We start from the raw sequence: 57,671 nt of genomic DNA, 5'->3' as shown, positions 1-57,671 counted from the left end.
CCGCATCATCATCATGACCGATGCTGACGTAGACGGCTCGCACATCCGCACGCTGCTGCTCACGTTCTTCTACCGCCAGATGCCCGAGATCATCGAGCGCGGCCACGTGTACATCGCCCAGCCGCCGCTCTACAAGATCAAGCACGGCAAGGAAGAGCGCTACATCAAAGACGACGTCGAGATGGCCGCCTACCTCGTGCGCCAGGCGCTGGACACCGCCGTGCTCGTGCGCCCCGACGGCACCGAGATTGCCGGCGACGCCCTGGCCGAACTCGCACGCCAGTACCAGCTCAGCCGCGGCGTGATCGAGCGCCTGTCTCGCGTGATTGACGCCGACGCCCTGCGCGCCATTGCCGAAGGCGTCGCCCTGGACCTGTCCAGCGAACCCGCAGCCGAAGCCAGCGCCCGCACGCTCAAGGCCCGCCTGCTGGAAATGCAAGGCAACGCCAGCAACGCCAACGGCGGCGCCACCGCAGACGCCTTCATGCAGTACGACGAGAAGACCGAGAAGTACCGCATCATGGTCGTCCGCCGCCAGCACGGCAACCAGCGCCTGAGCCACATCGACGCCGACTTCGTGGCCGGCGCCGACTACACCGCGCTCTCAAGCACCGCCGCCACCTTCCAGGGCCTGATTGGCGACGGCGCGAAGGTGCGGCGCGGCACCGGCGACAAGGTGCGCGAGCAGAACGTTGCCGACTTCCACGCCGCCATGAACTGGCTGCTGAGCGAAGCCGAGCGCGGCGTGAGCCGCCAGCGCTACAAGGGCCTGGGCGAAATGAACCCCGAGCAGCTGTGGGAAACCACCATGGACGTCACCCAGCGCCGCCTGCTGCGCGTGCAGATTGAAGACGCCATTGCCGCGGACCAGATTTTCACCACGCTGATGGGCGACGACGTGGAGCCGCGCCGGAACTTCATTGAGAGCAATGCGTTGGTAGCGCGGAATATTGATGTTTGAAGCGGTATTGTAGGAACTCAAAATAGTTGAGACATTTCACAAATAGATGACTCAATCCGACCACCTATCGGCGGGGACGTAGATCAAGCAGGGCGGGTTCGAGCCTAGCTGCATCAAGCGATGTAAGCCCATGAGTTTCCTGAGGAAGTTCATGGGCTTTTTTCTTGGGCGTGGTGGAGCGCCGCTTTCTCGACCCTGAACGCACCCATCGTCTCGAATCAAGGTGCCGCTGTCGCGCGGAACAACGGTCCTCGATGTTGCCGAGCTGACTCAGGTCAGGAGAAGTCTTTCTGGGTATCCATCAAGATGGGCAGATCTGCTGGGTGTGCCTGCAGGGGGCGCGAGCAAGAACCATGAGCGCTTCATGATGCGCTTTATACGCATGCCCCCCGTCAGCACCTTACTCTCGGTGTCCGCAAACCAATCCTGAGCATTGGCTTATCCGGGAAGCTGATGCAGGTAGCCTTCAAACTCAGAGAGGTCATCGGCCTCTGCGAGAGGGCGCAAGCACCCAAGATTGCTGCCCGTGAGCAGCCTACGTCCGGCTTCGACTGAAGCAACAGCTTTCTCGAGTTTTGGTTCTACTTCATTGGCATATTTCACCCAAGTTGCCAATTGATGGTGCGTCAATGTATCGATATCCAGCTTTTCGAACTCCGAGAGATTTTGCGTCAGGTCTAGGGCCAAAATGGTTCGCAAATTGTTCTCTGGGCTTAGCGCTTCCAACCCAGCAAGGTGTCCAAGCTCATCCCGCACATACTGAGGTGCTCTTAGTCTCTTTCCAGCGCTAGCTTCCATGATGGCGACTTCCTTGACCGTCGCCTCTCGCATCAGATACGCAGTGTTGCTCCCTGTTTTCAACATCTCACTGATACAGCGCACCACCGACTGCGGACAGCCTCTATTCAACTCAATCAATGATTGGGACATTTTGTACACCCAATCCGCACCGTATCCTCCCTTTCTGATGGAGGTGATTCGTTCGATCAAGTCAGGCAGTCGATAGAAAAAACTCCAAAGCGCTTCACGATTCTCTTTTTCTGTGATGTCTCGATCAAATTTTCGAGACATATCTTCAAAGTCGACGCCAAAGTGTTTTCGTCCGCAGTCTTTACCGATATTTGTTTCAAGACCATCAGTCGTCACGACAATGTAGCCGCGGCCGTGAGGAGTATGGCAATTTGACAGACCGCAACGGACCATGTCGCGAAACACATAGCGTCCAAGTATGGCCTTAAGTTCATGCCGGGTCGGGTCAAGGCTGCCGGTAAACCCTGGGCGTTGGTGAATTTCTTCCAACGAGGTTACTCGGATAAGCTGCTTGTCGGCATTCAGTGTTATCAATGTCGTGCTCCCCACGAATACAAGAATGATCACAATACCAGCCGGTAGCTGGGGAAGCGATCCATACGGTTTGCGTTAAGATTCTGCGGCCAGATATAAAAAATATGCTCGCATCCCTACCAAAGAGGGGGGGGCAGAGCGCTCATGGGCCGTGACTGAACACGTGGCAAGATGCTTTTGACAAGCAATTCTTGGATTTTTGGATGGCAGTCCCGGGGGCGGGTCACGCGGGTGGCCGTAGTGGTTGTAAAATCGAGCTGACGTCTAAAAATGGGCCGGCATGGTCAGCACTAAACTAGATCGCGAGAGAGCGACGTGCAGACAGGGGAGAGGGTATTTTCTCGGGGGGCTATTCCGAGGGGGCAGGCGCGTCCTGAAAATGCTGGGGGGATGGTGACAGAACCCACACCAACTACCGCGCGGCCTATCGGCAGGTTATTCCGGATTGCAGTTTCGGCAGGTATCGACGCGGCCGTGAAGCTGCACATTCTTCGAGGCGATGACCTTGAGTGCCGTGACGAGAATGGATTTACCCCGCTCTTGATAGCTGCTTCGCGCAATAGGGCGAGCGTTTGCAGGTTGCTCATAAGTGCTGGCGCAAATGTATATGCGATCGATTCTGCCGGTCGGGACGTTCTCACAATCGCTCGAGAATGTGGGGCCTTTGCTGCTGTCGAGGCTATAGCAGCATATTTAGCCAACCATGGAACTGGCCGAACCCAAGCAGCGAAGGGTTCACAGTCTGCGAGCGGCGCTGGACTGACTACATCTGAGTGCGAAAGCTTGCACGCCAGTCCCGATGGGAAGACGTGCTCCGCAACGGGGGCTCTGCCAAGTCACTCACCAAATCAAGCGCTCCGACAAGACTCGTCTACCGAGACTGTACCTGCCCCTGTCGCTGTCGGAAGCAAGTCTTCAGCGAAAGTCGCCGGAGATTCGCTACCTAAGAACATCACGTCCATAGAGCGCACACTAAACCGAAGCGGTTCAGATGATGAAGTTTCATCAACGATTGAGATTGCTACTGTGGTGGGCGGGGCGGTCTATGAAGTCGACGCACGTCAGTGCGTCGAAGAGCCGGCTGTTTTTCTCCCAGAGAATAGCGGTGCTCTGGCAAACCACCTCTCTCCCTCAGGCAAGCCCAATGGTCCCATTTCACAGTTGGGTGATGACTCCAGTGTCGACCAACTGACATTCGGAGATTGGGAGGCTGTCGAAACATTGGAGCCGCCTCGCGACAATCGTTCCGTTGCCTTGTCTGCGGCGGAACGACAACGACAGATTGACGTTCACACGCCGATTGACCACAGCGCGGCTTGGGACGACTTTGAGGCCTTCTTGCCGGAGTCGGCGGAACCGCTGCGGAATGCGAGCGACCGAGGTTTCGGGGAGTCGTTACGGGCACTGATACTGCGTGGGCTTCGAGAGGGTAGCGTTCCAACGGTAGCCGTCGAGGATGCCTTTTCCGCGCGGGGTGACGGTGACGAACGTGACCTGCGCGCAGAGGCAGCGCTGGGGTTCATTCTCGGAGACATGGGTGCTGAACAGGACGAGCGTCTCGAATTCCAGTCAGTGATCCCAAGTGAAAACTTCAAGGTGGTCGTTGATCCAGTAGAAACTGACCACGAAGAAGCGGAAGTCGACGGAGCCGTCCTGCATTTCGAAGAATTGCTCTCCGATAGGAATGACCCGTTTCGGATCTACCACCGCGTCGCTGTTAAGTACTCGCTTCTGTCGTCGGAGCATGAAACTGAGTTAGCACAACAGATGGAAGGCGCAGTCGAACGCGCGCTCGACGCGTTGGCGAATTGGCCTCTTGGTATGAGCCATCTTCTTGGTGCAATGCGCAAAGCTATCGACACCTCAAACCTGTCGAGTCTCATCGTTTTGCGTGGTGGCGATTCGGACGAAATCAATCAAGATGCAGACACCGATGACAATGACGATGCGTCAACCGAAGCCGATCTCGATGCGTCGCTGAGGAGCAGTGACGAGCAGGCCAAAGAATCAGACGAAGATGCGTCGACTGCAGTTGCGGATGCCCCCAACGAGCTTCTGGCTGGTATCCAGGCACTGGTCCTTCAATCGGCAGATGGTGCGATGTCGCCGCAGCTGCGATATGAGTTGGGGCGATTGCGCTTCAGACGACCGTTTCTGATGGGCTTGGCGGACGTGGTGAAAGGTGATCACCATCCTTCCGCATCAGCATACAAAGACGCCATCGCTGAGCTGATCCACTACCGGGACCGCATGGCTCAAGCCAACCTGCGCTTGGTCATGGATATCGCTAGGCGTCGCATGCATTCGGGGCTGTCACTGGAAGATTTGATCCAGGAAGGGAACATTGGTCTTCTCAAGGCGGTGGACCGGTTCGACTGGCGTCGAGGTTTCCGGTTCTCAACAATGGCGATCTGGTGGATCAAGCAACAGATTGGACGCGCCATTTTTGACATGGCACTCGAAATTCGTTTGCCGGTTCATATCCACGAAAAGGTCTCTCGAGCTCGCAGGGAAATCGAGTCACTCGAGCGCACGCGAGGCAACACAATCTCCTTGCAGGAGCGGGCAGCGGTCAGCAACATGACAGCAGATAGGTTCGAAGTGGCCGCCCGCGCGCTTTCGGAACCTTTGTCGATCGATGAGGCGCAGGAGGCCGGTTGCTTCGAATCCGAAGAGGTCGATCAATCGTTCGTCCGCATGGCCATACGCGATGACGAGCGGTTGGTTGACGCAATGCTTGCGAAGCTGAAGAAAAAGGATGCACAGGTCCTTCGGCTTCGGTTTGGCATAGGCGTCCCTGAGGCGCTCACTCTGGAGCAGATCGGCGAAATTCTTGGGGTAACCCGAGAGCGTGTTCGGCAGATCGAGGCCGCTGCAGTGCGCAAGCTCTCGTCTCCGCATCACCGCGACGCCCTGTCGAGGGCCTTGGGGAAAGTCCCTCCGCAACGTGGGGCTCAGTCCAAGGAAGGCGGTGTTCAGGTAGCAGGCGATGCTCCTCCCGAGTCCGGTCCGGCCGCTCATTCGCAAGAACCTTCATCGACACCTCATCTGTGGGCGGAGGGCAATGTGATTCGACAAGCTGACGCGATACGTCCTTCGTCTCTTGATGGTGCAGCCTCCCCGATATCCGCGTTCATGCAGCGACTGCTCGATGCGGCTCGTGATCTCGGCGTTCCCGTCGCAGAAGATTTGTCTGGGTCCAAAGCAAGTTTCATATTCGGCGAGATTGATTGGCGTGACCGCAAAGGGCGCAAACTGATCCGCGATCTGCTTGGTGCAGGCTTCACATGGCAACCAGGGAAGGGTTACAGACAATGAGTGCGATGCGAAATGCGCCGCCACGGGCCGGTGCAATGCTCGAGGCCTTGCGAGGTATGGGCTACTCGACCGGCGCCGCGGTCGCAGACATCATCGACAACAGTATTGCTGCGGGTGCCACTTGCGTCGATGTCCAGTTCTCTTGGGATGAGGAGGGCAGCCGCGTAACGATTCTCGACGACGGTCGTGGAATGGATGACTCGGAGCTTGAGAGCGCCATGACGCTTGGCGACAAGAGCCCGCTTGACGCTCGAGATCCTGATGATCTCGGCCGATTTGGCATGGGGCTCAAGACTGCCTCCTTCTCGCAGTGCCGCCGATTGACTGTTGCGAGTGCAAAGGGTGGCTCGCATGCCTGCTTGCGATGGGATTTGGATGAGCTTGCGCGAAATCCGGACATCGGATGGGCTTTACTCGAGGGGCCCGCCCCGGGGTCCGAGTCGTTCGTTGCACCAATACTTGAACGCCCTCATGGATGCTTGGTGTTGTGGGAGTCGATGGACCGCATCGTAACCAAAGCATTTTCACCCGAACATTTTCTTGATTTGGTTGATGAGGTACAGCAGCACTTGGCCATGGTATTTCATCGGCTCATCGGAGGGCCGCGGCCAAGGTTGCGGTTGACGATCAACACGCGTCCCGTCATCGCATGGGACCCTTTTATGGCGGGGCATCCGGCAAAGCCATGGGAGTCACCCGTCGCCAAGAAGCCTACAGAAGCCGGCCCTATCTCACTGCAGTGCCACGTGTTGCCTCACAAGGATCGGCTCACAAATGACGAGTTCGAGTGCAATGGTGGCCCCGCAGGTTGGAGTGCCCAGCAGGGGTTCTACGTCTACCGGAACGAACGTCTGCTTGTCGCCGGCGGCTGGCTTGGGCTCGGGCAAGGCCGCGCATGGAATCGCGAGGAAGCCTACCGGCTGGCGCGTATTCAATTGGATATTCCGAATACCGCTGATGCAGCTTGGAAGATCGATATCCGCAAATCGATCGCTCGACCGCCCGTGTCGTTGAGGCCGTGGCTGCTCAAGCTCGCCGAGGATACGCGAGAGAGGGCACGGCGCGTCTTTGCTTATCGAGCCGCTCCGCAAGCTCGGGTTGGTGCGGCCTCGATTGAACTGGCGTGGAGAGCGGAGCACACCAAAGCCGGTGTGAAATACCGCATCGACGAGAAGCATCCCGCAGTTGCGGCAGTACTTGAAGCTTGCGAAGGGGATGCTGAACTTGTGCGGGCAATGCTGCGTGTGGTTGAGGAGACAGTGCCCGTTCAGCGTATTTGGCTCGATACCGCCGAGTCAAAGGACACCCCGCGCAGTGGCTTTTCAGGTGAGCCGAGCATAGAGGTGCAACACGTCTTGTCAGTTTTGTTTAGGGATATGGTCGTCCGACGGAATATGAGCGAGGAGCTTGCTCGAGCGACCCTGGCGACAACGGAGCCTTTCCAAGACTATCCGAACCTGGTCGCCGCGTTGAGCGTCTAGTTTTGAAATCACTTAGAAAAAGGGGGGAGGATGAGCGTATTTGAATCGATACAGACGAAAATTATCTCGATCGCGCAGATCTTGCTGCGTGATGCGCCAGAAGAAACGACTCGCTCGCCAAGTGCGATAGCCGATCACGTGCGTATGGCCGCCATGACAATGAAAGCGGCGCCGAATGAATATGACGAAGATGCGGCTGTTGCCGAGCTCATCCGCCGATTTAGCCACTGGGTTCCCAACGATTCGACTTTGACCGATTCGGCCGGCCACGAAGACTGGTTTCAGCCCTCGCTAAAGAAGGACTGGCGCTATTGGCAGCGGCTCCAACGCTACTTGGAGCGCTCTCTCGCGGTGAATGTCGTGGAGGCTCTTGATCGTTCAACGGACGGGATCATTGCGCAACTCGAAGATCCGAAGAGAGAGGCTCCTTGGGATCGTCGTGGGCTGGTCGTGGGCCATGTTCAATCCGGCAAGACCAGCAGCTACTCGGCCCTCATTTGCAAGGCGGCCGATGCAGGCTACAAGATCATCGTCGTCCTCGCTGGCATGCACAACAATCTGCGCGCACAAACGCAGATACGGCTCGAAGAAGCGTTCCTGGGTTACGAGACCTCCCCGAACCGTGATCCCGGCAATCCGATCGGCGTCTTCTTTGAAGATCGAGACCCGAACATTCACCCAAACTGCGCTACCTCGCGAGACGAGAAAGGTGATTTCAACGGAGCGGCAGCGAAGAAGTTCTCGGTCTCCCCGGAGCAGCGGCCTTGGCTATTCGTCGTCAAAAAGAACAAGTCGGTACTCGAAAAGTTGCTCAAGTGGATGCGTAGCAACCACGTGGCGAACGCAACAGACCCTGAGACGGGCCGGAAGTTTTCGACGAACTTGCCTCTGCTGGTAATCGATGATGAAGCAGACAACGCATCCATCGACACAGGTGAGCAGGAGTTCGACGAGAACGGGGTTCCAGATCCTGAGCATGAACCGAAGGCGATCAACAGCCTCATCCGGCAGATTCTGGATACCTTTGCAAAGTCGGCTTACGTTGGATATACAGCCACGCCTTTCGCCAACGTCTTTATTCACCGCCGAGGCAAGACGAAAAGCGAGGGTGAAGACCTTTTCCCCCGCTCTTTTATCTGCAACTTGGCCGCTCCATCGAACTACGTTGGGCCCACTCGCGTCTTCGGGATAGCGGGCACTACAGATGAGCGTGTCGGCGGGCTCCCGTTAACGCGTGAGTTCGATGATCACGCCGACACCGAAGGTGGTGGCTGGATGCCCGCGAAGCATCAAAAAGACCATATTCCCACGCATGGCGGCGAAGACTGCTTGCCCCCGTCTTTGCGCGAGGCTATCCACTCCTTCCTGCTCGCTTGCGCAGCGCGCGCTTGTCGCGGACAAAAAACGAAGCACTGTTCGATGCTGGTCCATGTTACGCGACTCACGTTCGTGCAAAATCAAGTCCGACGGCAGGTCGACGAGTTCGTAAAGCGGATGTCGCAGCGCTTGGCACGTGGGGTTGATGCTGAGAGGCTTCTGGCCGAACTCCGGGAGCTCTGGGAATCCGACTTCGTTCCGACTCATGACGCAATTCAGGAGGCACTGGTAGATGGTGATCGGCCAACCGACTTGCCTTCGTGGAGCGAGATTGTCACCGCTCTACCGGACGCTGCAGCTGATATCGTCGTTAAAACGATCAATGGATCTGCAAAAGACGCACTCGACTATGTCGAGAAAGAGGCCACCGGTCTTAAGGTGATCGCCATCGGCGGCGATAAGCTCGCTCGAGGCCTGACGCTTGAGGGACTGATAACCAGCTACTTTGTTCGCACAACGAAGATGTATGACACGCTCATGCAGATGGGCCGCTGGTTCGGTTACCGACCGGGCTATCTCGATCTTTGCCGGCTATATACGACAAGTGATCTGATTCGAAATTTTGGCCTGATCGCGGACGCCGCCGAGGAGTTGCGTCAGGAGTTCGATGCAATGGTTGCCGTTGGGGCAACGCCCGACAAGTATGGTCTCAAGGTGGCATCGCATCCCAGCCTGCTCGTCACGTCGCCAATGAAGATGAGGACTGCGCAGACGGTGCGGCTTTCTTACAGCGGTTCACTAACGCAAACCATCGCATTTCCTTCCGTCATATCCTCGCTTCAAGGCAATCTTGATGCTGCCGAGCAACTCGTGGCAAACATGGGAACACCAGCGGTCATCGGCCCGAAACAGGACCGTCCAGGCACGCCGGACAACTGGAAACGCTCTTGGTTGTGGAGGGATATCTCGTCCGAGAAGATCAAGGCATTCCTGGGTGCGTACACGGCTGCTCCTGGCATTGAGCGTGCCAACGGAGGGGTGATGTCGGAGTTCGTCGAAGAGATGAACAAGGTGGGCGAGCTGAACCTATGGACGGTAGCGCTTGTTGCCCAAGGTCGATCTGATCATGATGTCGGGTCCTACACGTTTGCCAATGACTTCGAGGTAACGGCCATGCCCATGCGCTCGTCCAAGGGGGACGGTAAGCGCTACTCGATTGGGGTGCTTACTGATCCTGCTGATGAGGGTATCGACGTCGGCATCAACGAGTGGACAGTCGCCCTGGACTCGACCGTTGATACTTGGCTGCGTGAGGGTAACAAGAAGCGTCCTAAACCGCAGCGCCCAAGCGGGCGGGCACTACGCGACCTTAGACGCGCTGACAAGCCGAGCGTGGACCATCGGGGGCTGCTATTGCTCTACCCGTTATCACCCAAATCGGATAGCAACAAGCACTTCATCCCCGATTGGGATAAACCAATTATCGGATTTGCTGCAAGTTTTCCTTCGAGCAACCAAGAGGTGTCTGTCGAATACAAGGTCGACCATCTGCTGTGGGAGGAGCAATATGGCTCTGCCGAGTGAGCAACTGACGCTCGCCTGGAGCTCTCTGGCCGCATCCGCTGATACCGGCGAGGGATGGCGCAGCATCGCTGTATCGCCAGCTGGCGCAGCCTTGGTCCATGCGGGCCTTCGTTTTCCCTCCGGAGCAGAGGCAATCCTTGTCCGTTTCTTTGCCTCCTCAGTACCGACAACCGTCAAACTGCCGGATGGTGGTGGGTTTCTTGTTGAACTTGTGTCGCTTGAGGATGGGTTCACCTGGGTTGCGCTGACGCGGCGCGAAGCGGCCAGTTTGGACTTCTTTGCCTCCATGGCTGGTGACGTCGCAACAGCGCTTTCCTCTTGTCCGGCCTCCGACGAGGCCAAGTCGTTGTCGACACTTTTGGGGCGAGTGCGGGCTTGGCAGGAATTCATGCGGAAGGGGGGCGCCCCCTTGAGTGCGGAAGCGGAAATTGGCCTTTTTGGAGAGCTTTCGCTTTTGCGGGCAATCCTCGATGAAGGGCTCGATGTGCCTACAGTGTGTGACGCTTGGCGAGGGCCGTTTGGTGGCCTACGCGACTTCGAGATTGGCACGGGAGGCATCGAGGTCAAGAGCACAGTGTCACCGTCGGGATTTCGCGCAAAAGTGGGGAGCTTGGAGCAGCTGGACGACACTGAGCGCCAACCCCTTTTTTTGGTGGCAGTAAGGCTGCGCCAGACGCAGGGTGGTCAATCACTTTCCGATGCCGTAGAGACGGCGCGCGACATCATCGCGGGTGATTTGTTGGCCGAGCGGCTGCTTGCTGAGAGGCTTATTGCATCCGGCTACAGGGATCGGCACGCCGACATGTATACCCGTCGATTCGAAATTGCCCAAGTGCGAGTTTTTCGGGTTGACCAACGATTTCCTCGACTGACACCGCATTCGGTGCCGCAGGGTGTTGAGCGTGCTTCATACGAGATCGACATTGAAAAAGCTGACGCCGCTGCGACGGTTGATCTCCGCTACGCACTCACAGAACTACAAGGAATTTAGATGGAACTTGTCGACTTCCTGCGTGAGACGCAGGCCGAGGTACAGACTCAGGCCGAGAGCGGTCAACCTCACGCCGAGATCGCATTCACAGAAATCGTGATGCAGCATATGGCCGACATTGGGATGACATATGAGCCGGAGCCGACACATTTCTCCCGTAAGGTTGGTAGCGCGAACGTCCGCCTGAGCGGCTATTCGGTCTCGGACGAGCAGGAGCAACTCGACCTTTTCGTGAGCCTATACGAGGGTGTCGACGAGCTCAACCCAGTCCCGGACTCCGAGACCAAGACGGCCGCGGAGCAATGCTTGAGATTCCTGCAGCTTTGCGCCGAGGGCAAGCTTGCGAGCAAGCTTGACCCGTCCGACGAGGTGCGCATCTTGGCCGACATCATCCGCGGCCTTTACGATGAGCTCGAGCAGATTCGCATCTATGTTCTGACTGATCGGGTCGCGAGAACGCTTCAGTTTAAGCCGCGCGAGATTGGCGGAAAGGTCGTGCACCTAGAAGTCATGGACATTGCGCGTTTGCACCGTCACTGGTCAGAGGGCAAACCGCGTGATGAGCTGGTCGTTGACTTCAACGAGGTTTGTGGTGTGCCGCTGCCATGCGTTTTCGTACCAGGGAATGGAGAGGACTACGACTATGCTTTGACGGCCATACCTGGCGAAGCGCTGCGTCTGCTTTATGAGAAATTCGGTGCTCGGTTGCTTGAGGCCAACGTGCGCTCATTTCTCAGTGTCAAGGCAAAGGGCGTTAACGCAGGGATCCAGAACACACTGAGGATGGCACCTAGCAGGTTCATGGCGTACAACAATGGCATCGTGGTTGTCGCCGATGAGATGAGGGTGGATGACGCGGGTGGCGGTGCAACCGGAATCGCATGGCTCAGAGGACTCCAGGTGGTCAACGGCGGCCAGACCACCGCCTCGATCTATTTCGCCAAACGCAAATATCCAGACACCGATCTTTCGCGCGTGCGAGTGCCCGCGAAGATCATAGTGATGAAGACACAGGATCCTGTGAAGGAAGAAGCGCTGGTCGCAGACATCTCGCGATTCGCGAACAGCCAGAACGCGGTGAAACAGTCGGATCTGTCCGCCAACAAGCCTTTCCATATTCAAATCGAACGCCTGTCTCTCACGGTCTACTGCCCCGATGGCCGCAGCCGTTGGTTCTACGAACGTGCGGCCGGAAGCTACAACACGCTGCTGGCTCGCGACGGAACGACGCCAGCGAAGTTGCGGGACCTCAAGGAAACCATACCTGTCGCACGGCGGATCACGAAGACTGACTTGGCCAAGTATCTGACGGCCTGGGACAGGCGCCCCGATCTTGTCAGCCGCGGGTCCCAGAAGAACTTCGAGCAGTTCATGGCAGCTTTGTCGATGCCCGAAGGCATCGAGATATCGCTACCTGACGTAGTCGAGTACAAGAGAATGATCGCGAAGGCGAAGCTGTTCAGAGACACGCAGAAGATGATGCGTGCAATGTTCCCCGCCTTTCAGGCAAACATCGCTGCTTATACATTTTCCTTGCTCGCGGATCGCCTCGGTGATCGTATTGATCTGGACCGCATATGGACGGCACAGAGTGGATCGAGCCAGTTAATGGATCAGATTGCCCGCTGGGCCCGAGAGGTGGATGAGGTGCTGAGCCGAACTGCGAGTGGCCGGATGGTCTCGGAGTGGGCCAAAAAGCCGGAGTGCAAAGATGCAGTGTTCTCAGCGACCTATTCTGCACCGGATGAGACCATTCCGGAACTAAAGACGATTTGACGAGCTGACGCTAGGGCTTGAACGTGGTCGACATTGTTTCCCCGGCTGAGCGTAGCCGCATGATGGCCCATATCCGCGCAAAGAACACCAAGCCTGAAGTGCTTGTTCGCAAGGCACTTTTTGCTGCCGGCTACCGCTTCAGGCTTCATCGCAAGGATCTTCCGGGCTCTCCGGATGTCGTTTTGCCGGGTCGCAATGTCGCGATTCTTGTGCATGGATGTTTCTGGCACATGCACGCCGGCTGCAAAAACGCGAAGCTACCTTCTTCAAGGAGTGATTTTTGGAGGGAGAAACTCCAAGGCAATGTGGCTAGAGACAAAGCCGCCACGGACGCGTTGCGCGAGTTGGGATGGCGGGTTCTTGTGGTCTGGGAATGTGGCACTCGTGATCCAACAATTGCTTCAGAACTCTCCCAGCGACTTGCCCGCTGGATTGAAAGCGATGAGCCAGCGGGAGAAATCAGCGCCGCGTAGAGTCGATAAAGTCCAGTACTACTTCGGCAATCTGGCGCGCGAGGTAAGGTGGGACAGCATTACCTACCTGCCAATATTGCTGAGTACGATTTCCCTCGAAAAAGTAGTTGTCGGGAAACGTTTGAAGTCGAGCTGCCTCACGCACCGTGAGACTCCGGCATTGCGAAGGGTCAGGGTGGATGTAGTAGTGCCCATCTTTTGCAATGTGTGAAACTACCGTGGTCGAAGGCTGTTTGCCGATCTGGACACGAAAACGATCGATGAACGGTACAGCCTCAGCCGACATGTTGCCGTGGTTGGGCAACAGTCGCTCTGGGAAATCCGGAAGCTTGGGAGACCATCCGCAGATGTCTGCGAAACATGAAGCAAACATATATCGGGCAAGGTCGGAGCGCATGTGCTTGCGGGTTTCGTGCTGAATTACACCATCAAGCTTCGGGTCAATGATCCACTCACGTAGTTCCTCGGGCATCTTGTCCGGATTGGGCGCACCGGCAATGAATCGTCCTCCGGACGACTTATGCCGTCTTGCCGAGGCCGATGCGCGCGCAATTCGTGCTTCGATTTCCAATCGAACTGGTACACGCCATCCCTTGAGTCCCGAGGATGTCTTCGCGAGTGCAGAAACCCAAGCGTCTTGGCTATCTTCCTCGCGAGAGAGCTGACTACGAAGTGCCGGTAATCCTGCGAGGGCCTCTTGCACAGTGACTGGGGCCGAAGCCGGTTTGAGAGAGAAGCGCCCTTTTTGTGCAAGTAATTCTGCGCCGGCAGATGCCAAGTCAGATCTGATCCCGAAAAGTATGACGCGGTGTCGTGCCTGAGGCAGGCCATACTTCTCGGATTCGATCAGATAGTCTTTGGGCTCCAGATCCTCGCCTTCCGCAACGAAGGACCGAATCACGTATTCGTGTCCGTTGCCTGGCATGCGCAGGTCTGCGAGGATGCGATCAAAGATGGGGGACCCTCCATGCTGCGAGGTCAGAATGCCCTTGACGTTCTCCATCACAAATACTGCGGGCCCGAACTCTCTGATGATCCGGAGGTATTCCGTATAGAGGAAGTGCCGCTTATCGGCCTCAAACTTCTGAGGATCCTTCGGACGCAGCCGGGAGCGCCCAGCCAGTGAGTAGGCTTGGCAAGGAGGCCCACCAATCAAGACCCATTCTGTCGTTGAGCCGAGAGCTTCGGCGATCCATTGGTCAACCTCCGAGTGCGGAGTGACTCCAAGCTCTGCGCAACGAGCCTCCTCTGATGCCACCCTCGCCTCGTCTGAAATCGACTGGTGCGAGAACAGTTCGTCGCGCGAGATGTCGCCGCGTAGATAGTCGTAGTAGCAGGCAGGTATCGCATCGGGAGGAAGCGCGCGAAACAGCGCACGGAGCGAAAGCGTCCGATGTGCAATCTCCTCCTTCTCAATCGAGACCTTGACCTCGAACCGTCGTTTGCCGTTACGCCCGACTATCGATGAGAACCCTTCACCGAGTCCTCCCGGGCCCGCGAATAGGTCAATTACAGGTATCGCGCGTCCACGCGTCATTTAGATTGTCTAGTTATGCAAGTACTCAGCCCGGCGGACGCCAGGGCGCGCTAGTTTATCAGGCGGGCGGCCGTGCCGTGCGCTGTCTAACCTTCCTTATGTCCCTCCAGTCACCAGCGGTCATGTGCTGGCGTTGCCGGGTGGGGACACTGAGGCGGTGCCAAATCCATCAACGCTACTGGCGTGCAGCCTGTCAACTTGATCTCTGGTGAGAAGTGGGCGCGCCAGTGTTGGCTGCCGGCGAACTTGCGGAAGCAGGTACTTTCTTAAGCTGCACCTTGCTCTAGCGTATTCCTGCAGCGCGGCCTATCCGGCAGTTCAATTTCATAAAAAAATATCATCTCGCAGGGCTCTTGGGTTCCAAAAATGAACTTAATGCGCAAAAACGCGCCCGCACATCTGCGTTGAAAATTCAATAATCAAAAAAATACCGACAAGAAAACTTCAAAAAATGTACGGTGATATTTCTTTGATGAAATTTTAAATATTTTTTTGTGCATTTTTGAGGTGTCTTTTCAATAGTGCTCCGTTGTTGCCGCCGGGGCGAGCTGTTGCGCAAGCGAGCGGGGGGGCTTAGGCTTTCATGGTCTAGGTTTTCCAAAAGATGACACCCAGAGATGAGTGCGCTCGGAGATTTCGTTCGTCAACGTCGGTCGAATTGCGATCTGACACAAGCTGACCTCGCGCGCCTGGTGGGGGTGGACGCCACCTACATCAATGGCATCGAATCCGGACGGAAACGACCGGGTGGTTCCCAGTTGCTGCAAGCGCTAGGTGATGCGTTGCAACTCGATGTCGCTGGCCGACAGGAACTGCATAGGAGGGCGGATTTATCGCAGCGCTCGTTGAGGCTGCCAGAAGAGCTGTCGCTCGAGAAAAGCGAACTTGTCAGGTCGTTGATCGCGGACTTGCCTCATCTCGAGGCTGATGGCGTCGACATCATTGCCAACGTGCTGGCAGCGCTCCGCCGGCAGCGCGATAGAACGTCGATGCCAACCGAACCAGTTCAACAAGGAGGAACCATGTAACCAAAAAAGCGCCACAGACCAGAGGTCTGCAGCGCTCTTGTGGGGAATCTCCAGGGAGATGCCAGTTGGACAGAACTAGTCTCCTTTTTCCCGCCTGTAGCGTCAAGCCCCCCTTTGGTCTTTTTCCGTAGTCAGAAGCCCTCGGCTTGACCGTTCTTGGTCAAGCTTGAGGCCCCGCTCGTGCCTGCGGATTGAATTCCAGACACCCTTCGGTCGTCCGGAGGACGTCGCACGCTCGAAAACTGGTATGCCACGGTGCCCGTGCAAGGCGCGGAACCGGCGGGCAGGGAGACCTATATGTCAGTACGTAAAGTCATTACTCGTCGCTCCAATCATTTCAGGGCCTACATTCCATCCCTGAAAAATGGGGGGCCGACGGAGTGCGAGTCGATGCTCGAAGCAAAGCTCATCCGCTTATGTGAGCTTTCCCCCTTGGTGCGCGACTATGAGGTTCAGCCTTCACTTGAGTTGATCTCGGTGGACGGTCGGGAGGAACAATACTTCCCGGATCTGCGCTTGCGGTTGGTGGACGGAACAGAGCGCTGGATCGAGGTGAAGCCGGCCGGCCGCCTGAAAGTCAAACGGGTCGCCCGCCGAATGGCGGCGGCCGCGACGCTGTTCGCTCAATCAGGCCGGCAGTTCCGCATCGTGACCGACCAACAACTTAACGTCGAGCCACGCGCGGCAAATGTTCTGAAGCTGATGTACCACCGGCGAGGACGGCTTACTCCGGTGGAGTTCGAGCACTTCCACCGTCGCTTGCATTGCAGTCGACCAGGGACGCTATCAGATCTCTTCTCTCTGGTCGGTGCGGACGATGGCTGGCGCTTGCTCGGGTTGGGTTTTGTCGGTATCGACTTGGACAAGCCGATTGAGTTGGAAGCTGCGGTTTACGTGGGGGGAGGGCATCGCCATGCAAACCTTTTCGCTTAAAGCTCGGCTGTGTATTCTCCTCAATGGCCGGAGATTGGTACTCGTAAACCGTTTAATGGATCGACGGCTCGCATTTAAAGACGACTTCGGTGAACAAGTCCTCTTTGCCGAGCCGGAGTTCTACCGATTATATGAGCAAAAGCAGATCGCTCTGGACTCCGAGCAACCGTACATCGAGAGCGTTCCTTTGGTCACAAGTGCGCCGCCGGACCTCACGTGCTTTCCAAAAAAGCACTCTGACGAGGCATTGCGTCGCCGCTCCTACTTAAATGCGCTCTTCGAGCCGGACGGTTCAATGTTGCCCAACGACAAGGAACTCCGCACACGCATCGCAGCAATCGCCTGTGTCATAGAAGACCAGAAACGTCCTCCGTCACCGCCAACAGTGCGGCGATGGGCTCGCCGTTATGGCAAAACGAAATGCGTGGTTCGTCTCGTGCCACAGCACTGCGCGAAGGGTCGTGCTGTGGTCATTCGAGATGAGCTGGAGACCCTGTTGCAGGCGGTGTTGGAAGAACACTATCTGAAACCCGAGCGGCCCACGATCTCGCAGGTGTATGGAGCGTTCAAGTTGCGGGTAGACGCCGCAAACAACGAGCGTTTGCCGTCGCAGCAGATAGTACTGCCGTCTGAAATGACCTTGCGGCGATACATCGATCGCTTGGATCAATATCAGCTCGAGTGCAAGCGGTTGGGCAAGCACGCTGCCGACCGCAAACACCGTAACGCCATCGGCCGCCTAGATGTTGAAGCGATTCTGGATCGCTGGGAAATCGACCATACGCTGCTGGACATCCTGATAGTTGATCCCAAAACTGGTGAGGTCATTGGTCGTCCATACATAACAGTTGTTCTGGATCGGCATAGTCGGATGATCATGGGTTTCTTGATCCATCTGTCCGCACCGAACACCGAGAGCGTTCTCAGAACCATAGAGCGGGCCATCCGCCCGAAACAAGCGTGGTTGGCTAGCTATCCCGATGTCGTCAACGAATGGCGCGCATGCGGCTTACCGCGCTACTGCGTTCCAGATAACGCCGCAGAGTTTCACGCCTTTGGATTGGTTGCAGCATTCAACGAGCTGGGGATTGAACTCCTTTTTCCGCGCTCACGTGGCCCCGAAATGAAAGGGGCGGTTGAACGATTCTTCCGAACTATGGCGGAGGACTTGATACACCGCCTCGCCGGGACTACGTTCTCAAATCCCCGCGAGCGGGGTGACTATCCTTCTGAGAAGCTTGCCTGCATCACACTTGCAGATCTGAATGCACTGGTCACCAAGTGGATCGTCGACTGCTATCACCAGCGTCCACATCGAGGTTTGAATGGCCGAGCTCCTGCTCCGGTTTGGCTGGAGGGTGAGGTTGATCGGACCCCCCGACTGCCAGTGGATCTGGATGAGCTTGAGTGCATCCTGTCAAACCGAGTAAGCCCGCGGCTGCATCACTACGGCGTTGAGGTGGACTGCCAGCAGTATCACTCTGACGAGTTGGCGGAGTTGCGACTCCGGCTCGGGCACGAGGCCAGCGTCGATATTCGGTTCCGCGACGAGCTCGGTCACATCTGGGTACGAGACCCATACCGCAATCTGTTCTTTCAGGTTCCGAATAGAGACAAGCGCATGGTCGGCAAGAGCAGGGATCTCTATAAGCAGGCTCGCGAGCGCGTCAAACAGGAAAAAGGCGACCCGAACGACAACGACGCTGTGCTTGCGGCATATCACCAAATCATGGTCGATGCGGAGGAGGCCAAACGGTCAAACAAGCTGCGCAAGCGACGCGCCGCCGCCCAGGTACGGCTGGACAAGGAGGGGCGCGAGCGTCAGTCCTCGCTACCAGCCACAGAGCCGAAACCGACGCAAGCGAGCCTCGCTTTTGAGTTCGATGGCAGTGCTCCTACGTTTGATATTCATCCTCGCAGCTTCTAAGCCGTCATTGGAGATCGACATGACCACGCACACCGACTTTTCTCTTCGCCACCAGTTCATCAACACACCGCAGGCGCGCCGCGCTTTCGATCGATTGGGCGAGATTCATCAAGATGCCCTTCGCGCAAGGACCAGTAGGGGGCTTATGGTACTTGGGCCAAGCGGCTCAGGAAAAACCACGGCGCTAAAGCAGTACGTGAACACGGCATTCCCCACGCTATGGGTTCCAGGGAAGCTCCGCCGTGCTCTGCGTGTGGAAATTCCATCCTCTCCGTCCAAGAAAAGCATGGCAATGGCGATCCTGCAAGCATTCGACGATCCGCTTGCCACCACCTCGTCACACTCAGCCGAGAGAAAAATCGCGCGAGTGGTCACGCTCTTGAGAAACCTGCAGACGGAGGTCCTCATTCTGGACGAGGCGCAGCACCTTGTTGACTACAAGCGCAACACTGCCTACGAGGCTGCAGACTGGATCAAAAGCCTCATGAACGAATCTGACGTCACGGTTGTACTCGTCGGCCTTAAGCGCACGCAGCAACTGCTGTGGGCAAATGAACAACTGCGACGCCGGTTTTGCGCAGTCGTGGATTTCGAACGCTTCTGTTTGGAAACGCATGGAGGCCAGAACGAATTCGCGACCCTCATTCATAGCATTCGCAACATCCTTCCCGTGCCTGCCGTTACCTTCACTACAGACAACATGTTGAATCGTTTCCATCATGCCAGCTTTGGCTTGATTGACTACATGATCAAGGTCCTGGACCGTGCAGTATGGATGGTTCAGAGTGGCCGAGCGTCTGGCGTTGATCGAAGCGTCCTGGCGGCTGCGTTTCGCGATGAGGTTTGGAACGAAGTTCCGGCAGAGCGAAACCCATTTACGGAGGAGTTCAACTTCAGTCCGTTGATTGGCACGCGCGAGCCCTTCGAGAACTTTAATGGCACTGCAGCGTAAAACTCGCGGCGTGGCCCGCCCTAAACGACGGGCCACGGACAGCCGCATCTATCAGCACGATCCCAGGTTGTATTGCCTCCTCGATCAGAAGACGAGCATCGGTAGGTATCGGAACAAAGCTGCTCAGTCGCAGGTACAGCGCGATAGACCAGCCGCTGTTGGGGTCACCTCGCTGCCTGTGCACGTTGTGCCGTACCAGTGGGAAGACTTCGAGAGCTTCATGTTTCGAGTGCTGGAGCGCAATGCGCTGCAGTCAATTCCGCAAACCTTGCAACTACTTGAGCCTCACATTGATGAGGCTCTCGGTGTCGATCCGACTATTTTCTGGCCGATGCTTCCACGCCGCATAGACCGGGTGCGGCATGTAACGTTCGGGCATCAAGTCCTTGCTGTGCGACACATTGCTTGGCTGCGCAGCCGGCTATGTCCGTTGTGTGTCGCCGAGCGAGGTTACGGCTCTTTGGACTGGGTGCTTGCGCCGCTCGCTGTCTGTCCCGCGCACGGAATCTATTTGGTTGATCATTGCGCTTGTGCTCCGTCGAAACCTCTTCTACGCACCCGCCCCGCTTACTCGCTCTGTTCGTGCGGATCTGACTTGCTCGATATCCCGACCTCTTCAGCGAGCCATGGAGCACAAGTGTTAGCGCGTGAAGTGTCTCGGCAATTTCACCAGCGGGCGGGAGGCGAGATCGCAAGCACGTTTCCCATTTTGGCGACATGGCCGGCTGAGGCCCGATTCTCGGACCTCTTGGATTTGGTGATTCTTCTTGGTTGCTTCGGTCTCGGTCGGTTCGTGCTCGTCTCACGATTTCACCGTTCGGTCTACAGCATGGCTCTGATTCGAGAGCAGTTCGAAAAAGCGGCATACGTACTGACGCACTGGCGTGGTGGATTCGCATCGGCGCTTCGCATTGCCGTTGGGCCAGAGGCTGCACGTGCCTCGACTTTCTCGAAGACGGTATCTATTGCGAAGTCGATTGCCGCCAGGTACGTCTCGCCGCTTCTATACGACTGGTTGATCCGAGGGCACCGCGCAGCGACGCACGCTCGAACATCGACAGCGTCGAGCGGTTCGATGTAAGCGGGTGGAGAACGTGATGCTCGGATTATCTGTGCTACCCGACCCGCGCGACGATGAGGACTTGCTCGGGTTCCTTTGCCGGACAGCGCAACTCAATGCGCTGACCAGCGCGGAATTGTTGAAGGCGTTCCGTTGTGCCCCAATGGAGGATGTAGATTCATGGACAAAAGGGGGCGGGCGACCGGCAGCTTGGGGGGATCAATCCGCAGAGCTTCGCAACCCAGGCACTCGGCCAGCGAGAGCCTGGAACTATCGCAGTCGAAAATTCTGTCCTTCTTGTCTTGGTGACGCCCCCTACTGGCGCGCGAGTTGGAGCCTGATGCTGGTGACGTGCTGTACCCGACACAGCTCCTGGCTTCAGGATTGCTGCGGTACATGTGGAGCCTCACTCTATATTGATGCGATGGGGCATTTTCACTGCACCAACTGCGGAGCACCACTTGCCGGTGTCAATCCAGAATCCGAAGATGTGTCGAAGGGCGCGCTTTGGGTGTCGCGGCAACTGGCTCTCCGCATCTCTCGGCAAAGGGCGAATACCAACCATGTTACGGCACATCTAACTCTGCCTGACTTTCACGAAGTGGCGTTACGAATCGGCATTCGCAGCGATACCGCCGATCGCAAGAAGCCATTAAGGCTTCGGGATGCAGGAACGCTCGCCGTGGCAAAGCCAATTGCAGATGGTGCGGGCAACGCACTGATGGCATGGCCGAATGGCTTCTATTGTTTGCTGGACACGATCCGTGAACAACGCGCTTACGCGATCGACTGGAGAATCCGCAACGCCATGGGGCCGATCTACCAGGATATCTATCGCCATCTCGACGATTCGAGGTTCGACTTCATTCGACACGCGTTTGAGGGCTATGTCCATGACCGTTGGGAGGCCCCGCTGGCTCGTCGAAATCGCAACCTGGGGCCACAGATTGTGCGGGAGCATCGATGGGTGCCTGTACTAGATGCAGCCCGAAAAATCGGTGTAGATCCTTCGTTGCTTCGGCGGATGGGCGTGCACCATGAAATCCCGACCCGAGAGTTGGTCACCGATAGCGGCAGGCTCGCACGGGTTATCAATCTCAGCGCGGCCATGGACTCCGCTGATCGATTGAGGTGCGCCATGACTCTTGAGCAAGCTGCTAACCAATTGGGAATCAGTGACAAACGTGTTCGCCAACTCCTGACGGCAGGGCTGCTTGTCGCTCTAGGCGGGTCGCCAAGGGCCGGGGAGCGCTGGTGGATTGATCCCGCGTCTATCGAACAATGTTCAAGATGTGGGCGACCTGTCGTCACGAAAAGCGGGCACTCGGTTTCGGTTGCACACGTTGCGAAGTATCAGCTTTCCGATGCCAAACAGTTTATTGCGATGATTCTGGCCATCCAATCGGGACAATTGTCCGTGTGGGTGCCGCCCCAGGCCAGTCAGCAGATCGGGAATTGGCTGCTGAACGAGGAGGAGATTGCGAGCTGGCGATCTTTCGAGCAAAAGAAGATGCCCATAAGACTTTCCATCAACGATGCGGCACTACAGCTTGGTGTGAAACAGGAGGTTGCCTATGCCTTGGTCCGATCAGGGATCTTGCCTGCCGTAGTCGAGAGGATTGGTCGTCGTACCGCGCAGTGGGTTAACGCCAGCGCGCTGAATCAATTCCGGAAGCGATATGTCCTGGGAAACGAACTGGCTCGCCTTTCACGGACAAGCCCCAAGCAGATCGCTCAGCGTTTGCGGATATCTGGAATCCTGCCTGTCGCGGGCCCCACTTCCGCGTCGGCTCCTTGCCGGCAGTACATTTGGCCGCGGACTCGGACCATTCTGCGTCTCGCTACAGCCAAGAAACCACATGCGGGGGATAAACGGTAAGTCTCAACGCGTAATGAGCCAGTAGTCCCCGCGGCATTAGCGAGTGAGCCGCTGCCAGAACGCATTCAACCGTGCGCGCCAGCCAAGTCCCCGTTGCTCGTGGTCGGATGGAGAGGGGCTTGGAGTATTCTGTTCCGACTTCCGTAGCGCCGTGGCATCGCGGTACATCGACTCCAAATCGCGCTGGTCACGCGTGAAAACTGCCTTGACGCGGCTCTTCGACAGCTGAGCGGTCCAAATCACCCGGTTGTCACGTATCCAGTAATGCGACCGGCACGTCATGGATCCGTTTCCAATCGATGGGTATAGCGTGGCTCTCCCTTGGGCCAGTTCAATGCGCCATTCCGCTGGAGAAAGGGGGGTGACCACCTTTTCCCCGCATCCGCAGCAACAAAGATGCACTGCTGCCCGATATTTCGGGCTGATGTACAGGCGACCGGGCTGCAGCACGCGGGGAGCGAGTTCGACCACTTCCGGTGTAATCCGGTTAATTCGCATCTGTGCCCTCGGCCTTCTCCGCCTTCGCAAGAGCCATCGTGCTGATAACAAATTCGAGGTGATGCCAGTCCCAACTCATGGCATAGAAACCGAAATGCTGTTTCCATCGCATAACGGCAAGGATGGCGTTGAGCGCATTTGCATCTGCGATCTGAATGTTCTGGTCATAGAGCGCGTCGCCTGCGTCTTCCATCGTGGGGGCGCGATCGAAGAAGTGGTTGTTCCTGTCCGGCGAGGCCATTGTGACCCGGCACGTGCCGAAGATCTGCCGCGCTGCGGACAGCGACATGTCCATCCCGCAGTCGATAAACGGCACCTTTTGATTGATGAGATGAGAGCAGATTAGTCGTCGCGCGGGCCCCTTGTCGATGCAGACAAAGACGAAATCAAACTGTCCCAGCAATCCGACATTGGTGTCTGTCACATAAGAAGGATGTTGGACGATGCCCGATCGCATCGGATCGTACAGCTCGGCGAAGTATGCAACCTTGGGCCGACCAAAATCCGACTCCTTGGCGGCTGCGGGCGCGCGAAAAGCATTGTGCAACTCGAAATCGTCGCCGTCGAAAAGATGAATTTCACGCACCGGCGTCTTCGCCACTTGGTCCAGCACGTAGGAACCAGTCCCTCCCAGCCCGACAATCGCAATCTTGTGGTCTGCCAAGCGTTCGGAGACCATCACAAAATTGCCTCGCGTAGAGCACGCGTCGGGATAGCGGAATGGCCCAGTTCGTGGCGCCACCTGGGACGCTCCAGGTCCCAACGGCCGAGTGCAGTGGGGATCGATGACGCGCGCCTGGTCCGTGATGATGCGCCAATAGTGCATCAACTGGTCGAAGTGGGTGGCGTAACCCGTCCACCCCTCGTTCTTGTTGGAGAAATAGAACCGGGCAGGAACTCCCGGAGCCACCATGCCGCCTGCCACATCGGTATGTCGCAGCTGCTCCATCGCGGAGCCGTCCGCGAAGCACGGGAAGGGGCCGTCAAACCATGCTTGATGGGTGGCCGGCGGTGTCACCTGACTATCTGTGTAGACCAGTGCGACGACAAGGGTGCCCAGCTGCAACTGTCGCTGACTGTCGACCACTGGCACGTTATGTAGGAGCAGGTATGTGCCTTGCACCGCTACATGCAGCCCCGCGACAAGAAACGGGGCCAGCACGGGATCAAGAACGGCCGGTTTTGCGGACATGGCACACCATCCCTTGTTTTACCGGCACCGGCTTGTCCCCCCGGGCCAACGAAAAATCCCCGAGGTCCGGGGCGCTGATCGTGATCGTGTACACGATGTCCGAGCTTTCGGCCGGCGGATCCTGCGGATACGCCAAGTGCACCAGTTGTGCGTACGTAAGCTTCTCCTGATGCACCTCCACCTCATCAAGATTTACCACGATCTTCGTTGCGTGTTGCGTTGCGGTAGACATGATTTGTGCTCCATCAAAACCACAGAAATGTAAGATTCTGTGTAAGGTGAATGCAGTGTGGCAGATTTTTTGTAAGGTGTAAAGTACGGTGTAAGCTAGATGTAGAATGTCGCCGCCCGACGAACGATCAAGGAGCCCGCTTGACTAGTGATGCCGCCCTCCGCCGGGGGCAATGGGCGCATGCGCCCTTAGTTTTTGTACTCGCTCAAATTCGATTTCTGCCCAGCGCCACCGCAACCCCTGAGCATCTGCGCGACGCAATCACGAAGCGAGTGGGAGCTCGATTCCCGACGGTCAGCCAGACCAACGGCGTAAGCTTTGAAATCAGCCTCGATACCGAGCCCAGCGTGCAGCGAACGGGTCAGGCCATTGGCTACGATCTCGTTAATAACGAGGTCAATGCGATGGTGCGCATCCAGCAGGGTGCACTTTCGTATGCCGTTACGTCCTACATCGACTCACCGCACTTTAGGGAGGAGTGGCTCGACATCACCGATGCGCTGGCAGATGTGCAAGTCGCCGCAGTAACTCGTCTGGGCTTGCGCTACGTGGATTTCCTGATGCCTCGGCACGGACAGCGGCCCGAGGATTATGTTCATGCCCCTTGGAACCTCACTGGGATGCCGACTTTGCCAGGGGCAGCCGGCGGCCCAGACCTCCATGTGTCCATGCTGGACGTGAGCTATCCGTTGGGGAGGATGCGCCTACAATTTATGCGTGGAGTTGGAGTGCCATCGTTGCCGATGGATTTGCAGGGGATGCTGAGCCCTGGGCAGCCTTCACCGCAGGCTGAGCCGGGGGAGTGTGGCGTCATCGATAGCGATCGCTGGGTTGACGGCACGCACGACGCGGATCGCGCAACGCTCAATCAGCTATTCACTCAGATGCATACCGATGTGTCGTCGGCGTTCCGCGCCATGATTACCCCGCTTGCCCAGCGTGAATGGCACCCCGGAGTGGCAATAGGAGATAACACATGATCTACGCTTCCGAACGTGACGCGAAGCTAGGCTCGGCGATCGGATCAAATGCTATGTGGCGCCAAGCTGGATCAACCGGTGTTCGTGAGCTGAAGGCCGTGCGGGTCGACTGTGGCACCGCTGTGCCGACAGTGGTAATGGGCCTGAGCGATGTTGGGCAATACCGTGGGACAAGCATCAACGCGGTGGTGCCTCTCCCCTTCAAACTTTCTTCCTCGCAGCGACCGCTCGAACCAGCGCTCACAACGCCGAGAGAGATGGTGGAGGCGTTGAGAGAGGCGTTCGGACTCAACGTCACGCAGCTAGCGCAAGTTTTGCATATTGAGCGCATCACGGTATATGCGTGGCTGCGCACCGACCTGATGGAAAAGCTCAATCCATCCAACCGCATCCGGTTGTGGCGTCTGTACCAACTGGCCAAACAGTGGGCCAGTTGTGCGCCGCTGGCTGGAAAATTCTTGGTCGAGCCCATACCCGGGAGAAACACCACTCTCTTGGAGATGCTGCACTCGCCTCAGTTGGATCCGGGCGAGTTTGCGCAGGCATATGAGCTCCTGGCGCGCGCGACGAGCCCGACTGCGCGCACTCAGCGGCATCGAGCTGAACAGCGCCTTGCGTTGAAGAAGGGCATTGAGAATCTGCGGAAGAATGCGGACAAGTTCGGGATGGATCTGAGTTGACGGGTGCGCAGCTTTTCAACGCGTTCCTTGACGAGCTCAGCGCAGGCGCTGGAAACAAGTCCTTGATGGTCATGATTGCCGGCCCCAACGGCGCCGGCAAGACCACACTGTGGCAGCAATTGCTCAAACCGATGCTCGAGGACGCGGTGGAGGCTGTGTACATCAACGCAGACGAGATCGAACGTGAGTTGAGTGAGGCGGCTCAATTTAATTCGAATGCCCCGCAAACACGGGAGACTGCTCTTCAAGCGCAATCCGAAGCGACCCGTCTGCGGGAGTTACTGTTGTCCGCTTCGGCTGGGGCGCAGCACCATTTCGTCTTCGAGACCGTCTTCTCCGATCCCTACGGCCACAAGCTCGCGGAGTTGCAGCGCGGAGTTGCCGCGGGCTACTACGTAGTCATGTTGTTTGTGGGACTCGATAACGTGGGGCTTGCCCAGCAGCGCGTTCTTCAGCGGGTCACGGTTGGGGGGCATGATGTTTCGGCCGATGTTCAGCACCACAGATTCCCCAGAGTCTTTGCCAATGCGCAAAAGGCCCTTCAGATCGTGCCGCTAGCTGTGTTCTTCGACAACTCTCGGGACAGAGAGGATGGACAACGTAGCCATCGACCCGTGGCCATTGTAAAGAACGGCTCACTATTGGCCCAACACGACACCATGCCCGCATGGTGGCCCATGATCATTCCCTAGCTCACAAGAATTCATCTCGGCAAACATTGAGTGATCGCCGTGGCTCGCCGCACGATGTGTGAGCCGCGATCCAAGTCATTGCCATCCGCGTTGCTGTGTCTCTGACAGGCGGAGTTGATGCCGCCCCGGAGTTGGTCCAGCGCAACAATCCGGTCAACCTATTTCGCTCCGGATGCACTATTCTGAATACGTAGCAACCCACGTCATTACCTACTCCATCCCCACCATGGCTGCCTTCCGTACCTGCGTCGGGCACAACCGAACCTCAAGGGTCCGGGTCGGCAGCCATGCGTTCGCTCAGCGCGGGCGAACCTCCACGCGAATAGTTGGCTGACCCGACAGAGGTCTACCTAGCACAAGCAGATTGTGTAGTCGCGGCTAGCGCCGCCTATTGCGTGTGGAGAAACATCATGTCTGCTCCAGGACAACCCCCAGAGCATCCTCCTGGGTTCGCGCCTTTGGGCGATCTCGCATTACTTCGTAGCCACAGCACTTGGCGCTTGCTGATTCCATCTGACGCGCACACTGCACTTGCCGCTGAGCGAAAAATCAGACGGGAGTTCGATGATCCACCGGAAAGCGCTGCCGAACCCCACCCGGAAGAGCCAACGCCGGCTGTGCCGGCAGAGGTAGCGCCTGCGCTTCGGCGAGTCAGGCGCAGGCATGTTCGTGTCTTCCAGCCGGAAGCATTGGAGCGAGCCCACACGAACTTGCAAGCTGCCGACCGCGACCAAGCGAAGTACGCTCGGCCCTTGTTGGAGCGCGCTCGTGACAATGATGGCTATCGCGCGCTGCCTCGTATCCGCTCAGCGCACAAGAAGCTCGAAAGAGCGCAGGGACTCTTTGCTAACCTGCGCGAACCTATTCAGAAACTGAGGATCGACCTTACGCTCGCCAGCGCGATGCGCACAGATGATTTCCGTATCAGGCCCATCCTGCTGACGGGACTGCCTGGCGTGGGGAAAACGCACCTCGCGCTCAGGTTGGCAGATGCGTTGGACGTCCCAATGCGGAAGTGGGCTGCAGGAAGCGCGCAGGCAAGTTTCCAACTCGTAGGTAGCGATAGTGGCTGGCGCCACGCTCGCCCGGGGATGGTGGTCGAGTTGCTCGCCAAGAGCAACGCCGCTACGCCAGTCCTCGTCCTGGATGAGGTGGACAAAATCAGTCGCGATGGCACATACCCGGTTCTACCGGTGCTGCTTGATCTGCTTGAAAGCGAAACTGCGCGCAAGTTCGAAGACGCATTCTTTCGAATGGAATTCGACGCCAGTCGCATCATCGTCGTGCTGACGGCCAACGATCTACGTGCTGTGCCAGCCCCTTTGCTGAGCCGGGTCGAGGTGTTCGATATTCCTGCGCCGGAGCCTGAGCAGCGACTGCTGATCATTCACGCGGAAGTCGAGCGTTTGCGACGCACGACGCGCAAGCGTATCGAGTTGGATCCTCACGCAGCGCAAGCGTTGGCGGAACGTACCGACATTGATTTGCGCCAGACTCACCGTTTGTTGGCCGACGCTTTCGCCACAGCACTGGCGGCAGGCGAATTCATTGCCACACCGACGATGCCCGCGCGTGTCGGCCAGAAATCGATCGGGTTCGTAACGAACGCGTGAATTGCTGGTAGCAGTGAGTGATGGTGTCACCGGTGATTTTCCGCAACACATAGTGCGGAGCTGAATCAGTTCGCCAAGCTTGACCATGTCAGCACGTTAAGACCGGACAAGCTGTTCTGCTGAGCAGTGAACAATTCCGACATGTCTCGACAGTTATGCTCAAAGTACGCATTGAACTTGTGCCAGACGGCGACGAAGCGTTGACGACAACGGTCGCTGACCTCGTGATTGCCAACGATGGGGCCGGGAATGCTTTTACCGGTAGCTACACGGCGATTCTGCGGGAGTTTTCCACCCGATGGTTTGGCAGGGCTGACGTGCACGAAACGCAAGCGGTAATCCGTGACGTTGAGCGAGATCTCGTACGTCCTGCCCAACTCGTAGGGGTCGCACTAAGCGTTCTGGCTCCGATGAAGACAACCATGTCATCGTTCCCGTCTACCCCTTCAGGTGAAATCATTCGCGAGCCACCTCAAAAATGAGAAACCTCACGCCATGCATAAAGTTTCGTTTGAAATGACCGAAGTACACGATTTCGACAGATATTTCTTGTGAGCCCGCATGAGATGCAGGCGACTACCCACTCGCTTGGATTACGTCCGGGAAGGATTCTTCCGTGACGATCAATGTTCTGCCAGTCTTGGCGAAGGTTCCTGACTACCGCCCTGCTGCGTGGGAACAGTTGGCTAGCATCAAGTCCGTACCCTGATGTCACCACCTGCGCGGACGAGGTGGGCCGATGCTGGCTCTGCCAGCTAAGACGATCGTCGTGGCTCGCGTATTGGCGTTCGCTTCCGGCACGCGATGACCGCGTATAGGCGAAAGGAGCTGAGGTAAGGGTTGTCCAGGTTTCCTCCGCAATGAGCGAATTGTCAATGCTCCAATCTGTTGCCCGGCTTTCTTATTCTCGTCCGAACAGATGTTGCTTGGCGTTAAAGGGCTCAATGCCAAGATTCCTGCGCTGCTCGGTGAGGAAACGCGTGAAATCCCTCTAGATCGAGCATCAAGTTTCGCCGAATATCGCCGAGGTATACGGTTTCGACAGAAATTATCGTGTTTATGCTCGCATCTCGTGTAGGGTTTTCTGTGCGAGCCATCATGCTGTGGCTCTCCCTATCTGCAATGGTGGCATTTACCGTAGGATGCACAGTCATTTCCGTGCATGGTGAAAATCAAGCAATAAACAAGCCACTGCCGATCATTGCCGAGTCCGGCATTCTGCATATCGACGTGCCTCGTACACAAATTTCCCCACAGTGGTCTACTAGCCCATCTTTCTTCGGCGTTGCCCTTTCAGGCGGGGGGAGCCGGGCGGCCAATTTTTCAGCGGCAGCGCTTCAGAATCTGCAGGAGGTCGGAATCCTTCAGGAGGCTGATGCCATTTCAAGCGTCTCCGGTGGAGGATTGACTGGTGCCTACTATGCACTCAATGCGCCTAATGTTCAGTGGGATGTGTTGCGAAGCAAGCTGAGAACAAATTTCTGGGGCTTGTTCTTGAGTAAATGGGCTGCCCCATCGAATTGGCCCGCGATAGCCCTAACGGATAAGACAAAAACCGATGTCATGGCCGATGTTCTCGATAGCGTTCTGTTTTCCGGGAAAGAATATCGAGAAATGCCACCAGTTGGCCCAATTTTTCTCGCCAATGCTACGGATATAACTGCAGGAGGAAAGAGGGTAACGTTTTCAAACGACTATTTTGTTGAAGAGCTCGGTTCATCCTTGTACAACATGAGAGTTGCGACAGCGGTTGCGACGTCAGCGGCATTCCCGGGCATATTCGATTCCGTGACTGTCGAGCGATTCAGGCGTGAAAGCCTTATCGATCCGCGTGGAGGGACATATTCTTGGTCGCCTCATTCCTATGTTCATCTCATTGATGGTGGCGCATCCGACAATTTGGGGGTTGAGACACTCTGGGATATGGCTTTCTCCCGGCTATACGGAGGGGTATTCACGCGTATGCCGACAGAGCTCGGTAGCAAGCCGTGCGTGATTGTTTCGATTGATGCAAGTGCGCCGAACACCAGTGCTCGCTTTGAGCGTTTGGCGGATGAGCGCGGAGTCAGCGATAGGCTGTTCAACCGCAATGTGTTTGACGCTATAGATTCTCTCTTCGAAGGGCGGCGTCAGGATACTTTGACGAAGATGGGGTTGGGGCAAACGGATTTCGGCATAGTTGGCTCAGAAAATTTTGGTGATGTTCAGCAAAACTATGTCGAGCGTCAACGTGTCGGTTTATTTGACATCCCTGTTACCTGTCGACCGTACTTTGGCGCTGTTCGCTGCAGCGTCGATTTTTCGAAACCTATTCCGCCGGCACAGCGGCGATCGTTTCAGTGCTTCGTGTGGCACATCGCGCTGGATGAAGTCGCTGGAGTTGCTTTCAAAGCAAAGGATTTTGAATCCGGAGATAGTGTTCGGGAGAAATTCCGAAGAGGCTCTCTTGTTAGGCTTGAGCGGCTTGTCACTCAAATTGAAACTCACTGGAAATTGGTCGGGCCAGACGGATGTACCGATCAGCAACTTCAAGAGGCTCTCTATGCTGCCGCGCGAGTCTTGATCATGGATGACGTGGAGTCGCGGTCTTCGCTATGTGCGTACATGGGGGGCAAAGGAATGACAGTTGACGATGCATGTCGGAAGGAAACTCCGCAGACCGAGGTATCGATTTCAATAACGGGAAAGCAGCCGTTGGCAGTTAGTCTTGCGACCGATAGTTCTCACACTGCCAACCTGCCCGTGAGGTGTTGGGCTCAAGATGCATCTTGGTAGCTACGGTCTCAGTCCTTTTCGGGAAACCAAATCGCCGCCGACTCAGGATTCTCTCTTTTCCACCGCTCGAGCGCCTCGCCTTTGAGCCATAAGTCTGTTTCCTTTGGCCCGGCGTAGCGTTGCGACGGGTAGCGACCCTCTCCACTCAAACTGCCTGAAGAGCGCTCACGTCGCGGTGCCAGAACGGGGCGCGCCGCTCCAGCCGCCGTCCATTCGGCATGAAGCCGGCCGCGCTCCGCCTCAATCGTTGGATGATGCAGCCACCGTTTTCCCGCGACCTCCTCGACAATCAATCGTGTGAACTCGGACTCGGTTACCTTGCCGCCTAGGCGGGATAGGTCTATCTCCAGTGTCGGAAGATCAGCCTCGCGGATTCGCGCGAGGCGCGCGACGTCCATCCTGTTCGTCACGGTGATTTCGATGAGCAGCTTCTCGGCGGACCACCCGGGAGCGGGCAGGGTGGTGGCGGTCACATCCGGGACTATCCGACCCACGCGCTGTTCAAGCGCGACTGACGTGAGCTCAAGCTCCTGCGCATCGCGGCACTTGCGGGTAATGGCTTCCCGCGGCCATTGCGGCGAGCGCTCGGTCACGCTCATCTGCGGAACCATGAGACGCTTTTCGCGCTCGAGGATCTCCTTGGCCTTCCTGTGCAGCAGCGTTTCGCGAATCTCCTTTGGCGTTGCCGCGTCGGACAGGCCAATCTCTCCGTCGACCAGGTCGAGTGCATCTGCAGCTTGCGCGCGAGCTTGATCCATCGCGGAGTCGAGCAGGACATTGTCTTGCCAGTGGCCGCACCAACGCGCCCCGCTCACGAGCAGACGCGTACGGTGGCGCAATTCCTCCGGGCTCATGGCGGCCAGCGCCACATCGTCGACCAACACCTCGATCGCAGCATGAGGTGGACCGTCAGTGTCGCCGGCATGGCCGCCCACCAGAACGACGTGCAGTTCCCGACCGTCGTCGAGCGTGACAATCGCCGCCGCCTCATCTGAAAACGAGCAGGAAGCGATGTGCACCCGCTCGGCCGGCGCGTCGACCCATGCGTCATAAAATCTGCCGGAGAGGCCGGTGATGCGCGCCGTACGCCGACGGCTCGGCAGGTCTAGGTAGCCCGTGCTCTCCAGTGTTGCCAGAATGGCCGTGCGTGCCGCCAGCACGAGGCATGAATGCTTTTCGGTGCCAGCGGTATGGCGGAAGTGCGGCCGCCGCAGGTAGGTTTCGCGGGCGGCATTTACCGCGATCAGCGCGCCGCCGCAACTAACGCACTCGCAGTCGCAGTGGGCGCCGCGGTGATTTTCATCAAGCTCAAGGATATAGCGTGGAGCACCGGTTTTGCGCTCTCGCGCCCACGCCATCAAGCGGCCTGCTTCCGCCGGGCGTTTCTCAGGCAGATGGGCCTGCATATCAACAGCCCAGGCTGCACCAAGCCTGTCCGGACCTTTGTTGTAAGGCATCACGCGCTCCCGAAACGGTGCCGGAGTCACTCTAACATCGAATCCGACTAACGCCCGAAGGTCCGCTCGCAAGGCGCATCAGTCCCTAACGTCCAACAAAGGTGGTAGCGAACGACTCTTCATGGCCCCGGACTCGGCCGGACGATGATCGTTGGGCCACGACCGTCCCAGATCGAAACCCGTTGCAGTCGTTCGGTGAGGCCACGCCGAGTGTCTGAAACGCAGCCGCGTGCGGCCGGTGGTGCTCATGTTAGATCGAGTTCCAATCCATTAACGCGATTTGATCCGCGAGTCTTACTTGAAGGAGAAGATCATTCGCCCATCGAATACCAAGACTGATAGCGCCCCGATGTGACGGGGGCGCTGTCGCGCTTGTCACGCTGATTGCAGGGGGCGCACAGCAACTGCAAGTTGGTGATGTCGTTGATCCCCCATCTCGACAGTGGAACGATGTGATCGTAGTTCTCAACGTTGTCGATGCTCATGAGTCCTGTGAGATCCCTGTCGCAGAGCACGCAACGCCCGCGGTCGCGAAAAAACACGGCGCGCTGCGCCCACCTCGGAGGTCGCACGCGCGCAAGCGTGCCATTGGGTGCCAAGAGCGAGCGATCAAGATCTTCGACCCGCCCCCAATGAGCATTTTTCAGGATGTCGGAGACGTAGGAGTTGAACCTCATCATGAGCTCTCGGTTTTGAAAAAGGACGTGAAAGACCTCGTTCACCGTTTGCTTCATTAGGTCTTCGTATGCGGCCGATATCCATATCTCATTCATGTATTCGTAGATGTCGTCCGCATTGGCCTCTTCGAACGTCTTGCCTTCGTCCTTCAAGAACTCGAAGAAGGTTTGATGATCGATCCCGTGGTGTTCAAAGGCGTGCTCAATCGGCAGCTTTTGCGGCTGCAAGTCGACGCTCGCGAGCGGAATCTCCTTAAAGTTCGCGTAGATCCTCTTTTGCTTGTCGATGCCGAAGTCGTCGGCTTGCTCTGAGTGCACCCCCTGCACGACAAAGCTGATGAACAAATGCAATACCGATTGCTTTTCATACGGCGCGAGCCAGCCGGCCCACTGCTCATCGCAGTGGAAGCCTTCCAGCAGTACTGCGTGGTCGGGCGTGTTCTTCAATAGTCCGCTGACGACATCGCAGATGTTGTAGGTCTCGTAGAACCTAGCCACGATATGCATGCTCTCCTCCTTTTCGGCCATTGGCCGCCCCCGTTTGACCCTAAACCCAGCCTCCCGGCAGGCGCTTTCTACGCCATCAACCCCATGAGGCACGGCAAGCCAGATATTCGCCGATCACGATATGGGCGTAATTCCCATGGCCTTGGCCGACCAGGTATCGATAACGTCCCTCCTGCACGTCCAGCCAGCCGTCAGGGATCTGCCCTCCCAAAGGCAATGCCCTCAAAAACGCGCGAGATCCTAGTTCGGGCCAAACCGCCATCGCCCCCCGCTCCGGACACTCGAAGAACTCCCGGCTCTCTGGCGTCAAGAGCGAAAGCGGTGCGATCTCCAATACCTCCGGATTGTCGCGCTCCTGAACGTTGAGCTCGAAATGCAAATGGCCGCGCGCGAGCTTGAGGACCACATTGCGCACGCGGGCCATGTCAGGGCGCCAAATCTTTTCCCCCTTCTCATCGATCGTCATGGTCGACTGAATTTCGGCGGCCAAACTCGGCGTCTTGGAGAGAATTCTTTGAATGTTCTTTCGATGCAGGGCCCTCGGATCAGTTGATCCGCAGACGACGCACTCCACGAAGCACGCCACGTATTGCTCGTCCAACGAGAAAGACTGGTTACACGCTAGGCAGGCCTCCACCACGGGCAGATTGGCTGGATAGGGTTCATCGAGCAGCACCTTGGACGGGCAGTGGTCCCTCGTGTCGGGCCTCGTTCCGCAATAGACGCATATGCCCGTCAGTCGATCGTCCACGAACAGCTTTCCTGGTTCTTCCATCGTGCCTCCTTTCACGCGTCACGGCCAGTCGTCAGAGCATTCTTGAGCTTAAATCTGAGCAGCAAACCGCTGGATCAAATAGGGTGTTTGCCGCGCGGATCGCCTCAAGCGGAAGGTTAGAAAGCCCTCCTGATCGGCTGCTTCTGGTCGACCACTGCCGGTCGTCGCTGTGTTGTTGCAATGACCGCTTGCGAGGTACGACAACCCTTCTATACGGCGGACCGTTAAGTAAACGGCCGGCTACCGCCTGAATTCAGATATCCGCGGACCTGCACTCGTCATACCCGGAGTTATCAGATGTGCGGCTTTTTGCCTTAAGACGATTGCGGGATGCAGCCCTTGAACTGCGATCCCGGAGCCCCCACATAGGGATTCGCATGCGAAAAAGAAGATGAGCGAGCAGCCGACCAGCGGTCGCGCGTACCAACCACACGACACCGTGCTACAAGGAGAGCCGAGTGCTGAGCCTGTACGTCTCTAACCTGATTATCCCGGGCGATCCCGATGAATTGACGCTCTCCACGCCCGCCGGGCCGTGGAAGTTGATCAAGATGGAGGATTTCGTGGCGATGAAATCCCGCATCACTTCGACCTCGGTCCGGCCCGCAGAGCTGCCGGTTGGCGAAACCTATTTCCTGGAGAATCCGGTCGCAATGAGCAACGGCGGCGCTGCGGCAGTTGATCGCGCGATCGAGGAGCTCACACCGGTCCTTCTGGCAGCTAGCTACGCCACCGGGCTGTCCGTCACGGTTCAGCGGGCAACGATGGGCAGCGATATCTCGATCGGCCAAGCGACCCACTACTGGCCGCGTGTGCGCGCTATGGGTCCGGGTTGGCCGGTTGTCACGTCCACCGAACAGTTTGTCCACCTCGTGGAAGCGTTCGTGCAGGCGTGGCCAGCCGCAGGTCAGACGGAAAAGGCTCGGTTGCTCATCCACACTTGGCTCGACGCCTTGGCGTGCTGGTCGATGGAAGACCTGTATCTGAGCGCGACAACGCTGCTGCAGATAATCGCGGCGACTGAGGCTACGAAGCAGGGGCAGGATCTGAACTTTTACTCCGGTGTGACTGCCGCTGCCCAGCGCATGAATATCCCGGTGCTGAGCCAGGATTTTAAGAAAATGCGCAACGAGCTTGTGCATGATGGGCAACTTATCGGCTCGCGCTTTGCGGGACCACGTGCAGCCTGCGACCAAGTGCTGGCGGACGTGTTGAATTGGATCGACCAGTACATACACGCCGCACTGTCGCTTGGACCGGTGCCGACGACGCGGTGTCAGCCGAACGATTTCACCGGGCTGAATGCCTACTCGATCTGACACAGCTGCACCCTGGTGCAATGCCGGGGCACAATCTCGAACCACCATGAATGAAGTTGTGATCGATGCGGCAACCCAAGTCAAAAACCGCACGAAGCGCGGCGTGGCCCTCCACGAAGCCGGGCACTTCGTCGTTGCGCGCGCACTCGGATTTCAAGTGCTGGGGCTGAAGGTCAGCCGGGATCAACCGCGATCGGAGCTTCACTCGGGCAGCGCACACATTTTTACCGTTTCGAAGATCGCTGACGACCAAGACCTCGAGGAGTTTCTCCGCGAGCGGATTACGGTGCTGCTCGCGGGCGGCCTCGCGCAGGCATTCGACGGCGTCGCTGTCAATGAGCGACGCCTTCGCCAGATCCGTGCCGACAACGCGGCTGACGACATGGGCAAGGCGCGCGAACTTTTTGTGATCCACCTGAGCCGACGGATGACGCGGGGCTATGACGACGAGTTCGCCTCTTCCGACACGTGGGAACGGCACCCACTTTGGAAGCGATGCGAGGCCGATGCGCTCGCGATCCTTCGCGAGCAGTGGGGAGCGATCGAACGCATTGTGGGCGACATCGAAGCGAACATTCATAGCCAGTGCTACAGCTACGATCCCCCAGTCGAACGGATACTCAAGCGTGGCTGGCCGGAGGGAGAGGCTGCTGCCGGGTGATCAGTCCGCCTTGCTACCATTTCCGAAGCGGCCGATTGCATTTAGCATGGTCACGCTCAGCAGGCTGTCGCTTTAATCGTGGATGCCACGAACGCGGTCGGAGTCCGAACGTCCGTCGCCAAACCATACCGGTCGCTTAAACGCTCACGCGAAGTCGCTCGCCAATGTTCGTGGATGGGAGGAGCCGGCCCTCATCCTACCGACTAACGGCTGCTACGGACTCGAAGCAGACGTGCGCGCCGCAGACGCAGAGGTCCGAGATCACTCAGCCAAGATGTTCGGCAATACTATGCTCTTGTGCGGCCTCAACAACTTGTTGCATCTGTTCGACAAGGGCGAGCACTAACCCTCCTGCGCTGAGGCGCCATGGCAGACATAGCTACCCTCGCAGAGCGCAGCGCCTGCTATGCACTCATCCCGGTATCACCGTTAGGTATTCCGAATGCGACCACTTTTCACTATCCATGCAGGTGAGTACATCGTTGGCGACTACATCGAACAGCGCTTTCCCGATCTAAGAGTTTGGATCCCCTCGAAAGATGATGGCGTGGATTTGCTGGTGACAGACAAAACTCATCGCAAGACAGTCTCATTGCAGATCAAGTTCTCAAAGGACCACTTGGCCACAGGGCGCAATCGAAATGCCACCGCCGCGATTAAATCCGGAGGCTGGTGGACCTTCGACCCGAAGAAGATCGCTCAAAGTACCGCCGACTACTGGGTGCTTGTCCTCTGCGAGTTCACTAGTAGAAGCTACGACTTTGTCATCATCGAACCAAAGGAACTTGCACGTCGGTACAAGCGCATCGCGCCGAATAAGAAGACGATACAGAGCTACTTCTGGGTCACTCGACAGAAGGAGTGCTGGGAAACACGAAGTTTAAGCAAGGAAGAGTTGGCACAGGTTTGCGACGGCTCGTACAAGGACAACGCTAGGCAGTTCACGTCCTTCCTAAATCGGTGGCAGCCGCTCGTGGACGCCTTGCGTGGTATTTGAATATTGGCCCTCGGCGGCACCTTCTGGCCGAGAGCCGACTTCTCCTGTCGTTTGACCTCTATATATCCTGAGTAGCGCGCTATTGCTCCAGAGAGACAACATCGCGAATTGACTCGAACTCAGGCACTAGGTCGGGTTGATGCTGGCGCAAGTACGTCAGAACTGGTTCGCACTCCAGGAGCTTCACGAGGTACCCCTTGGCCAGAACGAGATTCAGCACATCTTGGCCATAGGTCTGCTCGACAATCTTGTACTGCTCTTGCAGGTTGCTCATCTCCCGTTCCATCTTTGCCATCTGCTCATGCGTTACCCCGGTTAGCTTGGCCGGCTTCTTTCCGTCGACGAGGCGGGCCGCTGGCGTAGCAACCAGAAGCGCTTCCGCATAGGCGACGGTGACGTTGTTCGCGGCAATCATCAACTCCACGCACTCAACCTGGCGAGTTGGTTTCATCTTTCGAAGCGCTCGCACAAGCTCTGGTGAAAACTGCCTGTCGCGCAGTAGATCCACCGCTTCAGGGCAGAGACCTTCCAGAAGGTTCATCTTCTTCACGATCTGAGTGGTGTCGACTGAAAGGGCCTTTGCGAGGCGCTCCAGCGAGACACCACGCTCAATGGCACGGCGGATCATGAAATGCTCTTGAATGGTCGACAGTCGGTTGATGCGATTGTTGTAGGTGTATGCCTCGTCATCAGTGGCAATCAAGCAGGAAGCGTTGTCGTGGCCCAAGTCGCGTAGCGCGAGAAGTCGAATGTGCCCGTCCAACAGGATGTGGTTGCCCGACTGCTGGTCCACCGCCGTTACGGACAACGGCTCGATCAAGCCTACTTCGCTAATAGACGAGAGAATTTGTTTGAACTTTCGAGTGCTGGTCAGGCCCGCCGGAGTCCTGCGGGAGGGAAGAATGCGCGGCAAGGGAACGGCAAGCGGCTCAGGCACAAAGCCCAGAGTGACGCTTGTCATGGTGAGCTCCCGGTAGGCCAGACACGTTCGGCAAGGTACTTCGGTAGTGTTGTCAGTGATTCCGCCCGCAGCAGATTCACGAAATTCTCATCTGCGAACAGTTGTCGGAGGGCGCCAACAACAAACAGGAGTCGCTGCTGCGTGAATTCCGCCTTGCGGACCATCGCTTTCTGTCGCTCCACCTCGCTCTCATATGTCCGGACGAGACTTGAGGTGGTCACATCGTCTCGTCTGCCTATCATGTAGCGTGATGCGGATCTGCCCAGCGTTTGGCGTCGCTCGATAACGCGCCGCGCGTTCATCAGCTGCTTGCCTCGTAGTTTTCCGGATTCGTATGCCTCCTGCAGCGCTGCTTGGATTGCCTTGTCGTCGTCACCGGCCCCAACGATGGCGAGTGCAGCTGTAAGTGGGATCGTTCCTTTCTCAACGGCAATCAGCAGACGCTCTTCCCCGTGCTGGAGTAACGTTAGGACTCCCTGCACATAGGCTGTTGTGAGGCCTGTCTTCTCCGCGATCCTTTTGGGTGTGTACCCGCTGTCACGCAATTGCCGAATACCGGCCAGCAACTCAAGAGGGCGACACTGGCGACGCGCGATGTTCTCGGCCAGGCTCATGATGAACGCGTCCTCGTCGCTGACGTGGACCACCATCGCAGGAATCGTCGCCTCCCCTAGCGAGCGAAATGCCTTGAGCCGTCCCTCACCGCAGACAAGCAGGAATTTTTCACTGCCGTCTGCAGCAGCCCTGGGCGTGACGGTGATGGGCTTCTTGAGACCAATGGCTTTGATGTTCCCAACGATCTCGTCAAAGACCTTGCTGTTCCGCTCGCGTGGATTGATCACGTCGATACGGTCGATCGGAATCATCCTGATCTCGCCAGGTTGCGGTTGCGTGTTCATGCTGCTCTTCTCAGTTTCGCGCGTTCGGCCATGTGATACAGATAGTCCAGCGTGTCGAAGCGATAGCTTTCGTACTCAATGGCGTTGCGCTCGGCTAGTCGGATGCCGGGGCGAGCAAAGTCGAGGCGTGGCAGCAGGTAGTAGTCCAATGGCGCATCATTTGCCTTGTTCAGACGAATCGCCACGGTGACGTCCGGCAAGAGGCTCGTGTCGAACCGCACCTTCCAGTGATAGCCGCCATTCGTTCTCGGCTGGCAGCGCGATAGAACGATCGATACGGTGAACTCCCGGTTGACGTCCAGGATGTCGGTCGCAGGGTCTCGAAGGACCATGCCGCCTAGATCGGCAATGGCTTGCTCTGTTTGAGTGACGATCTTTGGATGCAGTTGTCGCAGGAAGCGGTTGATCTCCAAATACCGATAGTCGCGATCAGGCGTAAAGCCCACCGCTTGGTAAGCTCGTATCAGGCTTCCGAAGCGATACACGTAGGCTGCGGAAGATGGCATGCCCTCCGTCTCGTCGATGATGAGGCCGGACAGTAAGCCACGGTTCCGATAAAGAATGCGCAGTCGCTCGATCAGTTCCTCGCTGCTGTACCGCCTGGCGCGGGCCCGCATGATGCCCTGGGCGGTGTAGAACACGTCCGGCGCCACGATCGGCTCGAAGGCGCCGTCCTTGCGGATCCACATGTCAGGAGCGTTTACGACACGGGCACGTTTGAGTTTGCATGACACGCGGTTGTAGATGTTGTTGCCGATGTATTTTTCGTTGGTGAGCACCTCCCTAACGGTTGCGCGAGTCCAGTCGCGGTCCAAGTCTGTACGCACATGCATGGCGTTGAGCCGCGCCGCGATGTCGAACTCGTTCATGGACTCATCGATGAACCAGTTGTAGACCAGATTTACAATGCGCACCTCGCTATCGGGGCCCGGCACCAGGACGACGCGATCGGTCTGCAGACTCTTGCGTTGACCGCGGCAGAGTTCCGCTTTCATGAGACCGTGCTCGTCGACCAGCACACGGCGCAGACCAAAGCCGGCAGGACCGCCTTGCCGGAAGCCCAGTTCGATCAGACGGCACTGTCCAGCAAACACCTTCGCCGAGAGCTCCCGACTGTATTCGCCCGCCATTGCGCGCTTGACGCCTTTGACGATTGTCGAGACCGGGGAACCATCGTTGTCGAACTGTTCAGCGCAGTAGATGACCTGGATGCCGGCACGCCGGCAGATGTACTCGTAGTACGCGCTCTCGTCTGCATCCTGAAAGCGCCCCCAGCGGCTGACGTCATAGACCAGGATCGCTTGGAAGTCAGGGCGACCGGTCGTGACATCGCGGATGAGGCTTTGCAGCGCCTCCCTTCCGTCGATCCGCAGGCCGCTTTTGCCTTCATCGGCATAGGTACGAACAACCTCAATACCTCGTGAAGCGGCGTACTCACGGATCTTGTCGCATTGGTTCTGCGTCGAGTACTGCTGATGCTCGGTCGACATACGCACGTACTCCGCTGCCCGAGGCGCAGAGGGCGCGATCGGAGTGGCGCTTGTGAACTGATCGATTGCCATGGCGAGCACCGGCTAGCGAGTGGCGCTGCTCTTCCCGGTCGGGAGTCACGGGGGCAGCGCACAAGATCACGTTAGCAGTTGGCAGCAGACCATGCCTCACATCATCTCTTTGCAATCAGCTCGCGATGGTGCGTGCGGTGGCGGCAGAACTACGATCTGGACCCTCCAGACGCCCATCTTTGCAATCCCGTCTTCGGACGCGCGCTGGAGCACATAAGTGCCTGAAGGCAGAGGCGTTTTCGGAGCTGACGCGTACATCTTTGCAATCGCTCGTCGTCGATCGTTTCTTGCCCGCTGCAAGAGCCGATTGCGCTCGGCATAGGCCGGATGGCTTGTGCGATAGCTGCGCCAATAGTCACGGTGACGCTGAGTCCACCTCGCCCGAGCTCGTGCCTGGTTGTCGCGGTAATCGGTGTCCGTCCGGAGATGCTGCTTCTGCCATCGCCGTCGACGCTCCCGCTGGCACGAGGAGGCCGAGCAATATCGTTGCCTCGGCACTTGAGGGCGTGCGAGGAAGAGGTGGCCGCACGCGGCGCACAAACGGGCAGGTCTCATGACTCACTCCAGATGTCTGGGTGAGTATGCCGCTGACGACCGGAGCGCTATTAAGCGGACGTAGAAGACTTGCTGCCCACGCAAGCACCCGCATCCCAGAGTTGGTCGATGAAGACCAGAAGATCTATCAAGTCGCCATGTCATCTATTGTGTGACGGCGATAGGAAATTTCCATCTTTTCAGAAATTTCCTGGAGTCCCAGTCGCAAAAAAATTGTGCAAGCCTTTGATTTGTATGGAGGGGGCAATCAGCTAATTTGTGGACCTACACCAGCGCAGTCACGCTCCTGGCTACCACCCCAATACTCAACTTTCCTCAGCCCCCCCGTTAGCACGCGCGCGCAGATGGTAGTTTCCAGCCTGATACGGCGTGTCCGGCGCAAGCCCTGCACAGCCAACAAAAAATAAGCGCAGTGCGCGTGCTGGCATGAACGGGTCATTGCCAGTACGCCCTACGGGTGAGGAAGCCCCTCGGCACAGCGTCGGCCCTGCACGGTCAGTGGCCTTTGCATTGTTTTGAGGGGAAAGCCGCATGCAGTCTCATACGCCATCTGCGGTACGGTTGGTGGACAATCGGCGTGGCCGCATTTCGCTGCAGTATCTCGAAGCGGGCCAGCAACATCGGGTGCGTACCAGCATCCGGGCGATTGCAGCACGCTCGCTCTATCAATGGGATGAAGTCGAGCCGCACCAGGCCGACGTGCTGGTGCTGGAGGGTGACCAAGCCGACGTGCGCGCGGCAGGCCCCTTCAAGCTATGGCTAGGTCAACCGGCGCCCGATGTGTTTGGCGATGATGTATTCAATCTGCCGCGCGCCTTCAGCACCCCCATGCTCTGGGGCGTGCTTGATCTGATCGCGCTGCGGCTGATGGACAGTCGCAGGCAGCCTACCCAGGCCGGCAGCGCATCGTTCATCGAGACCGATACCGCCACCGGTATCGCCACCGATGCCGCCACCGGTATCGACGCCGATAGCGCCACGACCGACAAGCCCGCATACCGCTTGCTCAGGCCCGTCACGCTCGATGCGCACTTCAGCCAACCGCGCTTTCGTGTGGCAATGGATGGCATGACCGCGCGCCCTGTCAGCCTGGATGAGCTGGTCCATCACGGTGCACTTGAACTCGAAGAGGCGCGCTTGCTGCTGCGCACGCTCAAGGAGCGGGGCGCGTTGGAGATCTGCGTTGGCAATCAAGCCAATCAAACCATGGCGCCAGTGCAGCCGCCTCATGCCGGGCCGCCGCCCGATGGCTGGTTGTCACGCGCACGCCGCTGGTTGCACGGGCGCGCCGGCTAGTGACCATTGGCGGCAGCAGCTGGCGCTTTTCGCCTGTGCGCTGTCTGTGCCCCATGTGTGGGCTTGAGTCCGCAACCTTCCGCAAGGTCTACAAGGTCCAGGCCGTGCGCGGTATCGGCATGCACGCATCAACAGCGCTGGTGCAGAGGGCGAGCGCCCCTTGTGGTGTGCGATGAGCACTCCGCTTGATGTCTCGCCCTGCCGGGTCGGTCCAGCATTCTTAGGTGCAGTAGGGTGGCAATGACGCTTTCGCTTAACGATCTTCAATTGCTGACGGCGCTCGTCGGCAGCCTGCACGAGGCATCGCCCGATAGCGTGGCCGAGCGGCCAGCGGTGGCACGCAAGCTCGAATCATTGCTGGGCATTGATGTCATGTCGCATATCGTCCGGCACGAGGCGAACCCCATTCCCATCCACACCTCCACGTGGGGCCGGGATCTCCAATTGAATGCGGACTACAAGCAGTACTTCCATGCGGTCGACCCGATCTCGCCGCTGTTGCACCGTCGCGCAGACCCGCTGCTCGTGGAGGGAATCATCGGCCGGCGCAGCCTGCAGCGCACGGAATACTTCACCGATTTCCTCACGCGGTACAAGGTCTACCCCGGGATGAGCCTGTGCCTGGATGCCGGCGGTGGAACCTTGCTGGATTACCGCCTGGGCACGAGTGAAGTCGGCCGCGTCTTTGGCGAGCGCGAGCTGCGCATTCTCGATCTGCTGCGGCCACACCTCATCAACGCTCACCGGCAACGCGCCTTCGCCGCGTTGGAGGGCGATGAACACGCCGCAAGCAGCCGCCCGTCGTTCGTGCTCGACCCTGCGCGGGCCCCACAACCCAACCGCGCCGCAGAAGCGCTGATGGCGGGGTGGGAGGCAAGCGAACGCGAAGGGTTGCTACTGCTGTTGAGCCGGATCGCCCTAGGCGCGAGCGAGCCGATGCAGTGGGCCGGGTTCGATCTCTGCACGAAGTTCGAACACGCCGCAGATGGCCGCATCGTTCACCGGCTGTATCTGACGGCTGGCACCGTGGGCTCGGGGGCGTGGTTCCAGCAGAAGTTCAAGGTGACACGGCGCGAAGGCGAGGTGTGCGAACTGCTGCTCAAGGGCCTGTCGGATAAACAGATATCCAAGGCGCTGAATATCAGTTACTGGACGGTGCGCAGCCACGTTGGGCGCGTGCTGGACAAGCTTGGGATCGAATCGCGCAGTGCTGTGGCGGCGCGTGTTATTGCTGCGCGCTGATGGGGGCGACGACGGCTGCGCCAAGGCAGCCGATGCGCGATTCTTGACTCCCGTTCCCTGATTCCCGATGCCGCCTCAGCGGCGCCTAGTTCACCAACGTAGTAATGCTCTTCGCCGGCAGCGTCACCGTAAACGTATTCCCGCTCACCCCCACCGGCGCCTGCTGCTCAAACGTTGCAGTCGCTGTCGTGCGGTAAGGCGTCAGGCTGGTCATCGTGCGCCCTGCGGGGTTGATCGACGCCGTCAGGGTCACGTCCGTGGCGTTCTCGTTCACCAGCACCACCACGGCCTTGTTGTCGGTGGCACCTGCAGGCGTGCCGAACGCAGAAACACGCACGCCCTTCTGCGGCAGTGTTGTCGTGTCGTAGCGCACGTAGCCCGGGCGGATGAAGTACGCAAAGTGCTTCAGGCCGATGCCGAAGTAGGTGGGCTTGTTGTCCGAGCCGATCAGGCCGGTGGACTGGGCGTCGTTGGAGTTGACCAGCCACCAGTAGACGTAGGCGTTGTACTGCCCCAGCGTAAAGCCGTCGTGGATCTCCTTTGCAATGGCAATCGCATCGTCAATGCTCGTCTGCCAAGACGTCTTGTTGTCAGCCTTGTTGACGGAGTCCAGGAAGTGTTCGGTCATCCAGACGTCCTTGCCCAGCCTCCGGGCTGACGTCGGATACGCGGGCACGCCGCCGTACAGGTGGCCGCCAATGATCGAGACGTTGGCGGCCGCATTGGCATCGCCCAGCAGCGTGTCCGCCGTGGCCTGAGAAAAGTAGAACGATTCCGGCGCCATCAGCTTGGTCGTGGTGCCGGCCACTGCTGCTGCGCCTTGGGCGGCAGTCCAGGCGCGCATGTCGTCGGGGCTCCAGAGGCAGGACTCGTAGGTCGCGGGGTCCCAGTCCGGTTCGTTCTGCAGGGATACGGCGTAGAGCCTCACGTTGCGCGTGGCGGCATAGCGGATGTAGCTGTTCAGGTACTTGGCGTAGTCGGCGTACCGGGCTGGGTCCAGGCGCCCGCTGTAGAGCGGGTTGCTGCGGGTGGTGTTGACGATCTTCATGCTCGCCGGCGGCGTCCACGGCGATGCAAAGACGAGGGCGCCGCGTGCCTGGGCGGCGGCGCCGTTCTCCAGCTCGGCTGTCCACTGCGTGGTGTCGGCGGTCTGCGTTGTGGTGTTCCACTCGGCGGGTGCAATGCGCAGCCGCAGGATGGATAGCCCAAGGCTGTCGGTCAGGCTGGTGCCGAACAGCGCGTTCAGGCGGTCGTCGGCCATCTTGCTGTAGTACCAGGCCGCCGAGCCGCCGAACCCCTGAATGGTTTGTTTCGCGCTGCCAAAGTTGATGGCGGCGGCCGCAGCGGTGGGCTTGATGGTGAGCGCCGTGCTGACCAGGGCCGTGCGGTAGTGCGCGCTGTCCCTGGGCACGAACGTGGCTTGCAGGATCACGCTGCCGGCCATGCTGGTGGTGGCGGCACTCAGCGGTGCGCCATCCGCCGTGGTGTAAGACGCCGGGTCCACCGTGCCCCCGATGCCGTACAGCGCGTAGGGCACGGTGGAGACCTGCGCAGGCGTCAGCGCCGAGCCCTGCGTCACGGCAGCAGGCAAGTCCCACCGCACGGGCGGCTCGGCCTTGTTGACGGTCAGCGTGCGCACGGTGGTGGTGCTGGCGTATTTGGTCGTGTCCTGCGGCGTGAATGTCACCGACAGGGTTTGCGTGCCGACCTCCGGCTTGGTCCCGATTGCCGGCGAATACGTGAAGGTGCCGGGCACATTGGCGGTGGCGTTCAACTGCGCCGTGCTGAGCGCCGTGCCCCACGCGATCGATGCGGGGGTCAGCCAAGTGATTGTCGGGGTGGGCGTGGTTGGCGCAGGCGAGGGTGCAGGCGCGGGCGCTGGGGCCGGTGTTGGCGTCGTCGGCGTAGTGATCGGTGCAGGGGTCGGCGCGGGCGTTGGTGCCGGGCTGGCCCCGGGGCTCGACGTTGCGACTGGTGCAGTCGTTGCGGCAGTGGACGAGTCTGCTGGCGTGTCGCCGCCACCGCCGCAAGCCGCCAGCCCCAGGCTCAGCAAACCGATCACCATGCTCCGCGCGAGGCGTGGATGCGGGTCTTGCGGCGCGCGCGTTGTTCTCGTCGTCAACGACATGTCTGGGCTCATTTTTTTCTGATGGGTTACGCGGGCAGCCACCCCCTACGAAAGTGGGGTGCGCCGTTTTGCAGACGCGGTATCCCATGTCGCCTCAGCGCACGTCAAGGCAAGAGCGGGGCTGTTGAGAGTTCTTGAAAATCCCCATGGCTTCGCGCCATGAACAAGCCGGGCGGGCGCACCAAACATGCGCTGCACGCAAGACGGCTTCGGCGCAACGCACTGCGGCTCGCGCTGTTGCGCTTGGGGTATCGATGCGCGGGGCAGGGCGTTCCAAATCGGTGCGGCTCGCACCAACTCCAAGCGGCAGATGCCCGCATCCGGCGGCGCAGGCCTCGCACACGGGCAGCGCCCAGGCAATCAATCACCCGCGGTGCAGCCCAGCAAGCCACTGGATGCTGCATGGCACAAAACTCGCATAAGCAGTGGGCGACCGGTCAGACCACGACCGAGTCTTTCTCCATCGTCGGCCCATGCACAGCATTCCATCCTCCGTCGCGCAAGCACTCCAGCAACGCATCCTGAGCGGCGATTACCCGAGTGGCAGCCGCCTGCCGCCGCAGCGTGAGCTGGCGGAAACGCTGGGCGTGAGCCGCGCGTCGTTGCGCGAGGCGCTGACGGTGCTCGAGACGCTGGGCCTCGTGGACATCCTCCCCAGCCGTGGCGTGGTGGTACGTGGCCAGAAGTTTGGCGCAGAGCGGGCGAGCGCAGAACGCCTGCATCGCCCGTTTGCCACGCCGGCGCTGGGCACGCTGTCGCCGCGTCAGTTGATTGAGCTGCGCCTCGTCCTGGAGCCCGGCTGGACGGCGCTGGCCGCCGCGCGCATGCATGCCGCCGGCCTGCGCCACCTGCAATGGCTGCAGCAGCAGTTGGCCCATGCGCTGGAGCGCAATGATTTGCTGAGCGCGGCAGAGGCGGACCTGCACTTCCACCTGTTGCTCGCGCAGTTGTCGGGCAACCCGGGTTTGATGGCGATGGCCGGCCAGTTGGAGCACGCCATCGGCCACAGCCTGCGCCTGCCCTTTGCCCGCAACGGCGCAGACGACCACCCCGCGCACGAGCACGACGCCATCGTGCAGGCCGTTGCTGCGGGCGATGCCGCCGCCAGTGCAGAGGCCATGCGCGCGCATCTGTTGTCGGCCGCGCGCCGCAGCGGCATCGATTTGAGCGCCGCGCCCGCCACGTCCGAACCCATGCAGTACGAACCGGTTTCCTTTCGCCTCGTCTCGGTTTCCTGAATTTCCTGAAGGAGTTTTTGAATGATCCGCACCCTTGCTCTGCACTCGTCGCACCGTGTTTCGCGCCGCACGTTCTTCCACGCCGTCATGGCGGTCAGCGCGCTTGTCGCGTTGCTGCCGGGCCGTCCGGCCCATGCCGATGCGCTGACCAACATCCACAAAGCCGGCGTGATCCGCGTGGCGATCCCAAATGACTTCCCGCCGTTCGGCTCGCTGGGCCCGGACCTGAAGCTGCAGGGCTATGACATCGACATGGCCGGCCTCATCGCCAAGGAACTCGGTGTGAAGGCAGAGCTGGTGCCCGTCACCAGCACCAACCGCATTCCGTTCCTCACCACGGGCAAGGTGGATGTCGTCATCTCCAGCCTGGGTAAGAACGCCGAGCGCGCCAAGGTGATCGACTTCTCGCAGGCGTATGCGCCGTTCCCCAAGAGCGTGTACGGCCCGAAGGATGTGTCGATCAAGGCGCCGGCAGATCTGGCCGGCAAGACGATTGGCGTCACGCGCGGCTCGACTGAAGATCTGGCGCTGTCGGCACTGGCCCCGGCCTCGGCCACCATCAAGCGCTATGAAGACAACAACGCCACCGCACAGAGCTACCTGATCGGTCAGGTGCAACTCGTCACGCTCGGCAACATCGTCGCCAATGCGGTGAACGAGCGCACGAAGCTGCGCCAGCTCGATGTGAAGTTCCCCGTGGAAGACACGCCTTGCTATGTGGGTGTGGCCAAGGGCGAGCCAGCGTTGCTGGACAAGGTGAACGTCATCATCACCAAGCTGAAGACGGATGGCCGTCTGAACGATCTTTCGCAGCGCTGGATCAAGATGCCGCTGCCCGCAAAAATGTAAGCACCCTGCACGCCTTCGCAACACAGGCCCGGCGTCCACGTTGGTGTGTCGGGCCACGGATGACCTCCATGGCTTATCAATTCGACTTTGGCGCTGTCTTCAGTTACAGCGGCCAGCTCGCGCAGGGTGCGGCATTTACGCTCGCGCTCACGGCGGCGGGCGCGGTGGCGGGTGGCGCCATCGGCATTGCCGGGGGTGTGTGCCGCGCCTGGCGCATCGCCCCGTTCAATGCGCTGTTCAAGGTGTATGTGGAGGGCATCCGCAACACGCCGTTCCTCGTGCAGTTGATGTTCGTGTTCTTCGGCTTGCCCTCGCTGGGTGTGCAGATCAACGAATGGCAGGCGGCGTTGCTCACGGCGGTGGTCAACCTGGGTGCGTACATTACCGAGATCGTGCGTGCGGGCATTCAAGAAACGCCGCGCGGCCAGCTGGAAGCCGCCAACGCGCTGGCGATGAGCCGCTGGGCCATCTTCCGGCATGTGGTGCTGCGGCCCGCGCTGCAGAAGGTGTGGCCGGCGCTGAGCAGCCAGATCGTGATCGTGATGCTGGGCACGTCGGTCGTCTCGCAGATTGCCGCGCAGGACCTGACCTTTGCGGCCAACTTCATCCAGTCGCGCAACTTCCGCGCGTTTGAAACCTACCTGGTGGTGACGGCGCTGTACTTTGCGCTGGCGCTGTTGCTGCGTCAGCTGCTGGCCTGGATCGGGCAGCGATTTGTCGTGGGGCGCCGCGCGCCTGCGGCGTCTGCTGCACCGCTCGCTGCCACCACCACCGCAGCAGCCTCCGTTGGAGACGCAGCATGATCGCCGACATCCCTCTGTTGCCCATTCTCCTCAAGCTGGGGGAAGGGCTGCTTGCCACGCTCATGCTGTCGCTCATGGCCTTTGCGCTGGGCGGCACGGCCGGCCTGGTCGTGCTGTTTGCCCGCGTGGGGCGCAACGCTACGCTGCAGCGCGTGAGCAAGGCCTATATCCAGCTCTTCCAGAACACGCCGCTGCTCATGCAGATGTTCATCGTGTTCTTTGGTGCATCCATGGCGGGGTTCGAGATGTCGCCGTGGACGGCTGCCGCCATCGGCCTGACGCTGTACACCAGCGCCTATCTGGCCGAGGTGTGGCGCGGCTGTGTCGAGGCGATTCCGCGCGGGCAGTGGGAGGCGTCTTCCAGCCTGGCGATGGGCTACTTCCAGCAGATGCGGCACGTGGTGCTGCCGCAGGCGGTGCGCCTGTCGATTGCGCCCACGGTCGGGTTCTCGGTGCAGATCGTCAAGGGCACGGCGGTGGCGTCCATCATCGGGTTTGAAGACCTGTCCAAGCTGGGTTCGGTGCTGGCCAATGCCACCTTCCAGCCATTCCTCATCTACGGGCTGGTGGCCGTTGCGTACTTTGCGCTGTGCTGGCCGCTGTCTCTTTACGCCTCTCATCTGGAAAAGAAGCTCTATGCCGCTCGTTGATCTCTGCGCCGTACACAAGCATTACGGCAACAACCATGTGCTCAAGGGTGTGGACCTGCGCGTGGAAAGCGGCCAGGTGGTCGCCATCATCGGGCGCAGCGGCTCGGGCAAGAGCACGCTGCTGCGGTCCATCAATGGGCTGGAAGCCATCGACGACGGGCAGATCGTGGTCGACAACGCGGTGCTCAAGGGCTCGCAGGCCACGCCCGCGCAACTGCGCGCGCTGCGCCTGAACGTCGGCATGGTGTTCCAGCAGTTCAACCTGTTTCCGCACCTCACGGCGGGCGAAAACGTCGCGCTGTCGCCCGTGGTGGTCAAGGGCATGAAGAAGGCCGATGCCAACGACCTCGCCCGGCAGATGCTCGTCAAGGTGGGCCTGGCCGATAAGTTCGATGCCTACCCCGACCAGCTCAGCGGCGGCCAGCAGCAGCGCGTAGCCATTGCACGGGCGCTGGCCATGCAGCCGAAGGTGCTGCTGTGCGACGAGATCACCTCCGCGCTGGACCCGGAACTGGTGAACGAAGTGCTGGCCGTGGTGAAGCAGCTCGCCGCCGAAGGCATGACGCTGATCATGGTCACGCACGAGATGCGCTTCGCCCGTGACGTTGGTGATCAACTCGTCTTCATGCACCAGGGGTTGATCCATGAAAGCGGGCCGGCCAAGGACGTGTTTGCCAGCCCCAAGACGGCGGAGCTGGCGGCGTTCATTGGCGCGGTGCAGTGAGCGTTGCGACGGCACGGCGCACCCGCTGCGCGCCGGGTGCCGCCTGTGTCAGCGTCAGTGTCAGTGTCAGTGTTGGGCCGATGCTGCGAGTGGCTTGAGCGTATACGCCAGCGTGCCGTAGCCGAGCTGGTCAAAGCCGCCGCTGTTCGGGCCGTAGTCTCCGCCCCCGCCTTCGGGCTGCACCTGCTGGGCAAACGCAGTCACCCCAGGGGCGTGCTTCTTCTTCAGCACCACGTAGTGGTTGTAGAGCAGTGCCCAGACGGGGCGCACGTCGCCGCGCCCGCCGGTGGAAATCTCGGCCTGCGTCACGTCGCTGTTGCGGTACGGCGTGTACGGCACGTCCTGTCCGAGGTTGTAGCGGGCGGCATATTCGGCGCCCTTGAGCACGCGGTTGTCGTCGTAGCCGAAGAGGTCGTCGCCCTGGTTCCACGCCATCTGGCAAAACACACCCAGCAGCGCGATGTCGAGCATGGTGTGCCCCTGGTCGCGCCCGCTCTCCTGCACCTGCCCGAGCCCATCGGGATAGAGCTGCCAGACCACGTGGTCGATGGCGCCATTGCCTTGCCCGTGCTTGAAGTAGTCCACGGCTTCGGCATAGATGTCGCGGCGGTCGGTCAGCACGCCGATTGCCAGCATTGCGCTCATGTTGGCCAAGTCCCAGTTCGCCCAATAGTGGTCGATCTTGGCGCCGTTGTGCCGGGTCAGGAAGTCGTGGTTCATCGGATAGAACACATTGAGCATCATGGCCTGGAAGCGCCGGAAATCTTCCGGCCGCCACTGCGGCGCGGCCCGCAGAATTTCGGCGGCATTCGCCAGCTCATAACCGTAGATGCCCGACGCGAGGAACTTGTCCGAGCTGCCGTCAATGCGCGTCAGCGTGGCTGACCACACGTTCAGGATGTCGATGGCCTTCTGTGCATAGGCGTCGTCCCCCGAGACCTTCCAGCGCAGTGCCAGTGCATACGCGGCGGCCGCGTCGTTGAACAGCGCGGCGTAGTTCTCGGCGTGCTCGGGGTTGCGCCCCCGATAGACGACGGCCTGCGGGCGCGCATTCCATTTGAGCGAGGCATGCGGATTGGCGGTGAGCCGTTGCCAGCCGTCTTGCCATGGCTGCGTGCCCCGCGCCACGGCATGGCGCATGCGCAAGAAATCCTGTTCGGTATGCAGCAGGCCGGGGTGGACGAACGGTTTCGCCTCTGGCGCGGCGGCGGCTGTGACGCCGGCGGCGCAGGTCAGCAATACGGCACAAAGCCAGCGTCGGAACAGTCGGGGGCGATGGGTGTTCTGCATGGGCATCCAAGGGTTAGCAATTCGCCTGTGATGTTCCAAGTGCGGGGCGGCGGCGTCAACGCTCAACGGTTTTTGAGGGTGTGGATGGTGGGCGTGGGTTCGTTTGGCCGGCCATGGTTTCGTGCCGGGTGGCCTTGCCGGTTGCGTGTTGCCACAACATTGCACGCTCCCCCATTGCCCGTTGTTCAGGAGTTGCCATGCCGCGTGTTGATGGTTCCAGTTCTTCGGCCGTGCCGCCGCCGTCTACGGGCGAGGCGTCGACCAGCCAGGCTCGCCCGCATCCTCAGTCCGATCTGCGCCAGCGCCCTGCGCGTGCCCGTGAGGGTGCCCTGGCCGCACTGCCGCCCGCGCCTGCGAATGCGGCCCGCGTGCCGGCTGCGGATACCGCCGTGGAAGAACTGCCGCGCGGCCGCATTGCTGCCACGCTGGATCGCCTGCGTGGCGCGAGGCAGGTCTTGGCGAATGCCGGTGCGCAAGCCGCGCATGTGGGCGTTCGCGCAGGGGCTGCAGCCGCGCAATATGCGTTGAATCATCCGCTCTTCACTGCTGGCGTGGGCGGCGTTGCGATGGGCAACTACAGCATGCAACGTGCCGAGCGGCGCAATGACCCTCATGCCTACGCTGGCGGGGTATCCGTGACGATGTTCAGTACGGCGTTGCTGGCACTCCATGCAGGCTACGTCGTTGCCGACCTGCTGCTCGGCAATCCGGCGCCGTTGCGTGTGAGCGCTGACATGCTGTCTGACGCCGTGAACATGCTCAACGGTCTGGACGATGTGGACATGACTGCAGAAGCCGGACATCACGCGCTGTACGTGATCGATCATCTGCAGGACATTGCGGCCGTGCCCGGCAACCGTCTGCACCCGGCCGTGCGGGCTGCAGCCGAACAGGCGGGCGGCAACCCACAGCAATTGATCCGCAATCTGGTGGGGGTGCTGACGGGCAATCCACCGGTGTATTCACGGCGCCGGCCGCCACCTGGGGGCCCGCGTGCGCCAGCGCAGGCGGGGCTTGTGCCGGCAACGCTGGGCGTCAACGTCCAGACGCTGCGGCGCGCCGTCGACATGCTCACCGGTTTTGCTGGCGAGCACGAAGACATGACGGCAGAAGCCGGCCTACACCGGCAGGACGTTATCGACCACCTGCAAGACATTGCTGCTCGCCCAGCCGGCGTGTTGCACCCGGCCGTGCGTCAAGCAGCGCAGTCCGCTGGCGACAACGCGCAGCTGCTGGTACGCAACCTCGTGGCGATGCTGCAGCGCGATCCGTCCATCCTGCCGGCGCGTCGGCAGGAACCGGCGCGATAAGACGCGGCTCCCTCCTCCGCCAGGCGCCGCCCTTCCAGGGCGCGTTCATGCCGGGGGGCTGCGTCCGCCTTGTTACCGGGGCGCATATGCCATCGCGTGCAGCCATTTTGGATTAGACATTTTCAAGGCACCTCATCTGGTGCCTTTTGTTTATTTTGGTGGTGCGCTCAACATAATGGTTAGGCGCAAAAAATCGGTCATTTGTTCAGTAAGTTTTCTCTCCATCTGTGCTTCTTATCTCTCAGCAGCAACTGGAATTTTCTTTGCTTATGCTAGCGAAGCCCTGAAGCCGGGCCGTAGTAAATGCCGAGAAAATCTCGATGCATTTGCTTGATGGATATTGAAATCACATTCTGGAGATAAAACATGTCGAACGTTCAGACCGCTGCCACGTCGTGGGGGACAGTGCCGTCGATCCGTGTGTACACGGCCAATGGTGGCAAGATCACCGAGCGTTGCTATGACGGCAAGGGGTGGTACACGGGCGCCTTCAGCGAGCCCGGCGATAACGTCTCCGTCACGAGCTGGCTGGTCGGCAGCGCTATCCATATCCGCGTATATGCCACCAGCGGCAGCAATACCACGGAGTGGTGCTGGGACGGCAACAGCTGGACCAAGGGCGGCTATACCCAGACCAACTGATTTACTGCAGACCTGAACATGCAGAATGCGGTGCGGTTCTGCATGCATCGGCGTAAAGCGAGTGCGTTCGCTTTGCGCCGATTTGTGTTTTGCATTTTTAATGCGCCAGGGCCAGTATTTAAAGATAATCAACTCATAAAATATGGGTCGACGCGGCGGGGGTATGGTCCACGGGCCAAACGTGCCCGAAGCAGCAAAAAAACGGGTGTCAGACACCCGGGGTGCTCTGCGATAATCGCGGCACTCCAAGCTTCCGCCTCACCCGCCCCATGGTTGTCCGCCCCCATCTGCACTGGTTCCGCATGCTTCTGGCATGGCGCGGGTCGGTGCTTCCGCAGCTTCTTCCGCGCCTGTTCCTGATCTTCTTCGTGTCATTGGTGGCCATTGCGGTGCATGCGCACCTGCTGCCCATCTCGGTCAACCTGAGCACGACGCCGTTCTCGCTCGTCGGCATTGCGCTGGCGGTGTTCCTGGGTTTTCGTAACAACGCCAGCTACGACCGCTACTGGGAGGCCCGCAAGCTCTGGGGCCAGTTGCTCAACACGGCACGTTCGCTCACGCGTCAGGCACTGACGCTGCCGCGCGGTGATGGCCCGGAGGGCGCGAACGGTCCGAACGGCGGCGTGGCAGATGCCGACGTGCGCGAGTTCGCGCAGGTGCTGGGTGCGCTGCCGCACGCACTGCGTCACCAGTTGCGCCACACCGATGCACGCGAAGACCTCGCCGCCCGCCTGCCCGCACCGTTGCTCGAACGCGTGATGGTCGCGCGCTACCGGCCCATCGTCCTCGTGCAGTGGTTGGGTGAATGGGTGCAACGTCGCACGCAAGCCGGTGCGCTCGATGGGGTTGCCGTGCTGGCGTTCGACCGCAACCTCAACGAGCTGTCGAACAGCATTGGCGGGTGCGAGCGCATTGCCGGCACGCCGCTGCCGTTTGCGTACTCGGTCATGATCCACCGCACGGTGTACTTCTTCTGCGCCGCGCTGCCGTTCGGGCTGGTGGAAAGCATCGGCAGCTTCACACCCGTGTTTGCGGTGTTTGTGGCGTACACCTTCATGGCGCACGAGGCCATCGCCTCGCAGCTTGAAGATCCGTTTGGCACTGAAGACAACGACCTCGCGCTCAACGCGCTGTCCCACACGATTGAAGACGCCGTGCTCGACATCCTTGGCGAGCCGAGCCCGCCGCCGCGCGAGGGTGTGCGGCGTGGGGTGATCTTCGATTGATGCTGCTGTTGCGGCGCAGTGCTTAAAGGGCCATCGCCAGCGGCTGCGCCCAATGCGCCAGCACAGGCGCATTGCCGTGCAGCGCACCGCTTACCGCATCTGCGTTGCTCGTCACCAGCGCGCCAAGCTCCACCCCGAACAGGCTCGCGCACGTTTCGTTCAGCGTGCGTACGTTGCGCAGGCCAGCCCGCCGGGCCAGCGCGTGCAGCGCTTCGGCTTCGGGCGCGTCATTGCCGCAGGTATGCGCCAACCGGTACAGCGCCCAGGCGGCGCGTTGCTCGCGCACCAGCGCATGCAGGGCTTCCCCTTCCGCAAACAGCCGCGCACGCACCTGGCGCGGGCAGGCCTGCCAGCAGTGGCTGAGCAGGGCGGCGTTCCACGCCTGTGCCGGGTGTTCGAACACCATTGTGGCCAGCGCACGGGCCCACGGCTTGTCATGCTGGATGGCGGCCATGCGCGGGCAGCGGGCGTCGGGCACGGCGTGGAACGTGATGGCGCACGGCTGCCACACGGTGCCCGGAATCTCGCAACCGAAATGCGCGAAGGCAGGCACCACAAACGGGTCGCCCGGGCGCACTTCGCGCCGGCCGTTGGCATCGCGCAGGCACGCGCTGCCCAGCTCGGCCTGCACGCGCACCGCAAACGGAAAGCGCAGGCGCGAGAGTCGGACGTGGGCGCGGCTGATGAGTGGCATGGCTGACCGATAAGGCGGCGGATGAAGCGCGACTGTCGCAGGATTCTATGTCTGCGCGCAACAGGGGCAATGTCGCCCGGGTGACAGAGTCGGACGCGGCGCTTACAGCTCTGACAGGCCGAAGAGCCGCAGCCGCTCAAGGTCGGTCACACGGATGGTCTGGTACGACAGCGCGATCATGCCGCCTTCGGCCAACCGTTGCAGCGCGCGGTTCACGCGCTGGCGCGACAACCCCGTCAGCAGCCCGATCTCTTCCTGCGATAGTTCCAGCACGGTGCTCGTGCGCGGGTACAGGGCGGGGTGGAACAACTGCGCAATCGCTTGCGCCACGCGCGCATCGGCGCTCAGCAGGCGATCGTTCTGCACGGTGGCGATGAACTGGCCCATGCGTTCGTTGAGCTGGCGCACCACAAAGCTGGCAAACGGCAGGCTCTGCGCGAGCAGCGTATTGAACACGGGTTCGGGCACCAGCAGCACGTGCGAGGCGCGAATGGCGATCACGTCATAGCGGCGGTCTTCGCGCTTGATGACGCTGCCCTCGCCGCACCACCCGCCCGCGGGCACGCCGGAGAACGTGCAGCCGCGCCCGTCGGAGGTGTACACGGCCAGCTTGATGAGGCCGGTGTCGACGCCGATCCAGTAGCGGGACGGCTCGCCGCGGCGGGCAATGAAGGCGCCGGGCTCGAAGGCCTGCAGTAGGGTTTCTCGCGCGGCCAGGGCCTGGTGTTCAGGCGCAAGCGCGGTGAACCACGCGTGGCCTTGCAGTTGCGTGGCGGGCGTCGGAGCACGGGGTGTCGTCATGGCAGGCGTGGGCACACGGTCAAGGGTGGCGGGGGCGCGTGGGGCTCTGCCTTCGCTTTGTAAGAAACCCGTCAGCCTTTAAGTGGCGCGGGTTTTCGGGCGGTTTGTCATCCGGGTGACAGAGTGCGGGAGCCGGCCGATGATAGCGTTGCCCAACAAAAAGCAACAGCGCCCGGCGCACGGAGACACAGCAATGCCCACGGATTTTGATAGCGGTCTGGCCCGCAACGCGGCCAACTTCGTCCCGCTCACACCCATCGAGTTTCTTGCCCGCGCGGCCGATGTGTATGGCGATCGCCTGGCCATCGTGCATGGTCCGGTGCGCCAGAACTGGCGCGACACCTACGTGCGTGCGCGGCGCCTGGCCAGTGCGTTGTCGCTGGCGGGCGTGGGCCGTGGCGACACGGTGGCGGCGCTCCTGCCCAACACGCCTGCCATGGTGGAGGCGCATTTTGGAGTGCCGATGGCGGGCGGCGTGCTCAACGCACTGAACATCCGCCTGGATGCCGCCAACCTCGTCTTCATGCTGCGTCATGGCGAGGCGCGCGTGCTGCTGGCCGACACCGAGTTTGCCGACGTGGCCCGCCAGATGGCGCTGGAGATTCCCGGCCTCAAGGTGATTGCCGTGCACGATGCCCTGGGCCCGCAGGCCGAGCCATTTGGCGACACCGATTACGAAACGTTCCTCGCCTCGGGCGACCCGCACTACGCCTGGCAGATGCCGGCTGACGAGTGGGATGCCATTGCGCTGAACTACACCTCGGGCACCACGGGTGACCCGAAGGGCGTGGTCTACCACCATCGCGGCGCGACCATCAATGCGGTATCGAACATCCTGGAGTGGGATCTGCCCAAGCACCCGGTCTATCTCTGGACGCTGCCGATGTTCCACTGCAACGGCTGGTGCTTCCCGTGGACGATCGCGGCACGCGCGGGCGTGAATGTCTGCCTGCGCAAGTTCGAGCCGAAGCTGGTGTTCGACCTCATGCGCGACGAGGGCGTGACGCACTACTGCGCCGCGCCCATCGTCCACACCGCGCTGGTGAACGCGCCGCCGTTGTGGCGCGAGGGCCTGCGCGGGCCGGTGCGCGGCATGGTGGCCGGTGCGCCGCCGCCCGCCGCCGTGCTGGCGCAAATGGAAGCCATGGGCTTTGAGCTGACGCACGTCTACGGCCTGACCGAGGT

The 57,671-nt window shown here is 59.5% G+C and carries 47 protein-coding genes and 1 pseudogene (2 of these 48 running past the window's edge); 33 read left to right on the top strand and 15 right to left on the bottom strand.

What is annotated here, in order from left to right; translation table 11 throughout:
• Positions 1 to 961, top strand: partial view of a DNA topoisomerase (ATP-hydrolyzing) subunit B gene (gene gyrB, locus ACTJK6_RS08735; protein WP_440838733.1) — the 3' portion only. 1,568 nt of this gene lie to the left of the window's left edge; the window shows 961 of its 2,529 coding nt (coding positions 1,569-2,529); its start codon lies beyond the left edge, outside the window; the stop codon is at positions 959 to 961.
• A gap of 438 nt (positions 962 to 1,399) precedes the next feature.
• Here gyrB and ACTJK6_RS08730 read toward each other — a convergent pair whose 3' ends face one another.
• Complete coding sequence (locus ACTJK6_RS08730; RefSeq protein ID WP_240674300.1) at positions 1,400 to 2,260, bottom strand: hypothetical protein; 861 nt, start codon at positions 2,258 to 2,260, stop codon at positions 1,400 to 1,402.
• A gap of 435 nt (positions 2,261 to 2,695) precedes the next feature.
• Between ACTJK6_RS08730 and ACTJK6_RS08725 the strand changes: the two are divergent.
• The 7 genes and pseudogenes from ACTJK6_RS08725 to ACTJK6_RS08695 form a co-directional block, all read left to right on the top strand.
• Positions 2,696 to 2,983: pseudogene (locus ACTJK6_RS08725) on the top strand (ankyrin repeat domain-containing protein); the annotation flags it as partial.
• An 855-nt stretch (positions 2,984 to 3,838) separates the two neighbouring features.
• Positions 3,839 to 5,623: a sigma-70 family RNA polymerase sigma factor gene (locus tag ACTJK6_RS08720; protein ID WP_240674301.1), complete on the top strand. Its 1,785-nt coding sequence runs from the start codon at positions 3,839 to 3,841 to the stop codon at positions 5,621 to 5,623.
• Positions 5,593 to 7,104, top strand: coding sequence for an ATP-binding protein (locus tag ACTJK6_RS08715; RefSeq protein ID WP_240674302.1), 1,512 nt, complete (start codon positions 5,593 to 5,595; stop codon positions 7,102 to 7,104). The genes ACTJK6_RS08720 and ACTJK6_RS08715 overlap by 31 nt, the downstream gene beginning before the upstream one ends.
• A 30-nt stretch (positions 7,105 to 7,134) precedes the next feature.
• On the top strand, positions 7,135 to 10,005 hold the full coding sequence (locus ACTJK6_RS08710) for a Z1 domain-containing protein (protein WP_127592047.1): 2,871 nt from the start codon (positions 7,135 to 7,137) through the stop codon (positions 10,003 to 10,005).
• Entirely contained in the window at positions 9,989 to 10,996 is a 1,008-nt protein-coding gene (locus ACTJK6_RS08705; protein WP_164775003.1) for a PD-(D/E)XK motif protein, read from the top strand. The genes ACTJK6_RS08710 and ACTJK6_RS08705 overlap by 17 nt, the downstream gene beginning before the upstream one ends.
• A complete protein-coding gene (locus tag ACTJK6_RS08700; RefSeq protein ID WP_127592049.1) occupies positions 10,997 to 12,772 on the top strand; it encodes an AIPR family protein in 1,776 nt (591 codons plus the stop codon).
• A gap of 23 nt (positions 12,773 to 12,795) precedes the next feature.
• Positions 12,796 to 13,245, top strand: a complete 450-nt coding sequence (locus ACTJK6_RS08695) for a very short patch repair endonuclease (RefSeq protein WP_127592152.1) — start codon at positions 12,796 to 12,798, stop codon at positions 13,243 to 13,245.
• Here ACTJK6_RS08695 and ACTJK6_RS08690 read toward each other — a convergent pair.
• Positions 13,232 to 14,782: a DNA cytosine methyltransferase gene (locus ACTJK6_RS08690; protein WP_127592051.1), complete on the bottom strand. Its 1,551-nt coding sequence runs from the start codon at positions 14,780 to 14,782 to the stop codon at positions 13,232 to 13,234. The two genes, ACTJK6_RS08695 and ACTJK6_RS08690, sit on opposite strands and share 14 nt — an antisense overlap.
• Positions 14,783 to 15,399: 617 nt before the next feature.
• Between ACTJK6_RS08690 and ACTJK6_RS08685 the strand changes: the two genes are divergently transcribed.
• The 6 genes from ACTJK6_RS08685 (at position 15,400) to ACTJK6_RS08660 (ending at position 22,561) form a co-directional block, all read left to right on the top strand.
• Positions 15,400 to 15,810 (top strand): helix-turn-helix domain-containing protein, encoded by a 411-nt coding sequence (locus tag ACTJK6_RS08685; RefSeq protein WP_127592053.1) that lies wholly within the window; start codon positions 15,400 to 15,402, stop codon positions 15,808 to 15,810.
• Positions 15,811 to 16,200: 390 nt separating this feature from the next.
• On the top strand, positions 16,201 to 16,743 hold the full coding sequence (locus ACTJK6_RS08680; protein WP_127592055.1) for a TnsA endonuclease N-terminal domain-containing protein: 543 nt from the start codon (positions 16,201 to 16,203) through the stop codon (positions 16,741 to 16,743).
• A complete protein-coding gene (locus tag ACTJK6_RS08675) occupies positions 16,724 to 18,670 on the top strand; it encodes an integrase (RefSeq protein ID WP_240674303.1) in 1,947 nt (648 codons plus the stop codon). The genes ACTJK6_RS08680 and ACTJK6_RS08675 overlap by 20 nt, the downstream gene beginning before the upstream one ends.
• A 19-nt stretch (positions 18,671 to 18,689) precedes the next feature.
• Positions 18,690 to 19,622, top strand: coding sequence for a TniB family NTP-binding protein (locus ACTJK6_RS08670; protein WP_127592057.1), 933 nt, complete (start codon positions 18,690 to 18,692; stop codon positions 19,620 to 19,622).
• Entirely contained in the window at positions 19,606 to 20,703 is a 1,098-nt protein-coding gene (locus ACTJK6_RS08665) for a TniQ family protein (protein ID WP_127592059.1), read from the top strand. Before ACTJK6_RS08670 ends, ACTJK6_RS08665 begins: the two co-directional genes overlap by 17 nt.
• 16 nt (positions 20,704 to 20,719) lie before the next feature.
• On the top strand, positions 20,720 to 22,561 hold the full coding sequence (locus ACTJK6_RS08660; RefSeq protein ID WP_440838732.1) for a hypothetical protein: 1,842 nt from the start codon (positions 20,720 to 20,722) through the stop codon (positions 22,559 to 22,561).
• Between the two features lie 36 nt (positions 22,562 to 22,597).
• Here the strand turns inward: ACTJK6_RS08660 and ACTJK6_RS08655 are convergent, their stop codons facing one another.
• Genes ACTJK6_RS08655 through ACTJK6_RS08645 form a run of 3 tightly spaced genes read right to left on the bottom strand, consistent with a single transcriptional unit; the run spans position 22,598 to position 24,483 of the window.
• Positions 22,598 to 23,059 (bottom strand): DUF6527 family protein, encoded by a 462-nt coding sequence (locus ACTJK6_RS08655; RefSeq protein WP_127592063.1) that lies wholly within the window; start codon positions 23,057 to 23,059, stop codon positions 22,598 to 22,600.
• Positions 23,049 to 24,251 (bottom strand): ThiF family adenylyltransferase, encoded by a 1,203-nt coding sequence (locus tag ACTJK6_RS08650; protein ID WP_127592065.1) that lies wholly within the window; start codon positions 24,249 to 24,251, stop codon positions 23,049 to 23,051. Before ACTJK6_RS08650 ends, ACTJK6_RS08655 begins: the two co-directional genes overlap by 11 nt.
• Complete coding sequence (locus ACTJK6_RS08645; RefSeq protein WP_127592067.1) at positions 24,226 to 24,483, bottom strand: multiubiquitin domain-containing protein; 258 nt, start codon at positions 24,481 to 24,483, stop codon at positions 24,226 to 24,228. The genes ACTJK6_RS08650 and ACTJK6_RS08645 overlap by 26 nt, the downstream gene beginning before the upstream one ends.
• Positions 24,484 to 24,623: 140 nt before the next feature.
• On the opposite strand from ACTJK6_RS08645, the gene ACTJK6_RS08640 reads away from it, so the two are divergent.
• The 5 genes from ACTJK6_RS08640 to ACTJK6_RS08620 all read left to right on the top strand — a co-directional run bounded on the left by ACTJK6_RS08640 (position 24,624) and on the right by ACTJK6_RS08620 (position 31,223).
• The gene (locus ACTJK6_RS08640; RefSeq protein ID WP_240674305.1) at positions 24,624 to 25,463 is read left to right on the top strand and encodes a TIGR04255 family protein; all 840 of its coding nucleotides are present in this window, start codon (positions 24,624 to 24,626) and stop codon (positions 25,461 to 25,463) included.
• Positions 25,460 to 26,143: a hypothetical protein gene (locus ACTJK6_RS08635; RefSeq protein WP_240674306.1), complete on the top strand. Its 684-nt coding sequence runs from the start codon at positions 25,460 to 25,462 to the stop codon at positions 26,141 to 26,143. Before ACTJK6_RS08640 ends, ACTJK6_RS08635 begins: the two co-directional genes overlap by 4 nt.
• Positions 26,140 to 26,835, top strand: coding sequence for a zeta toxin family protein (locus tag ACTJK6_RS08630; RefSeq protein WP_240674307.1), 696 nt, complete (start codon positions 26,140 to 26,142; stop codon positions 26,833 to 26,835). The genes ACTJK6_RS08635 and ACTJK6_RS08630 overlap by 4 nt, the downstream gene beginning before the upstream one ends.
• Before the next feature lie 710 nt (positions 26,836 to 27,545).
• Entirely contained in the window at positions 27,546 to 28,448 is a 903-nt protein-coding gene (locus tag ACTJK6_RS08625) for an AAA family ATPase (RefSeq protein ID WP_440838729.1), read from the top strand.
• Positions 28,449 to 29,546: 1,098 nt separating this feature from the next.
• Positions 29,547 to 31,223 carry a patatin-like phospholipase family protein gene (locus tag ACTJK6_RS08620; protein ID WP_164775005.1) on the top strand — a complete coding sequence of 559 codons (1,677 nt, stop codon included), beginning with the start codon at positions 29,547 to 29,549 and terminating at the stop codon, positions 31,221 to 31,223.
• Between the two features lie 8 nt (positions 31,224 to 31,231).
• Here ACTJK6_RS08620 and ACTJK6_RS08615 read toward each other — a convergent pair whose 3' ends face one another.
• From ACTJK6_RS08615 to ACTJK6_RS08605, 3 genes are all read right to left on the bottom strand, one after another.
• Positions 31,232 to 32,680 carry a hypothetical protein gene (locus ACTJK6_RS08615; RefSeq protein WP_127592075.1) on the bottom strand — a complete coding sequence of 483 codons (1,449 nt, stop codon included), beginning with the start codon at positions 32,678 to 32,680 and terminating at the stop codon, positions 31,232 to 31,234.
• 311 nt (positions 32,681 to 32,991) lie between these two features.
• On the bottom strand, positions 32,992 to 33,864 hold the full coding sequence (locus ACTJK6_RS08610; protein WP_127592077.1) for an HNH endonuclease: 873 nt from the start codon (positions 33,862 to 33,864) through the stop codon (positions 32,992 to 32,994).
• 76 nt (positions 33,865 to 33,940) lie between these two features.
• On the bottom strand, positions 33,941 to 34,639 hold the full coding sequence (locus ACTJK6_RS08605; RefSeq protein WP_127592079.1) for a hypothetical protein: 699 nt from the start codon (positions 34,637 to 34,639) through the stop codon (positions 33,941 to 33,943).
• Between the two features lie 458 nt (positions 34,640 to 35,097).
• Between ACTJK6_RS08605 and ACTJK6_RS08600 the strand changes: the two genes are divergently transcribed.
• The 3 genes from ACTJK6_RS08600 (at position 35,098) to ACTJK6_RS08590 (ending at position 37,616) form a co-directional block, all read left to right on the top strand.
• A complete protein-coding gene (locus ACTJK6_RS08600; RefSeq protein ID WP_440838728.1) occupies positions 35,098 to 35,958 on the top strand; it encodes a hypothetical protein in 861 nt (286 codons plus the stop codon).
• Positions 35,959 to 36,004: 46 nt separating this feature from the next.
• Positions 36,005 to 36,619: a M50 family metallopeptidase gene (locus ACTJK6_RS08595; protein ID WP_127592083.1), complete on the top strand. Its 615-nt coding sequence runs from the start codon at positions 36,005 to 36,007 to the stop codon at positions 36,617 to 36,619.
• 442 nt (positions 36,620 to 37,061) lie between these two features.
• Entirely contained in the window at positions 37,062 to 37,616 is a 555-nt protein-coding gene (locus tag ACTJK6_RS08590; protein WP_127592085.1) for a hypothetical protein, read from the top strand.
• Between the two features lie 79 nt (positions 37,617 to 37,695).
• Here ACTJK6_RS08590 and ACTJK6_RS08585 read toward each other — a convergent pair whose 3' ends face one another.
• The 3 genes from ACTJK6_RS08585 to ACTJK6_RS08575 are packed head-to-tail and all read right to left on the bottom strand — an operon-like array spanning position 37,696 to position 41,038.
• A complete protein-coding gene (locus ACTJK6_RS08585; protein WP_127592087.1) occupies positions 37,696 to 38,577 on the bottom strand; it encodes a plasmid partitioning protein RepB C-terminal domain-containing protein in 882 nt (293 codons plus the stop codon).
• Positions 38,574 to 39,476: a plasmid partitioning protein RepB C-terminal domain-containing protein gene (locus ACTJK6_RS08580; protein ID WP_127592089.1), complete on the bottom strand. Its 903-nt coding sequence runs from the start codon at positions 39,474 to 39,476 to the stop codon at positions 38,574 to 38,576. The genes ACTJK6_RS08585 and ACTJK6_RS08580 overlap by 4 nt, the downstream gene beginning before the upstream one ends.
• Positions 39,473 to 41,038, bottom strand: coding sequence for a recombinase family protein (locus ACTJK6_RS08575; protein ID WP_127592091.1), 1,566 nt, complete (start codon positions 41,036 to 41,038; stop codon positions 39,473 to 39,475). The genes ACTJK6_RS08580 and ACTJK6_RS08575 overlap by 4 nt, the downstream gene beginning before the upstream one ends.
• A gap of 1,086 nt (positions 41,039 to 42,124) precedes the next feature.
• Here ACTJK6_RS08575 and ACTJK6_RS08570 point away from each other — a divergent pair.
• Together ACTJK6_RS08570 and ACTJK6_RS08565 are read left to right on the top strand one after the other, a co-directional pair.
• Positions 42,125 to 42,889: a hypothetical protein gene (locus ACTJK6_RS08570; protein ID WP_440838725.1), complete on the top strand. Its 765-nt coding sequence runs from the start codon at positions 42,125 to 42,127 to the stop codon at positions 42,887 to 42,889.
• A gap of 240 nt (positions 42,890 to 43,129) precedes the next feature.
• Positions 43,130 to 44,131 (top strand): helix-turn-helix transcriptional regulator, encoded by a 1,002-nt coding sequence (locus ACTJK6_RS08565; protein ID WP_440838723.1) that lies wholly within the window; start codon positions 43,130 to 43,132, stop codon positions 44,129 to 44,131.
• An 85-nt stretch (positions 44,132 to 44,216) separates the two neighbouring features.
• Here the strand turns inward: ACTJK6_RS08565 and ACTJK6_RS08560 are convergent, their stop codons facing one another.
• Positions 44,217 to 46,259, bottom strand: coding sequence for a glycoside hydrolase family 30 beta sandwich domain-containing protein (locus tag ACTJK6_RS08560; RefSeq protein ID WP_440838722.1), 2,043 nt, complete (start codon positions 46,257 to 46,259; stop codon positions 44,217 to 44,219).
• Between the two features lie 473 nt (positions 46,260 to 46,732).
• On the opposite strand from ACTJK6_RS08560, the gene ACTJK6_RS08555 reads away from it, so the two are divergent.
• The 5 genes from ACTJK6_RS08555 (at position 46,733) to ACTJK6_RS08535 (ending at position 50,523) form a co-directional block, all read left to right on the top strand.
• A complete protein-coding gene (locus tag ACTJK6_RS08555; RefSeq protein ID WP_440838721.1) occupies positions 46,733 to 47,497 on the top strand; it encodes a FadR/GntR family transcriptional regulator in 765 nt (254 codons plus the stop codon).
• Between the two features lie 21 nt (positions 47,498 to 47,518).
• Entirely contained in the window at positions 47,519 to 48,346 is an 828-nt protein-coding gene (locus ACTJK6_RS08550) for a transporter substrate-binding domain-containing protein (protein ID WP_440838720.1), read from the top strand.
• Between the two features lie 68 nt (positions 48,347 to 48,414).
• A complete protein-coding gene (locus ACTJK6_RS08545) occupies positions 48,415 to 49,149 on the top strand; it encodes an amino acid ABC transporter permease (protein ID WP_260803774.1) in 735 nt (244 codons plus the stop codon).
• Positions 49,146 to 49,799: an amino acid ABC transporter permease gene (locus ACTJK6_RS08540; protein WP_024973815.1), complete on the top strand. Its 654-nt coding sequence runs from the start codon at positions 49,146 to 49,148 to the stop codon at positions 49,797 to 49,799. The genes ACTJK6_RS08545 and ACTJK6_RS08540 overlap by 4 nt, the downstream gene beginning before the upstream one ends.
• Positions 49,786 to 50,523, top strand: coding sequence for an amino acid ABC transporter ATP-binding protein (locus tag ACTJK6_RS08535; RefSeq protein ID WP_322017115.1), 738 nt, complete (start codon positions 49,786 to 49,788; stop codon positions 50,521 to 50,523). Before ACTJK6_RS08540 ends, ACTJK6_RS08535 begins: the two co-directional genes overlap by 14 nt.
• A gap of 66 nt (positions 50,524 to 50,589) precedes the next feature.
• Here ACTJK6_RS08535 and ACTJK6_RS08530 read toward each other — a convergent pair whose 3' ends face one another.
• Positions 50,590 to 51,813, bottom strand: coding sequence for an alginate lyase family protein (locus ACTJK6_RS08530; RefSeq protein ID WP_440838719.1), 1,224 nt, complete (start codon positions 51,811 to 51,813; stop codon positions 50,590 to 50,592).
• 197 nt (positions 51,814 to 52,010) lie between these two features.
• Between ACTJK6_RS08530 and ACTJK6_RS08525 the strand changes: the two genes are divergently transcribed.
• The 3 genes from ACTJK6_RS08525 to ACTJK6_RS08515 all read left to right on the top strand — a co-directional run bounded on the left by ACTJK6_RS08525 (position 52,011) and on the right by ACTJK6_RS08515 (position 54,991).
• Entirely contained in the window at positions 52,011 to 53,123 is a 1,113-nt protein-coding gene (locus ACTJK6_RS08525) for a hypothetical protein (RefSeq protein WP_322017117.1), read from the top strand.
• Between the two features lie 366 nt (positions 53,124 to 53,489).
• A complete protein-coding gene (locus ACTJK6_RS08520) occupies positions 53,490 to 53,765 on the top strand; it encodes a fucose-binding lectin protein (RefSeq protein ID WP_232041639.1) in 276 nt (91 codons plus the stop codon).
• 269 nt (positions 53,766 to 54,034) lie between these two features.
• Complete coding sequence (locus tag ACTJK6_RS08515; RefSeq protein WP_440838717.1) at positions 54,035 to 54,991, top strand: bestrophin family protein; 957 nt, start codon at positions 54,035 to 54,037, stop codon at positions 54,989 to 54,991.
• A 22-nt stretch (positions 54,992 to 55,013) separates the two neighbouring features.
• Here the strand turns inward: ACTJK6_RS08515 and ACTJK6_RS08510 are convergent, their stop codons facing one another.
• Together ACTJK6_RS08510 and ACTJK6_RS08505 are read right to left on the bottom strand one after the other, a co-directional pair.
• Positions 55,014 to 55,685: an AraC family transcriptional regulator gene (locus ACTJK6_RS08510; protein WP_440838716.1), complete on the bottom strand. Its 672-nt coding sequence runs from the start codon at positions 55,683 to 55,685 to the stop codon at positions 55,014 to 55,016.
• Positions 55,686 to 55,787: 102 nt separating this feature from the next.
• Entirely contained in the window at positions 55,788 to 56,486 is a 699-nt protein-coding gene (locus tag ACTJK6_RS08505; RefSeq protein ID WP_137910952.1) for a Crp/Fnr family transcriptional regulator, read from the bottom strand.
• A gap of 193 nt (positions 56,487 to 56,679) precedes the next feature.
• Between ACTJK6_RS08505 and ACTJK6_RS08500 the strand changes: the two genes are divergently transcribed.
• Positions 56,680 to 57,671, top strand: partial view of an acyl-CoA synthetase gene (locus tag ACTJK6_RS08500; RefSeq protein ID WP_440838714.1) — the 5' portion only. It continues 643 nt past the right edge of the window; only the first 992 of its 1,635 coding nucleotides appear in the window; the start codon lies at positions 56,680 to 56,682; the stop codon falls past the right edge of the window.

Origin of the sequence: Ralstonia sp. 22086 (assembly GCF_052045975.1) — a bacterium.
GTDB classification, from domain to species: Bacteria; Pseudomonadota; Gammaproteobacteria; order Burkholderiales; family Burkholderiaceae; genus Ralstonia; species Ralstonia wenshanensis.
The sequence above is the reverse complement of the archived record's forward strand: the minus strand, read 5'-3'. Positions and strand labels throughout refer to the sequence as shown.

Bases quoted from the DNA above. Each gene is read 5' to 3' on its own strand.
- ACTJK6_RS08610 (WP_127592077.1), bottom strand. From the start codon at position 33,864: ATGCATATCGTGGCTAGGTTCTACGAGACCTACAACATCTGCGATGTC.
- ACTJK6_RS08720 (WP_240674301.1), top strand. From the start codon at position 3,839: ATGGGTGCTGAACAGGACGAGCGTCTCGAATTCCAGTCAGTGATCCCA.
- ACTJK6_RS08685 (WP_127592053.1), top strand. From the start codon at position 15,400: ATGAGTGCGCTCGGAGATTTCGTTCGTCAACGTCGGTCGAATTGCGAT.
- ACTJK6_RS08555 (WP_440838721.1), top strand. From the start codon at position 46,733: ATGCACAGCATTCCATCCTCCGTCGCGCAAGCACTCCAGCAACGCATC.
- ACTJK6_RS08580 (WP_127592089.1), bottom strand. From the start codon at position 39,476: ATGAACACGCAACCGCAACCTGGCGAGATCAGGATGATTCCGATCGAC.
- ACTJK6_RS08705 (WP_164775003.1), top strand. From the start codon at position 9,989: ATGGCTCTGCCGAGTGAGCAACTGACGCTCGCCTGGAGCTCTCTGGCC.
- ACTJK6_RS08690 (WP_127592051.1), bottom strand. From the start codon at position 14,782: ATGACGCGTGGACGCGCGATACCTGTAATTGACCTATTCGCGGGCCCG.
- ACTJK6_RS08680 (WP_127592055.1), top strand. From the start codon at position 16,201: ATGCTCGAAGCAAAGCTCATCCGCTTATGTGAGCTTTCCCCCTTGGTG.
- ACTJK6_RS08615 (WP_127592075.1), bottom strand. From the start codon at position 32,680: ATGCCTTACAACAAAGGTCCGGACAGGCTTGGTGCAGCCTGGGCTGTT.
- ACTJK6_RS08550 (WP_440838720.1), top strand. From the start codon at position 47,519: ATGATCCGCACCCTTGCTCTGCACTCGTCGCACCGTGTTTCGCGCCGC.
- ACTJK6_RS08545 (WP_260803774.1), top strand. From the start codon at position 48,415: ATGGCTTATCAATTCGACTTTGGCGCTGTCTTCAGTTACAGCGGCCAG.
- ACTJK6_RS08590 (WP_127592085.1), top strand. From the start codon at position 37,062: ATGCGACCACTTTTCACTATCCATGCAGGTGAGTACATCGTTGGCGAC.
- ACTJK6_RS08670 (WP_127592057.1), top strand. From the start codon at position 18,690: ATGACCACGCACACCGACTTTTCTCTTCGCCACCAGTTCATCAACACA.
- ACTJK6_RS08700 (WP_127592049.1), top strand. From the start codon at position 10,997: ATGGAACTTGTCGACTTCCTGCGTGAGACGCAGGCCGAGGTACAGACT.
- ACTJK6_RS08715 (WP_240674302.1), top strand. From the start codon at position 5,593: ATGGCAACCAGGGAAGGGTTACAGACAATGAGTGCGATGCGAAATGCG.
- ACTJK6_RS08660 (WP_440838732.1), top strand. From the start codon at position 20,720: ATGCTCGGATTATCTGTGCTACCCGACCCGCGCGACGATGAGGACTTG.
- ACTJK6_RS08565 (WP_440838723.1), top strand. From the start codon at position 43,130: ATGACGCTTTCGCTTAACGATCTTCAATTGCTGACGGCGCTCGTCGGC.
- ACTJK6_RS08505 (WP_137910952.1), bottom strand. From the start codon at position 56,486: ATGACGACACCCCGTGCTCCGACGCCCGCCACGCAACTGCAAGGCCAC.
- ACTJK6_RS08675 (WP_240674303.1), top strand. From the start codon at position 16,724: ATGCAAACCTTTTCGCTTAAAGCTCGGCTGTGTATTCTCCTCAATGGC.
- ACTJK6_RS08570 (WP_440838725.1), top strand. From the start codon at position 42,125: ATGCAGTCTCATACGCCATCTGCGGTACGGTTGGTGGACAATCGGCGT.
- ACTJK6_RS08520 (WP_232041639.1), top strand. From the start codon at position 53,490: ATGTCGAACGTTCAGACCGCTGCCACGTCGTGGGGGACAGTGCCGTCG.
- ACTJK6_RS08540 (WP_024973815.1), top strand. From the start codon at position 49,146: ATGATCGCCGACATCCCTCTGTTGCCCATTCTCCTCAAGCTGGGGGAA.
- ACTJK6_RS08710 (WP_127592047.1), top strand. From the start codon at position 7,135: ATGAGCGTATTTGAATCGATACAGACGAAAATTATCTCGATCGCGCAG.
- ACTJK6_RS08535 (WP_322017115.1), top strand. From the start codon at position 49,786: ATGCCGCTCGTTGATCTCTGCGCCGTACACAAGCATTACGGCAACAAC.
- ACTJK6_RS08510 (WP_440838716.1), bottom strand. From the start codon at position 55,685: ATGCCACTCATCAGCCGCGCCCACGTCCGACTCTCGCGCCTGCGCTTT.
- ACTJK6_RS08605 (WP_127592079.1), bottom strand. From the start codon at position 34,639: ATGGAAGAACCAGGAAAGCTGTTCGTGGACGATCGACTGACGGGCATA.
- ACTJK6_RS08575 (WP_127592091.1), bottom strand. From the start codon at position 41,038: ATGGCAATCGATCAGTTCACAAGCGCCACTCCGATCGCGCCCTCTGCG.
- ACTJK6_RS08635 (WP_240674306.1), top strand. From the start codon at position 25,460: ATGATCTACGCTTCCGAACGTGACGCGAAGCTAGGCTCGGCGATCGGA.
- ACTJK6_RS08530 (WP_440838719.1), bottom strand. From the start codon at position 51,813: ATGCAGAACACCCATCGCCCCCGACTGTTCCGACGCTGGCTTTGTGCC.
- ACTJK6_RS08515 (WP_440838717.1), top strand. From the start codon at position 54,035: ATGGTTGTCCGCCCCCATCTGCACTGGTTCCGCATGCTTCTGGCATGG.
- ACTJK6_RS08525 (WP_322017117.1), top strand. From the start codon at position 52,011: ATGCCGCGTGTTGATGGTTCCAGTTCTTCGGCCGTGCCGCCGCCGTCT.
- ACTJK6_RS08620 (WP_164775005.1), top strand. From the start codon at position 29,547: ATGCTGTGGCTCTCCCTATCTGCAATGGTGGCATTTACCGTAGGATGC.
- ACTJK6_RS08645 (WP_127592067.1), bottom strand. From the start codon at position 24,483: ATGTCTACCGCAACGCAACACGCAACGAAGATCGTGGTAAATCTTGAT.
- ACTJK6_RS08560 (WP_440838722.1), bottom strand. From the start codon at position 46,259: ATGTCGTTGACGACGAGAACAACGCGCGCGCCGCAAGACCCGCATCCA.
- ACTJK6_RS08585 (WP_127592087.1), bottom strand. From the start codon at position 38,577: ATGACAAGCGTCACTCTGGGCTTTGTGCCTGAGCCGCTTGCCGTTCCC.
- ACTJK6_RS08595 (WP_127592083.1), top strand. From the start codon at position 36,005: ATGAATGAAGTTGTGATCGATGCGGCAACCCAAGTCAAAAACCGCACG.
- ACTJK6_RS08650 (WP_127592065.1), bottom strand. From the start codon at position 24,251: ATGTCCGCAAAACCGGCCGTTCTTGATCCCGTGCTGGCCCCGTTTCTT.
- ACTJK6_RS08665 (WP_127592059.1), top strand. From the start codon at position 19,606: ATGGCACTGCAGCGTAAAACTCGCGGCGTGGCCCGCCCTAAACGACGG.
- ACTJK6_RS08655 (WP_127592063.1), bottom strand. From the start codon at position 23,059: ATGCGAATTAACCGGATTACACCGGAAGTGGTCGAACTCGCTCCCCGC.